The following is a 57671-nucleotide window of genomic DNA, read 5'->3' on the forward strand; positions in this document are numbered from 1 at the left end:
TCGCTGTTCCCAGAGCTGCAGAGTTTCAGCTGTGGATTTCAACCTAAAAACCTCCCATCTGATCACTTGTCTAGAGTGTATCAGATGGGAGGTTGAGCTACACGACGGTGTTTGTTCCACCGCTTACAATTTAGTCAATGTAAAGTTCATTAAACCTCATAAGAAATACATATTAAACTTAATTCAGGAGTATTTGTATAAGCGCTGTCCGCTCTCACCAATAGTGAGGGCACTTTTATGGCCTAAATTAAATAAGCCACCAGCATCGCTGATGGCTCTCAGGAAAATTAAGCTTTTTTGGTTACGTGTTTACTTGCTTGTTTACTACTAGCTTTTAGTTTAACGGTCTTATGGACGGTTTTGGCTTGTTTAGCCTTATGATGTGTACTCTTTGCTGTTTGCGAAACTTTGAGTTGATGCGCCGGGGAAACGGTTTTAGCATTTGCGATGCTGGCTGTTCCTAGTAGTAACCCGAACATTGAAATAAGTGCAATACCGATCTTGATTCGTTTCATTGAAGATCAACTCCTTAAATGTGATGTAACTATTATTAGCTGTTCACAATTTGTTATGTACAAAAGCATGAACTATGTTTAAGGAGATGGTCCAACGTCAAGAATGGAAATATTAGATTGCTTAATCTTGGAGGAATATCGTGAAACGAATAACTAGAGGAGTTGTAAAACTCCTTCTACTAGTATCGGTTACTTCGATAGTTGGTTGGTACGGACTAAAATATTATTTTAGAGATATTAATAGGATTTCTACACAAGTGCGTAATAAGGTTATCGTCCAATTACAGACCCAGCATAGTCTATTCTTATCATACGATGACATACCGACAATTTACCGAGAAGCTGTCATAGCTACAGAAGATCGTAGTTTTTCGATTAACAAAGGAATTGATTTGCGGGGAACATTACGGGCAGTTAAAGTGGATATTAGTCATGAACACCCCCTTCAGGGTGGATCGACGATTACACAACAATTGATTCATAATACCTTGTTAGCAAATACCTCTAAATCATTTCCGCAAAAGTTCCTCGAAAGTATCTATGCAATTGGACTCTATGACACGATGAGTAAGCAAGAAACATTTGCCTTCTATGCCAATGTCATTTACTTCGGTCATGGGGCTAACGGATTGTATCAAGCAGCAGAGAAATACTTTGGAAGAACTCCGTCAGAATTGAACGCAGGAGAATTAACCATGCTTGCAGGTATTCCTAATGCCCCAAGTGTTTATGATCCATATCATAACCTGATACTCGCTCGGCAACGGCAACGTATTGTCGTGCAGTGTATGGTCGATAATGGAGTCATTAACAAATCACAGGCTGAGCAGATTCTTAGTGAACCTTTAGAATTGAAGGGGTCTATTTCATCCTCTGGAAAGGCAAATCTAATTCTAGTTTAGATTTTAATGTTTCTGATTGTGAACAGAGTCCCAGGCGCGGTAATTTTTCACAAATGTATAATGGAATTTTCATATATACTTCACGTAACCTTAAATAATATGGGGTATCCTATTAAGCATAAGGGAATTCCCACCATATCAGATTGAAAGAGATGGTTTATTATGAGATTGATCATTACATTATTATCATGTGGCTTTTTGTTCACACTATTGAGAGGTTTCGCAATTTCTGAATAAAAGCTAAAGAAAGAGTGATATTATTATGGAATTGGAATAACGAATTGAAAAACTGAGATTGTAAATGATAAAAGTTGCAGCAGATAAAGACCTAAAGGATTCAAGAGTGATTAAAGTTAGTGATACGCTGGACAGATTGATTAATGAATTTTATGCTAAACGAACAGCCTAAGGGTATGGGCAGGGCTACATATCTGAACTTCAGACATGGTTTAGAAGCCGTTCTTTTCTTAAGTCGGACGATATTTATTATTTCAATACGGACCCTTGAATTTAATAATTCGGATTCATCCAAAACCTACTAAACTCGATAAGTTGCTTCCCCTCGGCTGTAAGTATTCTTCTTCTACCATGGCATTCTTTACAGACAAAGAACATGGGTTCTGTCGGCAGGTCTGACTTTACCTTTTCTAAGTGGCTAATTGATCTGCCGGGGTTCGAAACGAATCTAGTTTGGTCCAAAACTGGACCCACTGTGGATTTTCAATCCTTCCGAGTCCAGAACATCTTGGGCACGGTTTATCAAGAACCTTTAGGCCGATCATGTCCATTCTCTGTTCGTGGATAATTACAATCATATAGTATTCAGCAAATAGCATTAGGGAAATATATTTATTACTACAATTTTTATATTAGGATAGAATTACATAATAGCCAAATCTTTGGACAAGATATCCAAGAAATATATCGTCCTACCTATAACTCTCATCTATAATTGATGGGAGTTTTTTACTACTATCTTGCTCCCAGCTTTCTATTAAGTACCTTAAATATTCAATCGGCTATCACCCTGTATAGATGATAGCCGATTGAATTTAGAAATCACACCTAAAGCGATAAGAATCAAAATAGCGATGGCAATAATTCCAGCACCGATGCAGCTTCCTCCCTCACCAACTGCTCCCCCCATACCATATACACCATAGCCCATTCTGTACATCAATTTTCCTCCTTCCTAATTAAAATACTATACCCATTGCAATAAGCAGAAGAATAATTACAACCACTACACCGATTCCCGCGCCAAATCCAACACCTGTTCCACAAGCACCGCCATCGACGCCAACTCCGCCAAATGCCATTGACTTTTCTTCCTTTATTTAGAGAAAGCACATAATATGTTCAGATTGGAATATATGGAACAATATAGGTGCAGAAATGCAATACAGATTAATACCTGTATTTCTAATACTAAAAGAAACATAACTTTTGAATCAATGTTTTAATAAAACATATAATCCCACTCCGATAAGGATTAACCCTTCTAGTCTAGGAAGTAATGAATTTAGGCTGATAAATTGAGTACTCTCTACAGTTGAATCTTTAACCCTCTTATACATAAGTAATCGCTCCTTGGACTAAATAATAAGATTTTGAAGAAAATTTAATGTCAAGCAGGAGGGATAGTTCCACTCCTGCTTTCTTCCGGAATGAAACAGAATAATCGCTAGTTCATTATTTGATGGATGCCCACCAATATAAGTAGAATCGCTGAAATTGTGGTCGCTCTTTCTCCAAATTTTTCAGAAGCAAATTTAAGTCCAAACATTGCACAGAGACCAGTGCATAAGAAGGAGAACAAACCGGACACAGTTGCCATCGTCAAAATGTTAAGTTTTGTTATACCAGCGCTAAACCCGCCTGCCAAATTGTTAAGGGATAAAGCTATCCCCAGAATTATTGATTCTGTAAGACTTATCGACTTTGAATTATCCAGATCGGCTTCCTCAGGGTTACGTAACACGCGAAGCAAATGATTATCTGAAAATTGATCGATCGTTTGATCAGTTTGGTGTTGCTGACTAAATACATATACAGCTTCGGGAGCTTTCGTAAAAAACTGTTGGGCTAAAACATAAATCCCAAGACTAATAAGAACTAACATACTAATTAATTGACATGTAAACGGGGTAAGCCAGTGTGAAATCAAATGTCCAAAGAGGCCCCCTCCTAGAGCCAATACGAAGCCCATTAACGCGATAATCGTATTGGAGATCAATGGAATTCCAACTTTCCTTACACCATATGCAATACCTACTCCGGCGTTATCAATATTAGATGCGATTCCGATTGCAAAGATAAGTAACAGATTATTTAACGCCACTTAAACCACTCCTCAATTTTAATATGCTTCATCTTATTAATGTCTTTGAGGAGTTGCGCAAGTACCAGGACATTAAGGGTTCCATGGTAAATAATTCTAGTTTTGTAATCAGTAAATTTAATAGTATTTCCTAATAGGGGAGAATTTCTGAATGATTTTGTCATCAATCATATAAGTTAACCTTCATGAAGATTTCATAGATTGTTCGAGATTTACACAATAAACAGTGTTATAATGCTTACATTAAAGATAGAGTTGAAGTGAGAGTTTGAACGATAACTATTGGTTTTCAGTGGTTGAAAGGAGAAAGGAAGCAATGGGGTTGTTTAGTAAGGTAAAAGATCTATTTCAAGCAAATACAATGGATCTTATTGCAAAGGCTGAAGATCCTGAAAAAATGTTAAATCTTTATGTTGAACGTGCGACAGAGGAAGTTCACAATTTTCAAATTCAAGTTAACCGTGCTCTTGCGGATAAGATTCAACTTGAGGAGCGTATTCAAGGCTTGAATAAGGAAATTACAGTGAGGAGCGAACAAGCTGCACTTGCTGTCCAGCAGGGTAAGGATGACCTGGCGAGGACTGCTCTAACGTATAAAAACCAAGCTGAGTCCAGCAAGAGAGAGTATGAGTCTCAACTTGCCGAACAGGCAAAATCAGTTGAAGATCTTCAGGATAATCTCCATGTACTTTCGGAGAAACTGGAAAAGGCAAAGCTGGAGCGTAATAACCTAGTTATACGTCAACGGCGGGCAGAAACCATGAAAAAGGCAAATGAAGCTGTATCTGGACTTTCTTCCCACGACCCCTTGGGAGATTTTGACCGGATGAAAGATCGGGTTGAACGCATGGAGGCGGAGGCCAAAGCGACCGGTACAATGGTTCACACAAGTACAATTGAAGACCAATTTGCAGAACTAGAAGCAAGCAAAGTTAATTCTGAGATTGAGGATGAGTTAGCTCGACTTAAAGCAGGAAATAAAATCGAGTTAAATAAGAATTAGGCTTTTCTATTAAAGAAAGCCCCAATGGAAGATTACAAGTATTTTCAAAGAGACGTTTAGGATCGGTGATTGGCATGAATTCTAGGATCAAACGTATAGCGGTAATTCTAACAACTCTTATTCTCTTGGGAAGTCAAGTTTCGCTGGCCTTAGCCCGTGGCGGTGGCGGTCTGGGCGGAAGTTTGGGTGACAGTTTGGGAGGAGGATTCAGCGGTGGGTCTTTCTCTGGAGGGGGCTATTTGGGAGGTGGAGGACTCGGCGGGTTCTTTCCGATTCCTTTCTTCTTCGGTGGGTATGGAGGATCGGGAGGAATATTTTTCCTCGTTTTGCTGTATATGGCGTGGCGATTCTACTATGCAAGCCAAAATAGACGAAGATGGGGCCGTAATGATCGTTCCCCATCAATGACGAGTTCCAGATCAATGAATAATGATGGCTCTTCCAGGGAGACGGCTGTAGATTTAAATGGCCGCCCGATTTCAAATTCGGAAAATCTTCAGCGCTTTGGTAAAGCGATAAACTATACACGCGAGAATATGAACTATTTAGCAGAAACCTTCCCTCGTTGGGATCGAGATTTTCTTGTCGGAAGGGTTCGCCAGGTTTTCTTCTGGCTGCAGGATGGCTGGAGCCGACAGGATCTTTCGCTAGCAGAAGAGTATCTAATAATTACGTTGAACAATAAATACCAAGCGGATCTGCAAGCTATGAAAGCTCGCGGAGAGAGGAATATAATCAAGGAACCTATTTTGAACACCTGGGATATTGAGTTTATCCAGAGTCATTTAGATGAAGAATCACAGTATTTTATTGCCATGGTTTCTGCGAGTTTAATTGACTATACAGTAGATAACTCAGGAAAACTAATATCCGGAAACGATAATCACAGACTTTACTTTACAGAATTTTGGAAGTTTGTTTGGCAGGATGAGAAGTGGCTATTGGCAAGTATTTATCAGGAAGACACATTGGAAATAGTTAAAATTGCTCGCGGAATAGAAGATTAGAAATGTTTACAGTTTAGGCAAATCTATAATTATTTAAGAGCCTGTCTTCGTATGCTTAGGAGACAGGCTTTTTATGTTACCGATTAGATCACCCTATAACAAGTAACGATTGTGTATATTTGATGGTTCGGGTAATAACCCATTAGATAGAGGGAGAGAAATATCAAATGAATAAATAATTGTGAATTGATCAATAATATGAAAGAAACTATACTTTACAGTGAGGAATTATGACTGGGCATAAATATCGATATATTAAAATAGTTTTATCTCTATTATCCATCCTTGGAATATTTATTGGCTTAAAATATTCAACAAGTTTTGGTAATAAAGCTAAAACTGAATCAAAACAAATTAAGGTTAATATAGGAAAAACACTTACGAGTAAGGTATCTGGAATAAAAGGGCCTATCAATATTTTATTAATTGGAAACAATGCACGGGATGCAACTAACCCTTTATCTCTAGGAACTGCAGCTGGGGAAGCGGACATTTTAATTGTGGCGCATGTCGACCCGGATTCGCATAAGATCAGCTTGATTTCTGTTCCCCGCGATACGTTAGTTGCAATGCCCGAATATAAAGAGTCCATCCCTAAAATTAAATCTTCCTTCCAGTTAGGGCTACAACAGAGCCCTGAAGAAGGACCGAAACAAGCCATGAAATATGTGTCCAGGCTTACAGGTTTAAACATTGCTTATTACATCGTAACAGACTTTAAAGGCTTTGCTGATGCCATCGATGCTGTTGGTGGAATACAGGTCAATATTCCCAAACGACTTTATGATCCAGATCATAGTGGGGCAAACTTTCAACCTGGATTGCAGACTTTAAATGGTGAGCAAGCTTTAGCCTTTATTCGTATTCGTCAAAATATTGCCGGGAATAATGATCGAACCGATGATTTTCAACGTCAGGATGCAGAACTGGAGATTTTAAACTTACTTAAGACAAAACTACTAACATCCGGTACAAACTTTTCCGAAATTGAAAAACTTCAAGAAACATGGAAGAATGATGTAGCAACAAATATCCCTACACCAATGTTAATAGGCATGGGGTTGGAATCATCCGGTTCATCAGTGGAACTAATCCGTCTTGGCTCTATTAAAGACTCAATGGACATTGCGAACACACCGTTTGATGGCATAAACCAAGAGGGCTATTTATCGGGTGCTTTTTATGATGTTTTAGATCCAAAGGTAATTAGTCAAACATTACAACCATATGGAGCCATTGGGGCTTCTACAGGATTACCACCAATACCGGATCCGGAGACCATTGAGGTAAATGTTTATGGTTCCCAAACAGTCTTAAATAAGCTACAAAATGCTAAATTTGACACACGATGGATTAGCCAGGATTACGGAGGAAGTCAAGAAATGATCGTTTATCCAGAGGGAGAAATTATGGCTGCTTTTTCTGTAGCGCGATCTTTAGGAACTGGGAATGAGTTAATTTCACCATCACAAACGGCAAGTGATATAACAGTATATTCTCCATAAAAAACTACAAGAAAAGCAACCTGTTCTTGAAGTCTGCGGCTTTTTTGAGCAAGATCTATTTAGTATAGAATACCATGAAATTTTTGCCCTAAGACATCTACAAATACTTTAAAAGATTGCTAAAGCACCATACAGCAATGGGAGATTTTGCTTGTAGTTGGTATTATCATTCTTGACTTGTTTGAAAAAATGTTATGCATTTATAAAGTATAATTGGATGTGAATATCTAATGGAGGAAGACCTATGGATGCCTCAATGAGAATAATCCTACTTCGTGACGGAGATAAATGTAAATTTAACCCCGAATTAATGGATGCAAGAAATAAGTTTACAATAGGACAGTTAGAAAATGAGTATTTTCAATGGTCGTATGAATTAATATAAAAAAGTAAAGCGACCTTCAAGTGCTGAGGTCGCCTTTTTGGTTTATACTGCAAAGATTTTTCCTTAATCTCTAAGCCTCGGTCATTGATTCGTGGACAGGCCTATCCGTATAACCCAATTCAAATTAATATTGATGACAAGATATTGGAAGTCCGAGTGTTACCAGATTTGCTGACCGGTTATGAAGGAACCAAACTATAACAGATAAATCAGTAAAGAAAATCTGCAAGAATATTAGATCTTAAGCCATTCTTCGTAGTCAGTAGCTGAGAGAGTTCCAACTCTAGCCTGCGAAAGTTTTTCACGAGCTTGAGTGCACCAGGTATTAAACTCGGCCTTAGACATTCGGCCTTTTTTTACCCGAGCATAATGTGTTTTGTATGCCCTGTTATATATTTTAAGGGGATAATCTTCTTCAAGCTTTTTCTGGAAAGCGCGTTTTGAGCCAATTTCAGAGCAGGGCTTAGTTTCACCTTCAACAATCCTGTCGCAATATTCCACATTTAAGTTGGTAACAGTAAAGTATTTATGGCAATGGCGGCATTTTTTGATTAGAGTATTGTTTAAAATCATTTGATGAATTTCTAGAAATAGTAACTGGTATATGTTGCGGATTTTATATTCTTCAAAGGTCTCTTCAGTAGAGATCTGTTTGGCAACATCAATTGTTTGCTGCAAGCACCTTAATGCCTCGGGATGAACATCTTGATTGCGATGGTAATCCATTAAATCGCCGACCAAAGTAACGTGGTGATCTACGCCATTAATATATTCTAAGCGACGATAATTCGACGTGTAGCCTCGCTGATGCGGATTTCTAAAGGACATCTGTTTAGTGAGTATCATCTCGGGCTGGTCTGAAATATTATTAAAAATGTTGCCAAAAAGCCAGACACGTTGAGGAATTGTGAGAGAGTTTATCTGTGGTGCAGTAGTATCAAGTAGCCCAAAAAGCCACCGTCTAGCAGCATCCTGAACGCCCAATACACCGAAAAAGCCTTTAACTGGCAAAAGAGGTAGGGGTAAATCGCTTTCTAAATTAATGAAAGTTTCATATTGCTTAAAAAAAATTTCGGCGGGGTCTTCATCCTCTAAAAAAAGCAAATCAGAGGTTAAGGCGTTGAATCTCTCAAAGTACCAATCCTTACTGTAGATAGGGGAAAATTCGGGGTCAAAGTCGAAGCCTCTATCGTGGTAACTAGATTGAATTAATAGAGCATTAAAATAATCGCCGATGGTCTTAGTCAGAGTTTCTGTACTTTCGTACTCGAAGTAAGGGTGTGCTACAGATAACAATTCCTGAAGGCCATCTCAGATGAGTTTTTTTTGTACCATTTATCTAGCTCTTTCAATTAAGCGTAGCTACTATTGGGTAGAGGTTTTGTTTCAGAGAAGGGCGCAAATTTTTGAAAAAAATCCATCATAGGAGTAAAGATTTGATTGAAAAGCGGAAGCGACCTATCCTGAATGTGGCTAGCATTCCTGAAGAACTGAAATCACATCGACAATGGGTTTTTTGGAAATTAGAGATGCGTAAGGAAAAACCTGCTAAGATTCCATACCAGGTTAATGGCCGTCGTGCCGATAGCACAACTCCAAGGACTTGGGCTATGTATGAAGATGTTGTCCAATTCGTTTGGAATAACCCACATGTGTACAACGGTATCGGTTATGTATTTGCCAAAGACGATGGATACACTGGAGTGGATATGGACAAATGCATTGATAAAGACGGTCAAATCTCCAAAGTTGCCCAGGAAATGATTTGTATTCTCGATTCTTATACCGAAAAAAGCCAAAGTGGCGAAGGACTTCACATTATTGTTAAAGGTAAGAAGCCTTGGAAACTCAACCGCAAAGGTAAGTTTGAAATGTACGACCAAGATCGGTATTTTTGCTTTACGGGAGATCATCTCGAAGGGACTCCTACCGTGATTCGCGAAAATTAAAGCGGTTTGAATAAGGTTTATGCGAAGATCTTTCCCAATGCCAAAAGGTTAGTCAAAGTACCCGGCCCAAATACCCCTTCGGGTTCCTTATCCGATCAGGACCTTATTGCCAAAGTAAGTTCAGGTCGGAATGGCACTAAATTCAGCAACCTTTATCAGGGAGACTGGGAGAAGTATTTCCAATCTCAGAGCGAGGCAGACCAAAGTTTCTGCAACCTGCTTGCGTTTCATACCAATGACACTGAGCAGATCGATAGGATTTTCTGTGACAGTGGGCTTTATCGGGAAAAATGGGATAGGGATGATTACCGATCGATGACCTTTGATAAAGCCCTTGGATTTGACGAATCTTCCACTTCAGCAGGTAGGAAAAGTCAAGCAGATATCCTCTTAGAATTAATTGAAGCTATAGGGATTGAACTATTCCACGATTCAGCATCTGTCACCTATATACGTTTTCTTGTAAATGGTCATGTAGAAACTTGGTTAACAAAAGCTAAGGCTACAAAATTATGGCTAGCGGGACAGTTCTACGAGGCCACGAGGAAGGCAATAGGACCGGATGCTTTGAAACAGGCGCTGGGTGTTCTGGAAGCAAAGGCACGGTTTGAAGGGCCTAAAATTGAGTTATCCCTCCGGGTAGCTGAACGGGAGAACACTTTCTGGTACGACTTGGCTAATGATGACTGGCAAGCAGTCAGGATTGAACCGGGGGCATGGCATGTCGTGGGTGAGGCACCACCATTGTTTATTAGCAAGATGAATAAGGCGTTGGAGTTTTTAGGCAAGCCTTATTCGACCAAGGAAATTGATTGGGAGACCTGTATTTATTTGGATATGAAAAATGGCTATGATATTGAAGTTTCCGGTATTAATCACCCTGAAAAGGGCAGTTATTGTAATTATGTATGCGTTTGGGATGTGCGAAATGGTAAAAATCAAGGAGCTAAGTCCGTTGAATATGTACGCGACATTAAGAATCTGCTAGAGCTGAAGACGACTCTTGACAAACTCTGTGAGAATTATGGCCGCAAAGATTTGATCAAGTCTGAAGGTGTCATGTTGGTCAAGGATCAAGAATTACTTGAACCGTTTCACAATGAGTATCATCAGCTGTCTGCGGAAATGAAAGAACGTTTGGGTTGCTGGATTAATGACTATATTCAACCAGCGAATACGATGAATCATCAGCAGAGCAGTTATACCCTAAAACATCTGGCGGAGAATGGATTAGATCATTATATATCGAATGATCAATTAAAAATGGCGATGCTGTATGCCGGGTATAAACCGATTAACTCTAAAGAGCTAAATTGGCATTTTAAAATCCGTAACCTTAAAAAGCATAAGTCTCATTCATAAACCTGTTATTGGAAGTGTTATGAGTACGACTGATTGACTAAATAGTGGCTCTCGAAATAAAAACCTGAGGGCCCTTTCTATTAAGGAGGTGCCAATAAACTATGGCAAAATCTAAGTGGCCCCAGGTAAAAGAGCAGTTACAGCTTGTTGAAGGTTGGGCTAAATTGGGCTTAACCGAGGAACAGATAGCCCATAATTTGGGGATTGGCCGAAGTACTCTGGGTGAGTTTAAAAATAAATACCCGGAACATCAATCGGCGCTGAAGAAGGGACGAACGGTTGCTGTGGCTGAATTAGAGAATGCGCTTTACAAAAGAGCCCTCGGGTATGATTATGAAATCTCGCGGACGTCCCTTAGAATGATTGACGGTAAAGAAGCAAAATTCGTCCAAAAAATACGAAAGCATATGCCCGCCGATGTTGGAGCGATCATAATCCTACTGAAAAATAAAGACCGGGGCAACTGGTGTGATAACCCTGAAAAACAGGTATTGGATCGGGAAATCTTTGAATTTCGGAGGAGAATAGAACTTGCTTGGCTCTATGGCGATGAGAAGGAATAGAATTGGGGGTAGACATCTGCCCCTTTTTCCGTCTTAAAATACCTTGACTTGCAGGGACTACAGAGCGTTAATGGACACACCACCTAAAAGGCAAAAACAGGAAAGGTCGTGTTCATTGATGGATAGCGAGATTAGAACTTACAAAGTCCGACACCATGGAGGCCGGGAGCTGATTGTTCCTGCGAAAAATGGCACTGAGGCAAAACGTAAAGCCTGTCGGTTTTGGGGATATCGTCCCAACGACTGGTGGATGGGGATTACGGCCTGCTCAGCAAAACTCATCTCATCTGGAAAGGTGGGATGATAAATGACTAACGGAACGTTCATCTATTCCATGAGGGTAAGTGGTATAGAACGAAAAAAGGTCGCTAACGCTATTGCCGGGGTACTTGGTATGGAAATAGAGTATATGGGTGCACCTACGTTTTGTTACCGTGTGGGCAAATGGGTGATTGACCGGGAAGGTCTTATTATCTCGCCTGAAGTTACCTTAATGGAAAGAGATTCCTTTTGCTCCATTCTCGATACACTAAAAACTGCTGAGGCCATAGCAGAGGGTGATGCAACCGTAACTCTTTCGATGACTAGCCATAACGGCAACACTCTCCGAAATCTTGTGAATCTTCTTTGGTGCAAACAATCTCTTATCCGAAAATCCCTGGCTAGGGTGACAGACATCATTCCGGAGAGTCTAATCACCGCAATCAATTCAGTACCGATTGATACCTTGGAAGAAGTTGCGACGGTTATTAACGTCGGTATCGACAATGGTGTGATTAAAGGTGATTGCCAAATAGATTTTAATATGGCCGAGAAGACATTGAGTTCTAGCTTTTTTAACGCTAGCTTGGATATTGATGAGATATTTGCTTTTGCGTTTTTTTGCCAACAGCTAAGTAAGCAATCAATCCAGCAAAAGTTTTCTTCTATTAAAATTAGAGAAGCGGTGAACGAAAAATATGCTATGCGCTGTTTCTTGCTCAAGTTGGGATTGATAGGGGAGGCTTATAAAGTTGCTCGTAAGATTTTACTAAAGAGACTTGATGGAGACTCTAGTTATCGCACGATTGAAGCCAAACAAGCAGCAGAAGCTAAGCGTAAGAAAATTGCAAGTGAGAACTGAAATCTACAATTGGGAAGGAATCATTAGATTATTGTTTAAGTGTATCAAGGAACTTCTAGGGAGGTTCCTTTTTTGCTGGCCAGATAGGCCAAATTTTACCCCCCCACCTTGCTTTTTAAGAGGCTTGCCTGCTGCCGTGTTGCATACCTCCGTAGAACTCGCCGCCAAATTTTGAGTTAAAAAGGACCAAACTTTTATAAAAAATTTGAAAAGTGGCTAAAAGTTTAAATAAGTGCGGAAAAGTCTGCAGGAATGGTTGCCCAAAAGTATATAACCACTGGGGATGTATCCAGCATCTGGACATTCTAGAGTCCTAAAAAAAGAGAATTAAAGAAAATGAATCACTAAAATTTAACCTGCAAGGATTGATGTAGTAACGAACCCCGGTATTTATCGCGATACTATGGACCATTTTTATAAAGTCTCAGTATGTTTATGCTCCCCAAGTGCCAGAGTTTTCAGGAGTATTAGAGGCTCCGGGAGTATTAGAGGCTCCGGGAGTATTAGAGGCTCCGGGAGTATTAGAGGCTCCGGGAGTATTAGAGGCTCCGGTAGTATTAGAGACTCCGGGAGTATTAGAGGCTCCGGGAGTATTAGAGGCTCCGGGAGTATTAGAGGCTCCGGGAGTGTTAGAGGCTCCGGGAGTATTAGAGGCTCCGGGAGTATTAGAGGCTCCGGAAGTGTTAGAGGTTCTAGGAGTGCTAGAAGTTCTAGGAGTTTTAGGATTTCCGGAAGTAATAGTACTGGTTTCGGTAGACGTTGTTGGTGTGGGATTGGGGACGGGAATTGGTGTTTTTATCCAACTAATTGTTAAAGGATCTCCAGTTAATGCCTGGGTTAAATCAGCTATACCTAAATTCTGTTTCTGAATGATGTTCAATAGCTTTATAAGTTCCTGATCCAGTCCAGGAACCCAATGTAAAAGTATAATATCTCCTGCCTTAAGACCCAGTCCACTTCTAGTAGTAAATCTGGAGTTTTCCATTTCTGCATCCCACATTACGATATATTTAATTCCGGAATCATGGGCTGCTTGTCCGACTTCAGAATTGAAATCCCCGTAAGGTGGCCGTAACTCATTGGGTGGTGAACCGAACTGGCTTAAATAATCTATAGGTTGAGAGATCTGATTTTTTTGATCTGTAGGTGACAAATGCGTTAAATAAGGGTGGCTAAAAGTATGGTCTTCAATATGCCCACCTGACTTTACGAATTCATGCCAAAAGTCGGGATGTTTCTGAGTAGCCTGTTCTATAAGAAAAGTAGTAATGGGTAGATGGTATTGTTGCATTAACTTTATAACTTCTTCGTTTGGATACCAACCGTCATCAATAGTGATATAGACTACGGGCTGTTTCTCCGGAAGTTCATACACCACTTTGATTGGGCCAGCCGAGGTTCTCGTGGGATTTAGTTGATCCAATGATTCGGAACGATTGTTATTTAAAGTTGCATTGGCAGATGACGGGGGCTTATTAGGTTTTTTAAGTGAATTAGAACCATTAAAAAAATAATTTTTCACGAAAACTGTAGTGGAAATAACGAGCACCAAAATAAAAAAACCTAAGATTTTACCATAATCTGATCTTCGAGGACTAGCTTTGCCATACATCATTAAGGCTGTTGCTCCTTCCATAAAATTCCATAATCAGTAATTCGATAAATAAGATAAATCTCCTCTAGAATTATCCAATAATTAATTAATCAGCTTTAGCCAATCGTTTCGAATGTGCAGGTGTGAAGCTAAGTGAATTATGTAGTTTGAAGGATGTAAGAGTATTTTAAACCACATATGTTTAAGTAGAGAATTAAATAAATAGAGGTACGTATTACTAAGAAAAAAGTTACCTTCCAAAAGATTTAGAGCCAATTGGAGGATAACTTTTTAATTAACTATTATTTAAGCTTTTGATTCTTTCGCAAGGGTGGTACCATTTGATCCTTCGATAATGACTTCACCAGAAAATTTAGGCCATCCTAGAACAGCATTGGCTATAGCAGTTGCAACTTTCTTGTCAGTGTGAAGACTAGTATTAATTGTGACACTCTTACCATTGACCGCTATTCGAGAGATGTATTTATACCAAGATTTTTCATGAGAGCCTGGTCCATAATTTGTTTTCAAATATGCCTTTATTTCATTAGTAAGTTCTGTGCTTGTTTCGGATTTATTAGTTGTGGATTTAGAACTAGTTTTTGCTAATTTAGATCCCTTGGAAGTTGGAATAGATGATTGCTCGGTTGTCGGTGTCATCGTAGAAAGAGTTGCTTGGGCATTGCCTGGGGCTTGTTTTTGAGTCGATGAAAGCATTTTACTATTACATCCTGTAGTCGCTAAGGTAATAATCGTGATTCCGGCTGCTATAGATATAATCGTTTTTAAACCCTTTCGTTTATTCATTTTCATTGTGGCTCCTTCCATTATTTGTACAAGTAATAAATTATATGAGAGCTTGTAAGATTAATGACCAATTTTCATACGATTAAAGTGATTAGTTAATCGCAAATAATGATTTGGCCTAAATTAACGGTTGACTCTTTAACCTCAAACGAAAACTAACATCCCTCAACGATTTGTCGATGAGGGATGTTAGAGGGAATCCCATTGTATGGAACCTCGCGAAGAATGGTTAATTGCCCATAATCAATGCCCAGTGTGCCGGAACAAACTGCTACATATCGGAGGATGCACCGAATGTATTACGAGTGATTGGGCGAAGTGTGGCTGAGTTGAAAGTCGTTATGGCTCCAATCGAAATGATTACATGGTTTGATATCCCCGGCACACCGCGTCCCATCCGCTTTAGGTATGACGGAAACATAGTTAAAGTTGAGATGATTAAACGAATATCTGAATGAGTGCCAAAGTGAGATTCATGGGCAAATGAGAACTTTTGAACTCAAATATGAGCTGAAGTATGTAAATGGTTTTTTGTGGAAGATATAGCTGAAGAAAAGGAAAAGCCCAGCCTAGAATTCTTTAAAAACAGGACTTAAGTCCTGCTTTATTCTCAGGGAACTCTCAGTTTTGATTGTTAGACTATGTTTGAAGCGATAATCAGAAAGGAAGATGTTTAATGCGTAATTTAAAAGTTTTACTGACCTCAGGATTGGTGATAGGTTCTTGTCTATTTTCTGCCTTGCCAGCTATGGCTGATACAGCGGCACCAGTCGCGCCTACTGTTAATCCCAACACCACATATTGGACACAGATCAAGGCACTACGCCAAACGGACAAAGGATTAGGTGATACATTACAAGGGTTAAGACAAAATATTCAAGCCCAACGTAAGACGGATTGGACTCAAAAGAATTATACCGTTCTATTAAATGCAAAAAATGACCAGATTTCAATGGTGAATGATTACACCACAGCACTTACTGACAGGTTAACCCTAAGAAAAGATGAGCTCCAGTTGGATATTGATCGCCAAGGCAAAAATGAAACGAATATAACCACAGACTTACAAAACATCATCACCGATTTAAATAATCAAATCAGCGCCAGAAAGCAGCTAATAACGGATGCTCAAAAGATCCTAGTGGATTTGGGCGGAAGTACTGCCAGTACCTCAACAACCACAGTCCAATAGAGAAAAAATTTTAGTTGATGGCGTCCATTACTGGCACTCAGTTAGGAAGAACAATTGACTTGCAATCTAGCCAATACAGAGCTAACATCACTACACCCGGACAATCTGGCGGGTGTAGTGATGTTTTTTTTGAAAGGAATATGTTCCCACAAGCCTCGCTAAATTACTGTGTTGAGGAAGGAGATGAGCCACATGAAAAAAATACGCACCATTGAGAAAGCACCAGTCTTCCATGAGCAACTTAAAAAACATAGAGTTTGCGCCTACGTCAGGGTTTCCACTAACCAATCCGAGCAGCAGGAAAGCTTTTCAGCCCAAGTCCAGCATTACACTTTCTATATAAATAACAATCCAGAATGGACCTTTGCAGGCATTTATAGTGACCAAGTTCGCCCAGATAGGGTTTTGTTTAGAGTAGCATAACGGAGCTACCACCCACGATAACGGGTGTGCCAACCTGCTTTACCGTTGGGGGAAACCTGATACGGGAAAATAGCACGGCAGGAAAGCAACAAGTTAAGCGAGGACAACGCTTACGACTCAGTTGCGATGGTAAGTGGATATGAGGAATAGCCTACGTTTGGCGAATGTGAGGTCTGAGTTTCCATTGTGTAGGGATTGGGGAAAATGTCCTGGCACCCCAAGTGTGATTAGCTATATGTACCTTGGTCGCATATAGAGTTATCGATAAAATCACACAACAGGCACGAGAACGTGTACTAAAGGACCGAAAGCAGCTCCGACAATCCACAATCCGATAAACAAAATCAACTGAGGATTACCTAAACAGGACTCACATCCTGCATGGTAACGGAGTTCCCATAGTAGTCCGAGGCAGGGAAAGCCTGCTACATGGCGAAGGGGAACAGTTAGTAAATTCCAAAATATGAAAGGTGAAAGGGAGGAGAAACCTCAATGAAACCAACATCTGATATTTTGGAGCGTATTTTCCAAAACTCAAATGACCACAAAGACGGCGCTCAAACCCGCCTTTATCGCTACCTTCTAAGGGAAGACATCTATTACAGTGCATACCAAAAGCTATATTCCAATAAAGGCGCAGCCACTAAAGGTATTGATAATGATACTGCGGATGGTTTCGGCAAGAAATACGTTGACTGTCTAATCTCAGACTTGAAAAACCACACCTACACGCCAAAACCGGTACGCCGAGAATATATCAAGAAAAAGAACGGTAAGCTGCGGCCATTAGGAATACCCTCGTTCAGAGACAAACTGTTACAAGAGGTTATTCGCAGGTTTCTGGAAGCAATTTACGAGCCGATGTTCAGTGAGTTTTCACATGGCTTCAGACCGCAAAGGAGTTGCCATACAGCCCTAAAGCAGACACGTTGCTATTTTAAAGGTGCGAGATGGTTCATTGAAGGGGATATTCGGGGCTGTTTTGATAATATCGACCATGACAAGTTAATCGAGATATTGCAAAGAAGAATTAAAGACAGTAAATTCCTAAATATTATCCGTCAATTCCTGAAGGCGGGATACTGTGAGGACTGGCGATACAATCACACGGCACATCTATAGCGCTAAGAGCAACGACAGCATAAAAGCAAGACTAAACGCTGGAATATGTGAGCTTTGCGGGAAAAGAGGCCAAACAGGTTATGAGGTTCACCATGTGTCAAGCCTAAAAGGATTAAGCGGAAACACACATTGGGAACAAGTCATACAATTAAAGCGCAGAAAGACGCTAGTTGTATGCGATGATTGCCATATGGCAATTCATGTTGAGTAAAAGAAAATATGTTAATTACTAATGGAGAGCCGTGTGCGTCGAGAGGCAAGCACGGTTCGGCGGCGAGGGAACATAACCCTTAGCCTACGGTATATCCGGCAAGAACGCGGCAAAACGACCTGAGTTTAAGAGGATGGTCGAGGATGCTGAGAATAAAAAGTTTGACATGATTATAACGAAGTCAATCAGTCGCTTCGCTAGGAATGTTCAAGATTGTTTGGAAACTGTACGAAAACTTAAACTTCTTGGGATTGCTGTCCAGTTTGAAAAGGAACAAATCAATACTTTAACAACCGAAAGCGAACTAATGCTTAGCATTCTGAGCTCAGTAGCCGAAGAAGAACTTGACTCCATTTCCCAAAACATGCATTGGAGTAATCAACGCCGGTTTAAGAAAGGTAAGTTCTCAGTTAACACAAAACGCTTCCTTGGCTATGATAAAGACCGAGAGGGAGATCTAATAATAAACGAGGATCAAGCCGCCATTGTCAGGAGAATCTTTAAAAATTATCTTTCCGGCCTGGGTGCTTCCCGAATAGCTAAAGGACTTGAAGCTGATGAAATTAATAATATCTCCGGGAGGGTTAAATGGGCCGAATCAAGCATCCGCGATATTTTGAAAAATGAGAAGTATGCCGGAGACGCACGACTTCAAAAGACCATTACAACGGCCCTATATAATAGGAAGAAAAATTCTGGCGAAGCCCCAATGTACTATGTGAAGGATAGCCACCCAGCCATTATTAGCCGAGAGGATTTTGAGAAAGTCCAAGATATAATGGCAGATAGAGCCAAGTCAAGAGGAAACGTTGAGGGTAATCGAGAGAAATACACAAATCGATATGTCATAACTGGAACCATTGTTTGCGGCCACTGTGGAAACACATTTAAAAGGCATATAGACAATTGCGGAACAGTTGCGGAGTCAGTTTGCTGGATTTGCAACACTTATGGTAAAAATTCTTGTGGGGTTGGGAGGGTTAAAGAAGAGACGATTAAAGGTTTGTTTGTCAGGGTGTTTAACCGGATTTATGATGACCGGGCCAGGTTACTGGCAGATTATGGGACAAAGCTGGAGCGAGAAAAGTTAACAGAGTTAGATAATGAGCGTATCGCGAAGTTGGATGAGGAAATTGAGAAACTCATCAAACAAGAACGGGCGCTCTTTTTAATAGAAGAAAAGGGCTATGTAGACCATAATATTGTGAAAGTTGAACACGAAGAACTGGTTAAAACCTTAACCCAACTTCAAACAGAACGATCCGATTGGATGACTGAAATTAATAAGCGAGATAATCGATTGGCGAGAACCCTGGAACTCGAAGCCGTACTTGAGGCACAGAATGGCAATCTCACAGAATTTTACGATGATTTGTATCGGAAGATAGTCGAAAAAATAGTGGTTAAGGAACGAACCAAATTGATATTTCAATTAAATAACGGCCTTGCTTTTGAGGAAAGTTACACCTTGAAGCGAGGCCACGATATTTTCTAAGGGAGGTTTTTATAATGGCAACAGTAACAGTATACCTAAATAATTGAAGCTGAATAGATTTGATCATCAAATCAATCAGTTGTTTTCCCGGAATACTCAGAGCCACAATATTTTTGAAGGGCTTTACTAAAGAGACAAATATGAACCTTTTCGTCCAATATGATTCGCTGAAGTATTGCTTGTACATGAAAATCCTCAATGTAGCGAATGTGTTTTTGGTATTCTTCTATTGCTTTATATTCAGCATCAATGTCTGCTTTCAATTGCTCACATAGATTTGTTCCATAATAAATGAATTTTCCAGACCAAAAATTCCCTTGAAGTGAACTTTTGGAACCCCTTATACCTGGATTTCCCCCAAGTTTAATTATTGTATCCGCCAGTATTTCCATGTGAAGCATTTCGGCAATTGAAACATTTTTTAGTAAATCTCCAAGCTCCTTATCAATTTGGTCAAATAAAAAATGATGATAAAGATATTGACTAATGGCAGAAAACTCACTAACTATACCCGCATAGTCATCCATTAATATTTCAGCATATCTGAGATTAGGCCTAAGAACTTTCACTTCAGGGTAGGGAGATGGGTCAGAGTATTCCCCTCTTTTATGTCTTTCATAATTAGTTTCGCTCATCACATTGCCCTCCAAGAAAAAAACTATTATATCTATATGTTATGAAAATATTGGTAGGAGGTACATGTTTCTTGGTAAACTACTTCAAAGTTAATTTATAAATTGCCTTACAATGCCACGATATTTTCTAAGGGAGGTTTTTATTAATGGCAACAGTAACAGTTATTCCAGCAAAACCGATGCAAGAGTTAAAAGGTCTAGAGGCTACGGCAAAACTCAGAGTTTGCGCTTATGCAAGGGTTTCAACGGATAATGAGGAGCAAATTTCCAGTTATCAGGCGCAGGTCGAACATTACACTTTTTACATCAAGAACAATTCAGCTTGGGAATTTATCTCGGTATATTCGGATGAAGGAATCAATGGAACCAACACCAAGAAACGTGAGGGTTTCAACCGAATGATTGAGGATTGCATGGCGGGTAAGATAGATATGGTTATTACCAAATCAATTTGCCGGTTTGCTCGAAACACTCTCGATACTTTGAAATATGTACGGCTACTCAAGGAGAAGGGGGTGGCTATATTTTTTGAAAAGGAAAATGTGAATATCCTCGATAGTAAAGGGGAATTTTTAATAACCTTGCTTGGAAGCTTAGCGCAAGAAGAGAGTTCCAATTTTTCTCAGATCACCAAGATGGGGATCAGTTACAGGTTTCAAGAGGGCAAGGTTTTAGTTAACCATAACAAATTCCTCGGGTACACCAAAGACGATCAGGGGCAGTTAGTTATAGTCCCAGAGGAAGCCGAGGTAGTGCGGCGGATTTATCGGGAGTTTCTTGATGGCAAAAGCCCCTATAAAATAGCCAGTAATCTGCAAAAGGATGGAGTTATTACTGGGGCTGGTGGTTCGAAGTGGTATGACAGTACGGTCATTGGAATACTCAAAAATGTGAAGTATATGGGCGATGCGCTGTTGCAGAAAACCTACACGACAGATTTTTTGACCAAAAAAAGAGTTAAAAATACTGGACATGCAGCTCAGTATTATGTCGAGGATAGTCATGAAGCTATTGTTTCTAAAGAAGAGTTTGCAGCAGTGCAGGCGGAATTCGAAAGACGGTCAAACTTGCGAGGTTATTCTAAGACAGGGAAGAGTAAGTTCACCAGTGACTATGCTTTTTCTGGGAAATTGTTCTGCGGGAATTGCGGGAGTAAATTCAGACGCAGCAAATGGGGAAGTGGTAAGAATCTGCAGATTGTATGGATATGTATTAACCATCAAACTGGCGATGGTTGTGATATGAAGAGTGTCAAGGAGAAGGCTTTGGAGCAGGCATTTGTAAGGGTTATGAACAGAATCATTGCCAATAAAGAGGCCTATATAATAGAAGAAACTAGTGGGCCGAAGTTTGACTTTGAGGCTATTGATGCCAAGATAGCGGAGTTACAGCATGAGTTGATGGATGCGATGCGGAATAATCAGGAGTATTCAACTGCTGAGATTGAAAAGTTGCAAGGGCTTAAGCAGAGAGTGAAGGGTGATGAAGCCGAGAGAGTATGGAAGGGTAGGATGGCAGAGGAATTCAAGGCCTATCTGGATGCTAGGGGGAGTGAGCAGGTTGATAAGTTTGATGAAGATATATTTAGGAAGTTGGTTGAGAAGGTCAAGGTGCAGTCGATGGTTGAGGTGGAGTTTGTGTTTAAGGTGGGGGTTGAGGTAAAAGAAATACTAAAATAGATGTATCCCAGTCTCACAGAAACCATAATTACGAGTTTCTTAAGTATTAAAATTTATATAATTTCTTAAGGGGTTTTAAGGAAGTTTAAATGTTATTATAATATGATGATACAGGTAGATTTAAGATCTTAAGGGAGCATGCTGACCATGATTAATAATTGGGCCTAATGTGTCACCTCCCAATTCTAAGACACTAGGGATTAATATTTATTTATATACCTGAGGAGAGTAAGAAGGTTTATATGAGTTTGCAACGATTAGTCGTAGATTTTATGTTTTTTGTAATAGTGACCTATATAATTATTCCAAATTTAGTTTTGCGTTTTATAGGTATCGGTACTTTTAAAAGGCAAAAATCGGAAGGAGTTGCACTAACATTTGATGATGGGCCTGACCCGGATTATACACCTAGAATTTTAGATGTACTTGAGCGATACAATGTACCTGCAACATTTTTTGTTGTGGGAGAGAACGCCGCCTCCTATCCTGATTTGATTAAAGAAATTCAAGGACATGGGCATCAACTCGGTATCCACTGTCAACAACATCTCTGTCCATGGTTCCTCAATCCATGGGCTACATGGCGAAAGTGGGATGAAGGTGTCGCTACGCTGGAACGATTAACCGGGCAAAATGTAGAATGGATACGTCCTCCCTGGGGACTCTTTAACCTCGCGCTTTGGTTATGGCTGAAATGGCGCAAAAAGAAAGTGGTTCTTTGGAATGTTGAGGGCCTTGACTGGTTCACTCAAAGACGTCCAGAACAAATTACTGATCGTGTTCTAAAAAAGATGTCTGTCGGATCAATTGTATTGTTACATGATTCAGGAGGTCAGCCAAGGGCTCCGGAGAATACGGTTTGTGCTTTGGAAAGTATCTGCCGAAAGCTTACTGTTGAAAGAAGGTTGCCCGTTGTTAGTTTGGATTTATCTAAATAATTTTATATTGGATTGTGAAAAAGTTTATTTGTCTTTTGGCTATAATTCCGTTTACTAAAAGGAAATCGAAAATTAATGTAGAATATTATTTGTTGTATGGTCTGGGTTCTTAGGGTCTCTCATAAATATAATCATGATAATGAAACCTCCTATTCGTAGAAAAATACTACGCTGGGAATGGGATTCGTTATGTTTGGGATTCTACGGGGGAAAATCAGTTTAGCTGGGATGACCCTTTGTTTCCAATTCATTTACGTGATGGTCAAAAGGTCTGGGGTTTCCATCGTTATACGAATGAACGGAATAAAGGTAAGATTAATTGGACTTGGGAAACTCAATTTATATCAAAGCAAATTACAAAAACGAGGCTAGATCAACTTGCTCACGACGGAAAGTATTCAATTGTTACACAACATCTAGGCAAAGGAAGTGCGGGATTTCCTTTTACCCAAGAAGGTATTCAATCGCTTGAGTTATTAAAGAGTTATAACGATGAAGGAAAAATTCTGGTTGCTCGCACTTCGCGATTGTTGGATTACGCCAGAAGCCATAAATATGTTCATTACTCGGTTGCACAGTTAAGCGGTAAGACCTACATTAATATAAATTCTATTGATGATTCGGTTTTAGGTTCAAGTGTTCCGTCAATGGACGAAATCCGCGGACTCACCTTTTATGTAGATGATCCATCGAATACTTTTTTATTACTAAATCTGAGTCCAATCAAATTTTTGCGTTTACTATAAAGTTGTGAGATGATTAAAGAGTAAAGGCAGGGGTTGTGTGATGGGCAAACATTGATTCTATATATATTCACAGGTCTGTCCCATTTACTCCATTTCTTTGGCCTCTGCCTTTGCTGGCGGGGGTCTTTTTAGTGTATGAGGGGAAACTGTCATGTACGGTGTGGGGCAGGGGAGAAGGTGGAGATAACATCAAAACCTTACCTATTGCTACTCGATAATTCGAGCACTTATGACATATTTTACTTGAATAATGTGTAATAATGAAAATGAATATAAGTAACTGATAAGTGGAGGCGTATTGTGAGTCTTATAATAAGAGGAGGTTCATATATGGAACTTTTAGCACCAGGATTTTGGGTAGCAATGCTATGGATAGCGTTTATTATGTGGATAATCAAAATGGTTTGGAAAATTAAAAAATGCTCAGTCAATTGAACAAAAATTGGATAGTATCTTGGCTGACAAGAATCAATAATAGGCTAATTATTATGCAAGAAACGATTGATAACATCTTAAAATCCAGACCAGAGCCACATTCTGGGGAAGAATTAGTACAATTTTTAAAGCAAGTTTTTGATGCCACTGAAATTCCTGAACGTTTTGAGGATTTATCATTAAAAGATGCCGCTCTGAAGATTCTTGATCCAGGTTTTTCTCAATCTCTTCCACTGGATTTTGGCCAGAGGTTAAAAATAGTTCGAGATATCCCTTCTGAAAAATACGACTTGCAATTTGTTGCATTACATATAGCTCAATTTAATATGAATATTCGTATTGAAGTAAAATCCGCCATATTTGTCGCTTCATTCGTTTGTGATGATGAAACAGGTGAAGTGAATCGTCGGTTTTTAAATAAATTGCGTGTTTGGTTGGGTATCTCGCAAGAAGATATTGATAATCATTCTGATCGCTTTATGAGTTACGTATATGCTTATAAAGAATTAAGCAAACAAAAATTATGAACAAGATAACATATTGGAGATTGGAGGTAATCGTATGAATTTAGGGCGTTTTCCGCAACGTCGTTATATGGAAGGGCAAACTCCTATAGAGAAGTTATCCCGTTTTTCTCAAGCTATTGGCGGTCCCAATATATATATTAAACGGGATGATTTGCTGGGGTTGACCGAGGGAGGGAATAAGACACGAAAACTAGAATTTCTTGTTGCCGAACATTGGCGAAAGTACCTATAGTGGTTTGTTACTTGGCTTACATGGTAACAATTATCAAATACCTGTAACAGGGATAAGTGTTCTCAATCCAAAAGATGTGTTGAAAAACATGATATCCGAGCTGACAGAGCAAACAGCGGACTATAAGGGAATTGATATACAGGTGTCGCGAGAAGACATTGTTTGCTTTGATGAGTATATAATAGGTCCCGGTTATACGCGGCCTACCGCCGAAATGATCGAGGCAGTCAAATTACTGGCCAAAACAGAAGGTGTTTTGCTAGATCCCACTTATACGGGGAAGGCTATGGCTGGTCTCATTGACCTGGCAAAGCAAGGTTATTTTAGAAAAAGGCCCTCACCGAACCGGAAAGTCGGGGATGCGTCACATAAGTGTTGGGTGGATAATTAACCTTCATCTATGATTTAGAACGGGAGGAACCTACATGAGAGTAAAGCTTCTAATAGCGGCTTTTCTTGTAATGATGATAATTTTAGATGGATGTGCGAATGTACAAAGTGCAAGCACCAATACTAATACGCCGAACACATTAACAGCCAATGTAAACAGAGATGGGCAGTCGAAAAATGTAACCCTTCCACAGGGGTCGGCAGGAAATACTGATAATGAACTTTTTAGAGAGATGTTAATTACGGCTGTTGATCCATATATTCAACAGTCTGTCACGAAATATTACAAAAAAGATGTATTAGCTCCGCCCTATATGGTGAGGGTCTTAGAGGCAAGAAAACCTAGTTCTGATCAGGTTTATGAGGTCAGTTTTGAAGTAAAACCTTATATCGGAGCTCATATTGAAGTAGGCATTGATCATGTCACATTGCGAGTAAGTCCTACTAAAATTGAGGTTGTCAACTTTGAGCATATCAAAAGTTTTCCATTGCCAAGCAACTTGTAGTCACATTGATGAACATAGCGGGTTGGAAATTACTATCCCTATCATTTTATTAAACATCCCAGACACTTCATCTATGCCTAATCACTCACGTCACCCCCAGCTAACCTAAAGAAGAAAAGCCATCATGAAAAAAGATTACAGGTGTATAGTGCTGATTGGTGCGATAAGGTATTGAATAGCCGGAGGAAAAGAAAATCCCAACACCTAATGCTGCAGGATGTCCTTACCTATCCAAAGTCGCTCACCGACCGGAAAGCTGGAGGGATTGTGCTAAGAACGTGTTCGAAGAACGCGATGCTGTATCCGTGATGAAGGTAGATCCTTCGAAACCGGTTTATAGGAATTGGTTTCAAACAGCCGTAAGCAGCTTCAGACCGAAAGGCTGCGGTGGTGAACGTTACGGTTAAAAGCCGAGAATGATCTCGGCATGTATGGATTAGAGAGACGAACGAAAGTGAACCTCTGATGAAGCATCGAAAGCTTTCTAGGACGACATCAAAACCGAAGACTTCCCTCTTCTTCGGGATGAGCATGGAAGCAACCTATGTACTGGCCATGTGGTGTCCGGTGTAAAAGGGGCGTGAATCTAATCTAGGCGCGGATATGGACTTGGGAACTCTTCATGTGATGTTAAGGGAAAACTCTATAAGTGTAGACCACGAAGGGGGAAAGTACCGATGCATATGAGAAGGGGGCGGAACATCCCGTAACCCCAGCTGCCAGTCAACCTTCCGAACTCCTTCAATCCCGCAGGATGGGAGAGTTTATATATTTCACAACATAATGATTTAAAATTATTTAAAAGTGAGGGATAAGAATGGATAAGATAATTAAAAGGTTAATTTACTTAATTGAAGTACTCCCGAGTAGGATAAATCAATTTTCTGAAGAGGAAATTACTATAAAGCCCAACGGCAAATGGTCAAAGAAAGAAATTCTTGGACATTTGTGTGATTCCGCCACGAATAATCACCATAGGTTTATCAGGATTCAGTTTGAAGATCAGCCGTTTGTTGTTGTGCCATATAAACAAAATGATTGGGTATCAATTCAGGATTATCAAAATATACCGTTTGATGAGGTTATTGGACTTTGGACAGCTATAAATAAGCAAATTGTTAGAGTTATTTCTAATATTCCGGAAGAAAAATTATTATACATATGTGATATCGGGAATAATAAATGCTTTACTTTTTTAGAGCTTATTCAAGATTATTTGAGGCATTTGGACCATCATCTTATCCAAATCTTTGGAACATCTGAAATATAGATAGCCACATTAGCCGCCCACCCCCTACCCCAAAACTAGTCATTGGAAAACATGGGATGACAGGATTTGATCAAATAGCTATGTTATGATTACGTCAAAATTTGTTTTAATAGTTTGGATTGGAGATCTATGATATGCCAAAAGTAAGAGCGTCTGAAATTACTGCGTATTTTAAATCAGATGTTAAGACAGTGTGGAATGTTGTAACTAATAATGTGGATTATAAATGGCGATCAGATATTAAGAAAATAGAAGTTTCTTCCGACGGGAACCATTGGCTGGAGTATTATAATGAAAAAGCTTATACGAAATTTGCTCTTGTTGAAAAGGTCGAAAATAACAGATACGTTTTTGATATGGAAAACAAAATGTTTACTGGTCACTGGACAGGATGTTTCTCTCCTACCGAAATGGGAGGTGCGAAAGTGATTTTTACTGAAAAAATTCTGATTAAGAATCCGTTAATAAGAATAATTTCCAATTTATTTTGGGACCTAGAAAAGATTCAAAGGACTTATATTGCTGATTTGAAGATCAAACTACAAGAAGATTCAAACTCATAAAGATGCTAACTTATACAAGCTACTCACCAACATCACCGCTATACCTTAATACCCTCAACCCCGAATCCCTATAAACCCCAGCCCCCAGTCAACCACCGGACTTCTTCAATCCCGCAGGATGGGATGGGCTTAGGTAGTGGATAGGGGAAGGTGGAGGTGAATGGTTGCTTGTCTTGGAAGGTGTTAGATAATGGGTAACGGGGTTTGTTAATTGCAGGAAGGAGTTCTATTGATGCCAGATGAATTGATTGCTTATTGTGGCCTTTATTGCGGTGCATGCAGCTTTAAAGTAGGCTTTGAAGAAAGCAACAAGGAACATATTATGCGTATGCCCTCAATTTATGATGATTTTAAGAGCCGACCACCTGAATTTTGCCCTGGTTGTCGATTGGAAAATCTATGTGGAGACTGTGGCATAAGAGAATGTGCACAAGGTAAGAAAATAGAATATTGCGGCTTATGCAACGAATTTCCATGTGAAAAATTATTAGAATTTAGCAATGATGGAAAACCACATCATGCAGAATCAATAGATAACCTGATTTTGATTAAAGACATGGGTAAAGAAAAATGGCTAAAAATACAAAAGCAGCAATGGTCTTGTGAAAAATGTAATTCCAAATTTTCTTGGTATATGAAAGAGTGTGAAGGATGTAATGGATAATTGCTATGCTTCTATAATTATTGAAGGAGAAACTAATGATTAAATCAAAAAGTAAAGTTGTATCAATTGCGATAATGGTCATAGCAACGGCATTTATGATTTTTTCTATTTGGACAGAAAACATGAGCAGATCTACACGACCTTTTATTGTTTTGAGTTATTTGATCCTAATGACGGTTGCAATACTTCTTTCTAGAAAGAACCTTAACTTCAAGAAGAGATAACGGTCTCCCTATAAAACCCACCCCCCAGCTCGCCAGCAGTCAACCTACCGGACTCCTTCAATCCTGCAGGATGGGAAAGTTACACCACACCGAAGCGTTTTGGGCGATATTTGTATTTTTAGGTCGCCAAGAAGGGAGGAGGCAATGATGAATAGAGATACTATTTTGTCTACTGTTACAACTGTAGTTTTAATATTTTCGAGCCTATTGAAGCCGATTATTTCAGTTATTCTAGGTTTAGTTTTGTTATCTTTTGGATTGTATTTTGCTTTTACTAAGAAAAAGGAGCATTAATTTACACATAAGGCTAAGACGCTCCTGTTTTCTTGCCGCCAAGCCGTGATCAACATGGAATGTCAAGAGAAAATTGATGCCTCCAATTACATATTTACCACGTTCATTACGTCGCCCTGCTAACCTCAAGAAGAAATAGTCGCCGTAATAAAGCCTAGCAGGTAGTCGAGATGGGGCGAGTGTTGCGGGGCGGAGATCTTGAACGGCAGGATTAGAAATAAACTGGTAAAAGTAAGGAAATGAAAAATATGTTGTAGTTATAGTACTACAGATTTTTCTTATGCTGTGCTTTAAGATGGAACTCTGAATTTTTGCATCCAGCATTATAAACCTGGGCCTATTCCTGATACAGCAAATCCTTCATTAGGACGGTAATAGCACCGATGGAATTAGATCAGTGTTTTTTAAGCACCCCCATCAATATCATAAGATTCTCGGGAATAGGAGCATGGAATTGCAATAGTGACGCACATTTAAAATGTTGACACTAGAAAATGAAACACGACAAAATTGCCCCAGCGATTATAATCCATAAAGTATCAATTTTCGTAAACCGCTGTACACCAAAGGCTGCTAGAGCAAGCCCGATCGTTGGTAAATCAACTATGGAACTGCCGGTCAATTTAATGATGACAGCCCAAAGCGTTCCGATAAATGCAGCGACAATTCCGCCAATCGCCATTTTGAAGAGTTCTATCTTACCTGCGCGATTATAAAGATCAGAAATAATATTAACAACGGCAAACGATGGTAAATACATATTCGCCATAGCTAAGGCAGCTCCGAAGATGCCAGCCACTTTATAGCCAATAAAGGCGGAAATCACAGTAACTGGTCCCGGCGTAAGTAAGCTCAAAGCTAAAGCTACCCCAAATTCCTTGTCTGTAACAAAGTGAAATTGATTAACCATAGTATTCTGAATGAACGGCAGCATAGCATAGCCACTTCCAAAGGTTAGGCCACCGATCCCAAATAACGTATTGCCGAGACTTCGAAAGGTCGGGCTACTAAAGTTAATCAAAAAGTTAAGGATTAGTAAAACACCAATCATGATTAGCATACTCACATACTTTTTTCGACTAAACTCAAATTTTAGGGCGGAAGTTTCGTTTTGAGGGGACCTTTTAGGAACCCAGAACTTCTTATCCATTACTAATTTCCAACCTGAAACCTTGTACGACAAGAAAGTAAAAGCCAGGCTGACGATCCCAGCAACCAAAAGGAGAACCATAATATTGACCTTCAAAAAATACACCATGCCAAATCCAGCAGCAGCCAGAATGGTTAACTGAAGAGTGTTGACTCCTTTTTTCCATAAATCAATGATGGTGTTAAAGACAAGCCCAACCACGAGTGCGCCGACACCTTTAAATAAGGCGGCTACGACAGGTAAATTATTATAATAAAGGTAGAGGTGGGTAAGAGCGACCATTGCCAAAAAACATGGGATGACGAAAAAGATGCTAGCCACTAATGCACCCGGAAAACCCCTTACAAAGTACCCAATGTAGGTATTGAGGTTTACCGTTGGTGCACCTGGCAAAAGCTGAGAAAGGGCTAGACCGTTTAAATATTCCTCATCGGTCAACCAGTGTTTTTTATCGACCAAGGCTTTTTTGGCCTCGCCAAGAGCAGCTAAGCTATAAGATACAAACCCTATGTGAAGAAAAGTTCTTGCAATCTCAAAGAAGCTCACTAATCTCGGTTTTTCAAGTGTCTGGTTATGATCGCTGTTCGTCTCAACTTGCATTTTACTCAGCCTCCTAATCGCCATATATGCTTAACAGGGGATCAGGCCACATTCTTCTATTATTGAAGAACCTTCCATTCCAGTAAGGAGATCAACAAAGGATTGTGCCAGTTCAGGAATTTGGCAGTTCTTAGATAAACCCACTGCAAACTCAATGGGTTTACCGTGAATAATAATGTCTTTGCCAGGAATTTTGCTCTCAACGGATACGGAAGCTTGATCATAGAAATTAGCATGGGCCGGATTAGAAAGGTTTATTCTGGACGGCAATGTAATATATTGAAGTTCTAATTGCTGGGCTGCAGAGGAGTATAGAAAAGCATAATCAATCTTCCCCTTAAATAAGGCCTTCGATAAAGCTATGGATTTAGGGTAAGTATCGTAAGGGATACATTTAGCCTCTAGAGTTGTGTAAAGACCGGGCCTTTCATAGAATTTTTCAGCCAATTGCCAAGCCATGAGTGTTCGATAACCACAGGGATCAAGATGATGGTTGGAATGGGCAAAACTAATGTCCGGCATCAGTAAGGTATCGATCCAATTGGACTGAGTAATTTCGGAGCTTTTCCTTGAAGCACGAGTGTAGCTAATGACAATTTGGTCTGCAGCAAAGACAAAGTACTTTTCCACCAAATCTGGTACTAAGAGTTCAGAAAATAAGGCTTGGTCAGCTAGAGCAATGATGTCGTAATGTTCTCCGGACAATAATCGTTTCGCACCCTCCCTTGAACCAACCCCTTCCAGCTCACATTTTAGACCGGGATTTTGTTTTAAGAATTGTTCCAGACATTTTTCCATAACTCTTTGTAAGGCACCGGCATGGATTATTTTCAAGGTTTTTTGCTTGGTTATCATGTTAAGCTCACTCCATCTTCCTTTTTGATCATAGAACTTTCAAATTGTAGGTAGGCTTTAAGAAAGTTCTCCAATTTGATTTTTTGCTGAGCCATGTACTTTGCCCATGTTTTCAGGGCATCTTCTCCTTGAGGTGTCAATTTATAAAGACGCCTGCCCGGGCCGGACTCTCCAACCTCCCAATGGGAAGTTATTAACCCATCCTTATCCATACGTCTTAGATTACGATAGACGGTTGCTGTGTCCGCTTCACCGATCTGAAAATCAGATTCATGCAGACGTTGAATTAATTCATATCCATGCGATGGTTTTTGTCCCAGTAGAAGCAGTAACTCAGCTTGAATAGAACGTTCAAAGGGAATTGTTAATTCAAATTTACCTAATAACTCATCGTTCATATGTGTACACCTCAACTATTATCACTGTGCATATAGTTACTATAGTCTATTCTACAACGTTTAGTAATTTCCTTTAAACAGAAAAATTGGTTAAAAATTTAGTTTTGAAAACGTAAGGACAATTCTTAGACCAGTTTCCCAGAAGATCAATGTTGAAGATTGTTTTGGATAATTTATAGATCTTAAGACTTATATCATCACTGGATCTACATCGGGCTTAGCGAGTTCACTAACTGTGACTCGATCTAGTAAGGCATGGAATGGGAGGGAATTAAAATGGCACGAGTTTTAGCTATTGGCGGCTGGACATGAGACGCGAGCCACAGTTCGTGATCTTGCGCGTGAAAATGATGTGCGTGCCATGTTGCGCCAAGGGGGAGCATATGAGGTAGGTGGGCGTCTTACCGTGTTTCGTGCTGATTTGAATGCTGATTCAGGTTGGGCAGAAGCGATGGTCGGTTGCGACTACGTGCTCCATGTCGCGTCACCTTATCCGAGCACTATGCCAAAAAATGAGAATGAACTAATCGCACCGACCCGAGATGGCGCCCTGCGTGTGTTGCGGGCCGCACGCGACACTGGTGTCAAGCGCGTAGTACGAAGATGCAGTTACGATGTTTCATAAAGCATGGTACGAAGCAACAGACGACTATGAAAGATTTATTGCAGCGTATCATTTAGCTCGTCAACAAAAAAGTATTACTGATAAATTGAAATGGATGGAAACATCATTACAGTGTGCATTAAAAATAAATGATGATAATGTTAAGAGTGCATACTCAACGTTATATTTAAACATTGCCAAATGTTATGAGGAGTTGGCGCAGGGTTGGCAGCAGCATTAGCTAATGGAGATGGAAGAGAACACGTTCCTATCGCTCAGAAGAACCTTTAAGAATTATTGGTGAAGAAACAGAGTGGGCGAAACTGACAACTACGCAGCGACGTGAATGGCGCGAAAAATTAGCTAAAAACAAGGGTGAAATTATTAACTAAAATTATTAACTGAACATATTTCATGGGCAAAATAGTTACTATTTCAAGTTTGTCGATGGGTTTACACATAAAATAAAGCAAGTCACCCTGTAAAAAGATAGTCCAATGAGTGTGGTTGACTTATTAATACAAAAATATAAGATTAGATGCTCGATATCTCGGGATATATGAGTTGCCCAATAGTATAAACTAAGACGTATTGGTAAGATACTACGATCTTAAGGAGGTATTTTATGCCAGATATTATAATCAATCTACTTGAGGAGTCAGATGCACAGGAACTTTTTACATTTGAAATTAAAAATAGGCCTTTTTTTGAGAGAGTAGGTTTTCCAAGAGGAGATAACTATTATGAATTAAATCATTTCAATACAATAATAAAGGAGTCAGTTGAGGAACAAGAAAAAGGATTAGTATATATGTATTTAATAAAGAATCATACCGGAATGATTATTGGTAGAATAAATTTATTATCAATAGTAAGAGGAAGTTTTAATAAGGCTGGATTAGGCTATAGAATAGGCGAGGAACATCAGGGAAAGGGATATGCCACACGCGCTGTAAAACTTGTTTTAGATGAAGCAGTCAATAAACATAAGCTTCATAGGCTAGAGGCCGGGACAGCACCCAATAATATAGGATCGCAAATAGTATTAATAAAGAATGATTTCCAGTTTGTTGGGCGTTTTAATAAATATATCTTTAAGAATGGACAATGGTGTGACAGCATATATTTTGAAAGAATACTTGATTGAATATATGCTGTCAAATATGATAATTTATGTTATGTTTTAATACTAGTCTTGAAAGGACCAGTGAATATAAAAAATCCACAGCCAGATCATTTTTGAAGATCTGGCTGTGGATTTTCTAAACGTCATGGGATGAAAATGCTAGAGAGGGCTAATATTATACAGTTAGGCATTAAGTCGTTTGTAAAGATAGTTTTGGATATTTATCAAATTTCTGGGGATAATAAATTGATTTCGGATGTTTAGTGGAATGCTTCCTGATAAGCTAATTAGCGAAATGTAATCTTACTAATCCCATTCCATTACATGGATAACCTTTTTGTGAATTTTTAATGGTTATGCTGGAGTGAAATATAAGATATGAGTATTAATCATTTATGGATTATTGTCAGTGCATGTTTTGTTTTCTTTATGCAAGCGGGGTTTGTCTGTTATGAAGTTGGCTTCATTCAATCAAAAAATGTAATTAGTGTAGCCATTGAAAATATCATTACATTTGTCATTACAACTTTAGTTTATTGTTTTATAGGATTTGCACTTATGTTTGGAAACAGTCATTGGGGGCTTTTTGGCGGCGATTTCTGGTTTCTCGATAACATATCTCATGCGCATAATTCTCTAGGCTTCGTTTTTGTATTTTTTGAATTAATGTTTGCTGGAACAGCGGTAACTATTGTATCTGGGAGTATGACGGAGAGAACTAGACTTTTACCTCTATTAATTGCCGACGTTTTTCTGGCAGGATTTATTTATCCTTTATATGGGCATTGGGTGTGGGCAGATATGTTTACCAATCAGTCAGCTTGGCTAAAGCAGTTGGGATTTATGGATTTTGCAGGAGCCACAGTCGTACATTGCACAGCAGGTTGGGTCTCTTTAGCAGGAATCATCATTGTGGGGCCACGTAAGGACAAATGGGATGCTAATGGTAAGATTAAGAAATTAGGGAGATCGAATATACCTTTTGCTGTGCTCGGAACATTTATTTTATGGTTTAGTTGGTTCGGGTTTAATGGGGGAAGCCTTTTGGAATTTAATGATAGAGTTGGACTAATCCTCTTAAATACTAATTTTTCGGCAGCAGCAGGTGTTGCCGGCGCTATACTGACAACCAGTATCTTCATTAAAGATCATAGCTATATGGAAGCTGTTTTTTCGGGTGCCTTGGGTGGATTAGTGGCGATAACGGCTGGGTCTAATTATCTTTATCCATCTCATGCGGTTATGGTAGGTTTTATCTCAGGGTCGGCCGTTATATTAGCTAGCTTATTGCTTGAAAAACTGGGACTAGATGATGCTGTGGGTGCAGTACCTATACACGGTTTTGGAGGTGCTGCAGGAACCATATTATTAGCTTTATTCACTCCAGCAGAATTTCTTGGAGGCCAAACACGTATAGTTAAGATTCTAATTCAATTAGCAGGGGTAATACTTAATTTTGTTTGGGCTTTTGGTTTAGGACTATTATTATTTTATACAATCAAAAAAACAATTGGCTTACGGGTAACTGAAGAAGAAGAGGACAAAGGGTTAAACATTGTTGAATTTGCTGATATTTATTCATGGCAAGACTATTTGAAGATGACACATTATGAAAATTTAACACAAGATCTCAACCTTAAAATTCATGCTCAAAATCAATTATTACAGAAACAGGCTAAACTTTTGGTGGAAACGCAAGAGCATGAACGGCTTAAGTTGGCTAGAGATCTTCATGATGGGGTTGGTCAATCCTTGGCAGCTTTAAAATTGCAATTGGGTATGATCGCCAATAAGGTTAAAACAGAGTACAAAGATAATAGATTAAGTAATCAGGTTGAAGGAACTGTTAACCTTGCAACTCAGACTATTGAGGATATTAGGGCTGTGCTCTTTAATTTGAAACCAGCTTTTTTAAGTGATAAGGGTCTTAGTGCTGCAATTGAAGTTTTAATAAAGAACTTTGAAAAGACTACAGGGATCAAATCAGAATTTAATTTATTAACGGAAATTCCGGCTTGGGAGGATGCTGCGGTCTTGAATATATATCGAGTAATCCAGGAATGTTTAACAAATATCTTAAAACATGCTCAGGCAACAATGGTAAACGTTAATTTTGTAAGGCTTAAAAGCGATTTGTATTTGTTTCAGGTCAGCGATAATGGAGTAGGTTTTGAGTCTGAAGGAGTGCATACGGGATTGGGATTGAATTCGATTCAAGAAAGATTACAAATGCTGGGCGGGAGTCTTCGAATTATAACGGCAGAAGGCCAAGGAACTTCATTGATGATGGAGGTGCCTTTTGAAGATTAAAGTATTTTTAGCAGATGATCATAAAATACTCCGAGAATCATTACTTATTTTACTCCAACAAGAAAATGATATAGAAATAATCGGTGAGGCCCCTGATGGGCAGGAGGCACTGCATGGAATTCTGCGCTTAAAACCGGATATCGCCATACTTGATATTTCCCTACCTCGGCTTAATGGTTTGGAAGTGGCTGAAAGAATTAAACGAGATTGCCCAGAAATAAAAGTAATAATCTTAACAATGCATAAGAATGAAGAATTTGTAGCTCGAGCCTATCAGTCTCAGGTTAGTGGCTATGTTTTAAAGGATAATGCCCTCGAAGAATTATTGAAGGCTATTAGAATAGTACAATCAGGTGGAATATATCTTTCAACAGATATCACTTCCACGGTCGTTGCTGGCTTTGTGAAGAATTTTAATCTTAAGAAAGGAGAGCCAGATGAACTCGTTTCATCAAGAGAAAGAGAAATAATCCAACTTCTTGCTGAAGGAAACAGTAACAAAGAAATAGCTACCATGTTAAATTTGAGTTTAAAAACCGTGGAAACTCATAGGTCTAATATAATGCATAAACTGGAATTTAAAAGCCTAGCGGATTTAGTTTTATATGCAGTTCGAAATCATATCATTGAAGTATAATTTAATAGTGCGAAAATTGAATACAGTAAAAATTGCCGTACAATACAGTAAATCCTGTATTAATTAATCCCTCATTTTAGTTTAAGATTTATTTGACATTAAAAATTAATAAATGGGAGGATTATGATGATTAATACAGGGGATACGGCGTTTGTTTTAATAAGTGCCGCTTTGGTATGTCTTATGACCCCGGGTTTAGCATTTTTTTACGGTGGCCTGGTACGAAAGAAGAATGTATTGACAATCATGATTCAGAACTTTGTTTCTATGGGAATCGTGACAGCAATTTGGGTCCTGGGAGGTTTTAGTCTGGCCTTTGGTAAAGATTTTCATGGCATTATCGGTAATTTACAATATTTTGGTTTAAGTGGAGTGGGCATGACCCCAAATCCAGCTTATGGGCCAACCATACCATTCCTAGTATTTTTCTTTTATCAAGAGATGTTTGCTGTAATAACGCCTGCTTTGATTACGGGTGCTTTTGCCGATAGGATAAGTTTTAAAAGTTATCTTAAGTTTTTAGTATTATGGAGTATTTTTGTCTATATACCTGTGGCCCATTGGGTCTGGGGAGGCGGTTTCCTAGCCCAAATGGGGCTTGTCGATTTTGCAGGCGGTATTGTTGTTCATGTTACTGCCGGAATTGCCGCTTTGGCCTCAGTGTTTTTTGTCGGGAAACGAGTTTTGCAACCAGGAGAGAGTACTGCGCCGCATAACATTGCCTTTGTTGCTTTGGGGACAGGACTTTTATGGTTCGGTTGGTTTGGGTTTAATGGCGGCAGTGCGTTAGCTGCTAATGGTATTGCAGCAACAGCTTGCGTCAATACTGATATTGCAGGTTCCCTAGCAATGATCGCATGGCTTGTCATATCTTGGATTCACGAGAAAAAACCGACCATGCTAGGTGTTCTAACGGGAGCGGTGGCTGGTTTAGCGACTATTACACCTGCTGCAGGCTATGTCCGGCCTTGGGGTGCTGCCATCATCGGATTACTAGCTGCTGGCGTTTGTTATGCAGCTGTTCAATTACGCATAAAACTTGATTGGGATGATGCTCTAGACGTATGGGGAGTGCATGGAGTCGGCGGTATTCTTGGATCTATTTTGGTGGGTGTATTTGCCATATCAAGCGTAAATCATACGAGCGGTCTTCTTCAAGGAAATCTGCACCAATTTTTAATTCAAGTACTAGGGGTTGCCTTCACGGCCCTTTATGCTTTTGGTGTAACGTATCTTATCTTAAAGATCATAAATGTTTTTGAATCTGTGCGTGTGCCTAAGGAAGTGGAAATAAAGGGACTGGATGTCACTCTGCACGGCGAAACAGCTTATTTGTAATGCTATGACTTCAATAAAATCAGCCAGAGCTTAATGCTCTTGGCTGATTTTTTTACTATTAGTGACAACTAGAAATATTAATACGACAAAAAGCGGAGGTGCATCGTTAATCTGTATCAATCATTGAGTTATTAGACAGTCGAGACGAGGGAACTAGTACCTCTGATGAATTAACAATGAAGAAACACCAACCCACGTTGAGACCGTGGTAAGTTTGAAACACTAACATTTTGAAAGCCGCCTGTGGCAAGGGTTGACTTTTCTAAATCTCGATTGGCTCAACAAGTCAGCTACTATACTCATTTGCACAAATTGTGGACTGATTCAGTGGTTTATGGAGTCTCCGGAGAAGATTTAATGATCGTCATCTCATTGGAGGTTATTTTTGATGGAATCAGCAAAATCTATTCGTAAGTGGAAAAAAAGCGTCTGAAAGGGCCAATAAAGCATGTATTTCTGCATTGCGTTGCAATTCCGGTTGGAGGGCTATTTGGTGTTGCATTTCTTTTTATAGGGGGATTAGGATTAGGTATGTTTGATTGGAAGAGGAATGAAAGGAAGTACAAAATCTTAATTGAGAGAGATAAATAGGAACTTACAGTAGAGTCGATTTTCCAACTTCCCAAAAAAATAGGGTAAACCTCCCACCTGCGAGAGCGGGGTCAAAAGCCAAATAATTTAAACGGCTTTGCGGGGAATGTAGTCCAGGACGTGTTGCTCTGGATTTTTAAATGGAGAACAACAATTTGTCGGGTACAGTGGTATAATTGACACAAAACTCAAGGAATTTCAGATAACCTCATTTTTTGCGGAGGGAACCTAATGCGATTGCAACGTAAAATCAGCATCTATATTCTCGTCATCTTATCCGTATCAATTGGAAGTATCATGATTTTATCAGTCTATCAAATGAGAAGTCTAGTAAAAAATCAGGTTAGCAGAAATCTCTTAAATATTTCTAATTCTGTTGCCAATTTTTCTGAAGTTCAGGACTTTCTACAAGGGAAGAGCACCTTAACGGAAAATGCTTTTAATGAGCAGATAGAAACGATCCGAGCGAAAACCGGTGTCGCCTTCATTGTCGTTATGAATATGAAAGGAATCCGCTATTCCCATCCAGTTGAAACAAGAATTGGAGAAAAATTTCAGGGCGGAGATGAAAAAAGAGTCCTGACATCAGGGCAGGAATATGTTTCTGAGGCTCATGGAACGCTGGGAACATCGTTGCGTGCGTTTGCCCCAATTTATAAAAACGGCCATCAAATCGGAGCCGTATCTGTGGGTATACTATTGACGGAACTCGATACTGACGTGTACAAAGCGCTGCTGCGTTTTTTGCCGTTCATCGTATTTGGCCTTTTTCTCGGAGGGATTGGCGCTACTGTCCTGTCGTTCAGTATTAAGAATACAATTTTTGGGATGGAACCGGAAGAGATTGCTTTAGCCCTCAAGGAGAGGGAGGTTGTTTTGGGAAATGTCAAAGAGGGAATTGTCGCCGTCGATGACAAGGGAAAAATCACTTTGTATAACAAACAAGCTGCTATCATCTTGGATCTAAATGAAAGTGACAAAGGAAAGAACGTCTTTGAATTCATCTTCAGGGACGTACAGCAGGGTCCTCTATCCCTTGGGCAGTTGCTGGAGGATGTGGAAATCAGAATCAAACCAGGACTTACGATCGTATGCAAATATAGTCCCCTCATCGATGAAAAAAACCGAGTCATGGGTGCTGTGATCAATTTTCGTGATCTGACCACAGTTAAAAAGATGGCTGAAGAGCTTACAGGCATTAAGAAAATGGCTTGGTCACTGAGGGCACAAAATCATGAGTTTATGAACAAACTGCACACGATCTCTGCCTTGATCCAGATGGAAGAATACGATGAAGCCGTTGACTATATTTCCAGCACGGCCAAGGCGAGAAACAATGTTAGCGGTATTCTGACAAGAAAGATCAAAAATGTTTCCGTCTCAGCGCTGCTCTTCGCCAAATACAATAAGGCGGAAGAGTCTAGGATAAAGCTGAAGATTGACCCCAATTGCAGCCTATCCGAACTTCCTCAAGCGCTAACTGCCGATGATTTGTGTTCTGTACTTGGAAATCTGATTGAGAATGCTTTCGATGCTGTTGAGAGTGACGGTAGCGGAGAAGTCTATGTAAAGCTTGATGAGGAAGATGATATTCTCAATATTACGGTTGCGGACAACGGCTCTGGCATCCCCGAATCCGTTCAGCCATACATATACAACTTGGGTATGTCCAGCAAATCTGGGCAGCGTGGTTACGGTATGTATATCGTGAAAAAAATTATTGATGATGCGAGGGGCACTATTCGCTTTAAGGTTGACCGTGGGACATCATGGCACATCTCAGTGCCCCTCAAGGGGAGGGACATAAATGTTTGATGTTTTGATCGTAGAAGATGATCCTATGGTAAGCCATGTGAACACAAAATTTCTCAAGAAAGTTTCCGGCTTTAACTTGGTGGGTGCGGCAGCAAATTTGGCGGAAGCCCGTGAGTATGTTCAAAAGGAAAAGATCAACTTGATCCTGCTCGATTTATTCCTCCCGAAAGAAAACGGTATTGACTTTCTGAAGTGGCTGCGCAGCCAAGAAATCCACATCGATGTCATTCTGATCACAGCCGACAAACGCAGCGAGAGTGTGCAGGAAGCCTTTCGTTATGGGGCTGTCGATTATCTGATCAAGCCTTTCACCTTTGAACGTTTCAAAGATGCAATGCAGCAATACAAAGAGTGGGCCGAAAGCTTGCAAAACAGTATTTTTATAGAACAGGAAGCCTTGGACCGTTATGTTCTAACCGGGAGAGCGGAAGTTGAAACGGACAAGCCCTTGGAAAAGGGTTTGAGCAAATATACTTACCAGCGAATTTGGGACCATATTGCCCACAACGGCGAAGAGTATTTCACTGCAGATGAGTTAGCGGAATATTTAGGAATGGCGCGGGCCTCTGTCCGCAAATATCTTGACGTCATGGAACGCGAAGAAAAATTAGAGCTTTTGATCGAGTATGGAAAAGTCGGCCGTCCTCAGCATAAATTCAAACTCAAGGAGTTCTGAGATAATGTCCTTTATGGAGATAAAGTTTGTAAGAGCAAAAAGAACTTAAAATTCTTAATCTGCAAAAATAAGTCTTAATTTGCAGAATATTGTCAATGGTCCCCATTTTCGGCTAATATGAAGTTGCGTTTATTATCTAAAAAGGAGGTTAACTTTAGTTTACGCAACTCAGGTTTGCCGTTGGTTCAATTCTAACATGAGAATGAATTGGGAGGGGATCTATAATGAAACCGACAAAAGTGCGTTGGGAAGTCATAACCCTGTTATTCTTCGCGACGACGATTAATTATCTCGACCGAACCAACTTATCAGTTGCACTTCCGGTCATTGCCAAACAGTTATCCTGGACACCTGCGGCCATGGGCGCCATTTCATCAGCTTTTCTCATAACTTATGCGCTCCTGCAAATGCCGATCGGTGTTTTCATTGACAAAATTGGAACCAGGATGACATATATCTGGTCTGTCATCATTTGGTCTCTCGCCTCCATGGCGACCGCTTTGGGTACTTCCTTCGGATCGATCTACATCTTCCGCTTAATCTTGGGTGTCGGCGAAGCCCCTGCTTTTCCGGCAGCGACAAAGACGGCTGCAGACTGGATACCTCGGCGGCAGAGAGGGATCGCCACCGGATTTTTTACAGCCGGAGTTAACATGGGCTCCGCTATAGCACTCCCTCTTGTTGCATGGATTGTGAGCTCTTTTGGCTGGCAAATGTCCTTCATCATCACCGGTGCACTTGGTTTTATCTGGCTCTTTTTCTGGCTTGTTCTCTACCGTGACCGAAAAGACAACAAGCGAGTCAATGAGGCTGAAAATGCTTTAATTGACGCCGACATCACAACGGTGCAGGAACAGCCCCGCGTACCCTGGATACAATTGTTTAAGAAAGTGTCGACCTGGGGTCTGATGCTCGGCTATGCTTGTCAGCTCTATATCATGTTTGTTTTTGTCACTTGGCTTCCGACCTACCTCGTGCAGGCCCGCCATATGACCCTTCTGCATTCCGGTATTTACGGGATGATACCGTTCATTGCCGGTACGATCAGCGCCTTCCTTGGCGGAAGAACCTCAGACGTCTGGGTGCGCAAGACACCGAACGGCCGAAAGATCGCCATGAGCCTGGGTCTCATTCTTGCCATGGCCATTATCCCAGCGGTATTCGCAGGTTCTGCCTCGATGGCTCTAACTCTTTTGACAATTTCTGAATTTGGAGTCATGTTCTCAAACGGAGCCGCATGGGCCGCTGCTTCGGAAATTGCTCCCGCAGGTCAGGCCGCTTCCGTTGCTTCAATCCAAAACTTTGGCGGAAATGTTGGCGGTTTCCTAGCCCCAACAGTTACCGGTATACTCGTTCAGGCTACCCACTCCTTCAACAGCGCTTTGATCCTGGCAGGCATCCTGGCTTTTGTCGGTGCGATTATCTACTACACCATGCTTCCGGGGTCAAAAGTACAAGAGGAGAGCCAAGCTTCTGCGGCTTGATTCAGCACTCCTTTCTGTAGGTTGAAATTAAAATCATAATCTAAGAGAAGAAGCCTTAAAGCTTCACAGCGACAACCGGGGGAAAATAGCGATACAAGGCAAAATAACCGTTAAGGATGCCCGTGATTTGAGTCTTGCCTATTCTCCCGGAGTTGCCGAACCTTGTAAAGAAATTGCCCAAGAACGGTCTTTGGTTAATGTATATACAAATAGGGGAAATACAGTAGCCATCGTGTTGACAAAGTGGTCGAAACCGTAAAGCTTTTGGAACCTACCTTTGGCGGAATTAATCTTGAGGATATTGCAGGACCTGCTTGTTTCGAAATTGAGGACAGTGGAGTTGCGGTGCATGTTTCCAATCTATTAGAAATCATAAACTTTTCTTAGCATCCAACTCAGAAAAATTGCAGTTAAATAAAATTAGGTTTAAGTGGTTGTGTTTGCAGGCCTCCATTGCTTGGGGAAGACTTAAAATCCCTACCTGCGAGAGCGGGGTTAAAAACCAAATAATCTAAATGGCTTTGTGGGAATGTAATCCAGGGCGTGTTGCTCTGGATTTTTACAATTTGTCGAGGTACAGTGGTATAATTAGGAATAAGTTGGAGGGATGCGTAGGATGGGTTTCATGGGAGTGTATTATTGGAGGGGCAATTGTATTAAAATGAAAACTTTTTAAAGATTATTTTAGAGGCATGTAATTTTAGTTGTATTATATTAACAATAACTATCAGGGGGCAGGCATGTCTTGGCTACTTTTGACGATTTTATGAAATTAGATATTAGAGTTGGAGAAATTATTAAGGCGGAAGTCTTTGAAAAGGCAAAAAAAACTGCTTACAAATTATTTATAGACTTCGGTGAAGAAATCGGCACAAAAAAATCAAGCGCTCAAATCACCGAATGCTATAGGATAGATGAACTTATTGGGAAACAAGTTTTAGGAGTGGTTAACTTCCCTCCAAGACAAATTGCAGATTTTATGTCAGAAGTCTTAGTTTTAGGAGTTTATGCGAACCAAGGAGTTGTACTCATTCAGCCGGAAAAAGTAGTTCGTAAAGGTGATAAATTAGGATAATGAACAATGTTAAAAAAATGCACCTCAGAATTGCGAATACAAATAAACTCAAGTTACTTTATCATCTTGTTTTTTGCCACATCCTCGCCCGACACCAAATCCTCCCCCACGCACACTTCTACCGCGCTACCCTCACCCCAAATCCCCATAAACACCAACCACCCGTCAACCAACCTAGCGACCTCCTTCAATCCTGCAGGATGTCCTTACCTAGCGGATAACCGAACCGGGAAGGTGGAGTCTGGGGGATGCGCTAATTGCAGATTAAAACAGTCTCCCAACTGTTTAAACTTATTTTTTATATGCTTCTGCGAAAACTTTTGCAAAATCTTTGAGTTTGACTTTACCAAGATGGTAATCCGTGGCGCGGAGGTTAGCATAGAATTCGTCGATGTTTTCTTGGGCACGATTCATTTGGGCGAAACGGTTGGCAGTGTCCTCGTGGATACCAATTTTTTTCATGTTCGCAGTGAGAGCTTCGACAGGAATTTGTTGGTATTTGGCTTCGATATCATTTTCAGCAAGAGCCTTGAGCCAATCGTTTCCTGTGCCCCAGTCGCTCACGACGAATTTCGCGCTTTTGCCCGCTGGGGTGTGGGAAATCAGGGCGAAAGCGACGTTCGCGATATCAACGGGGCTGGCCCAACCGCGCGTGATGTCAGCTGAAGCTGAGCTGAAGATAGCTTGTTGGGTTTTGAGGTTTTGCATATTGGCAAAAAGGTTATTGTAAAAACCAACAGGGCGGATGTGAGCAATGTTAACGCCTTCAAGCGAGTTGAGTACGTCTTCCATAAAATGATACATGTAAAGGATACCGGCTTTTGGGTTGTCAGCGCCGATCGAGCTGAGATTGACGACGTTTCTCACGTTTGAGTTTTGCACAGCGGCCTTGTAATTTTCAGAGAGCTCGATGGCGGCCTGCCACATATCAGTTCCTGACATCGGGTTGATGCCTGTAATCATGAGATAAACGACGTCGCTGCCTTTGAATGTTTCGGTGAGGAAGTTGACGTTGCGGTTTGAACCGACAGCGGCTTTGGCTCCGAGGGCATGGATAGCGTCGACTCGGTCTTGCGAGCTTGTGATGACAGTGACGTCGTGGCCGTCAGCGATGAGGCGTGGAAGGTAGTTACGATTGATATTCCCGAGAGAGTCGAGAACTGTGATTTTCATTGTGTTTCCACCTTCATTTTGATAAAATAATGTCACAAACTGACATCGAGATTAGTGTAAACTTGCCGAATTTTGTTGTCAAGAAAAAATGTAAGAAATTGACAAAGAGGTTCTGCAAAATTTTCAAAAATAGGAATGAGAAAAAATGAAAAGTAAAGAGAAATTGCAGGTGGCGGCCGCGAAATTATTTATGGAAAAAGGCTATGAAAACACGACGGTGCAGGAGATTGCGAGTCTTGCGGGTGTGACGGAGCGAACCTTTTTTCGGCAGTTCAAGGATAAGTCGGACGTACTTTTTGATACGAGTAATACGATGGGGCAGCGGGTCGCGGCTTTTATCACTGACAATTTTGACGTCGAGCAAAAGCCGCTGAAGCTTGCGGTTGACGGCTTTGCGTCGATTTCTGATTATTTTGATGGCTCGCGGGAGCGGGTGTTGGCTCGGAATCAAATTATTCAAAGCAACCCTGATTTACAGGAACGAGAGTTGTTAAAAAGGCAGGTGCTAATTGAGTCTGTCACAAACGCTTTGTCTGTCAAATTTGATAGCGAGCTGTCAGAGCTTGCCGCGCGATTTGCGGTTGAAATTTTTCACATGGCTTTCAGAAAATGGATTGAAAGTACAGAGAAAGGCTTTGAAGAGCAGGTGCTCGTGGTCTATCAACTGTATGAAAAACTCACTTTATTGATTTTTGAGTATCCCTCCTTGCGAGAGCGGTGTTAAAAACTAAATAATCGAAACGGCTTTGTGGGGAATGTAATCCAGGGCGTATTGCTCTGGATTTTTAAATGGAACCACAATTTGTCGAGGTTCAGTGGTATAATTAGGAATAAGTTGGAGGAGAGCGGTTGGCGAAGCCAAGAACCGTCACGGACGCTAATTTCGTCAATTGGTGGACAACTCTGCATTGCAGTAAAGAGTCCTAACCCCCAATGCTGAGGGATGTCCTCACCTATCCAAAGGTTCTCACCGAATTGGGAAGGTGGGGGATGCTTGATAAAGGTTACAAAAGAAGGACAGTTTCAAAGGTTGGTTGGATTGGCATGATCAAACAGGAGACAAGAGGTAAACTATGAAAAACATTGAAATAGATAGTACAATTTATAAGACGAAACCGAACAAAGCAAATCGATCAAAAGAAGAAATGGATGTTTACGATTTATTGGAAAGACTTGATATTCCATATTTCAGGCTCGACCATGATGAGACTCCATCCATTGAGATGTGTGATCAGGTTGAAAAACTATTGGAAATTGAAATATGTAAAAATTTGTTCCTTAGCAACTCACAAAGAACAAGCTTTTATCTGCTAATGATGCCAGGTCGAAAGAAGTTTAGGACAAAAGATTTATCAAGACAGATTGAGTCATCTAGATTATCTTTTGCCGAGGCTGAAGATATGGAAAAGCATTTGAATATTAAACCGGGATCAGTTAGTGTTATAGGCCTTGTGAATGACATAAGCCAATCTGTACAACTACTAATTGATAAGGATGTTCTTCAGAGTGAATATGTAGGATGTCATCCTTGCGTTAATACTTCCAGTTTAAAGATCAAGACATCAGACCTTCTTACAAAGTTTTTGCCCTATACTGGACATCAACCTATAGTGGTGGAATTGTAAGTTAGGTTATCTGAAGGGTCTATTTATGACAACTGATCCTGATGTGCTGAACATCTCATTAATGTTAAGTCCCCAGCAAGGTCTCTCTAACCTCAATCCCAAACAGCCAATGCTGCTGGATGTCCTTTACCGACCGGATAACTGAACCGGATAGTTGTGGATGCGGAGTCTGATTTGTATGCTTGGGAACATGCCTTTTCTGATGAGGAAGTAGTACAGTGGATTGACGAAACATCACGGCATTATCCATGATGTTAACCCAGTGTTTGATAGAAAACGGCTGTTATATATATTCCCAAATGGTTTACAGGAGGGATTGGTTTTAAACCAGCATCTTGGTTATAGGTAAACAATAATCATGATGCGGCGAAAGATTTAGATCGTGATAGAAAATATGATCTCCAGATCATTCTAAGATGGGTAATGCTGTAACACTTTCCAAAAGGAATTAAAGAAGCTTAGAGATGTGTTGGATGAAATGAATCTGTAAGAGATAGGAGAACATAAATGATCCATGAGATACATATTAAAACAAAGAAACACGACGAAATGATCGATATAACGGCTCAAGTACAAAACTTTGTGGCTACCCAAAATATCCAGGATGGTCTTGCTGTAGTTTATTGTCCGCATACAACTGCTGGAATAACGATTAACGAAAATGCTGATCCGGATGTACAAAAGGATTTTCTCCGGAGACTTGATGAGATTTACCCTTGGGATTCCCCGAAAGATTGTCACATTGAAGGTAACTCCGCTGCTCACTTGAAAGCCAGCACAGTTGGACCATCCCAAACTGTGCTTATTAATAACGGAAAATTGCTCCTGGGTCGGTGGCAGGGGATTTACTTTTGTGAATTTGATGGTCCGAGGGAGCGAAGTTGTTATGTTAAGTTTCTACACCAAGACTAATTCTGGAGGAATATCATGGCAGTTAGCGGAATGGGCTATGAAATCTCTAATGATGTCTTCTTGGTATCAACTCGTCGATTGAAGCAGCTCGTGCTGGAGAACATGGTAGAGGGTTTGCAGTGGTTGCAAATGAGATAAGGAAGTTATCTGAAACTACGAAAATTTCAACTCTCGAAATTGAATCAGATCTTACTAGAGTTCGGGTATCGGTTAATAATTTGATAGAATCAGTTAAGCAACTCAGTGAAGTTACAGAATCTCAGGCCAGCGCGGCAACAGAACTATCAAATGCTTTATCGCAAATTACGCAAATGGCTGAGAAGTTAGTCATGATGGGTAATGTCTAGCATAATTTTGTTAATCAGTTTATGATCGACAGAGAGATTTTTCAAAATGGTAGGACAGTTATATACTTCTCACAGAAAACCACCTTAAACGTCCCTAGATATTTCCCAAAACGCCAAAGAGGGCGATGTATTAAAACAGGTCAACGGTAAATATGAGGTGGATATTTTAGAGACTCAGCGACTTAGAGCAGAAGTCGAACAAGTGATGAAGGATATATGGAAATAGGGGCAGCTTAGGCTGTCCTTTTTGATGGTAATTTTGTTTTGAACAACAACAGAAGAATCCATGCGGAAGGCTTTAGACAAAATTAAGATCTTATTCATCAGAACAAGAGTCAAAAACTAATGCAGTATCGTTATTTCAACAACATCTTTGTAAGAGCACACTTTTTTGCACGTAGGGAATACAATTCTCAGAAACCTTAGGTTTGCTTCCGTAATTAAAAGATACGGTGATTCTTGTTATTCTACGAGAATATGCATAGACAATTATAAATTTAAGTATGATACAAATTATTTTTAATTAATAAATATATTATTTAATCTCATAACATCGACGAAATATGACAAAATTTACGGCGATAACATGTTAGGATGAAGGCAAACCGATAATAATACATTCGTTTCAATCAAAGAAAGAAGGAATACATGTGCGTCATCTGAATGACTTATCATGGAAAATTAAGCTTCTCGGTGGATTTTTAGTTCTAACACTTTTAGTCGGATTTGCGGGATTTATTGGAATGAAGGACATCAAAACGATAAACACAAATGGGAATTCAATTTACACTGATAATCTTTTATCGATTAAAGACCTTAATGATATTCGTGCTACGTTTCTTCAAAATCGTTCAACCATGATTCTTTTATATTATAATCAAGATAAATCTAAGCAAGAGACCTACATACAACAAATTAATAATCAAAAAGCTCAAAATAATGTATACGAGCAAAATTACGAAAAGACGTATTTGAATAACTTATCCTCTGAAGAAAAAAAGGGTTATAACGATTTTAGAACAAATCAAGATAATTATCGAAATCAGAGAGACAACATGATTAAATCATTAAACGAAGGGAGTTATGATCAGGCGGGGAAAAGTCTGAAACAGGCACTTGCTGCAAATGACAATGCCATATCGGCCTTAAATAAATTAGTGAGTTTAAATGAACGTAAAGCACATGATAAGGAAGCTATTAATCAAAATGTCTATATACATTCTTATACTATGCTTTCAATTGTAATAGGGGTAAGCATAATTATAGCCGTGATAATTGGTCTATTTTTATCATTAAATTTGTCAAAACGGCTTTCAAATATTGTGAGTTTTGCCGAAGCTTTGGGTAATGAGGATTTAACACAACAATTAGTTATCTACGGAAATGATGAAATTGGACAACTTGGCGTTTCAATTAACAAAGCAACTTTGAGTATGAAAAAACTGGTTGAGGCTATCGGTGATAGCTGCCAAACAATGAATGCACATTCTGAGGAATTGTCTGCGAACATGGAGGAAATTACCGCCACAATTGAGACAGTTCAACATTCTACCGAGCAAATCGCTCAAGGTGCTGAGGAACTTGGTGCCAACACGGAGGAAGTAAGTGCTTCTACTTCTGAAGTTTTAAAATTCACCAATCAGGTGAAGGCAAAAGCTGAAGAAGGTCAAAAAAATGCTATGGCGATTAAAGAACGAGCCAGCGTGGTAAAGAATCGAGGTTCCTTGGCAATTAATGAATCATCAAGAATCTATAGCGAAAAGGAATCTAAAATTAAGCAAGCTCTGGAAGATGCTAAGGTTGTTTCGGAAATAAAATTGATGGCGGAAACCATTGGAGGAATATCGGAACAAACTAATTTACTCTCGTTAAACGCAAGTATTGAAGCTGCACGTGCAGGAGATGCGGGAAGGGGCTTTGCGGTTGTTGCTGATGAAGTGCGAAAATTAGCAGAACAGTCGAAGCAGGCTGTCGATAATATTAATCATGTAATTAATAAGGTGCAAAATGCATTTAATAATCTTCTGGATAATACCCAAGAATTATTGGGTTTTCTTGAGACTACGGTTCAACCAGATTACGAAGCATATGCACAAACCGGCATACAGTATGAGAAAGATTCGGAATATGTCGATGGGATGTCGCGTGAATTGACTTTGGCTACCGAATCTATGAGCCAACTTGTTTACCAAATAAGCCAGGCAATTCAAAATGTGACAGCAACGGCCCAAGAATCAGCTTCCAGCTCAGAAGAGATTTCTGCTGGTATAGTGCAAACAACTACTTCCATGGAGCAAGTGAATTTAGCTGCTCAGTCTCAGGCACAATTGGCAGAGAAGTTAAGTGAATTGGTTGGGAAATTTAAAGTATAACTATGGAAATAGAAATTTGAGAAGAGATAACTAAAGTATTTGATCTGTATTTTAATGTCATTTGGTTGATAGGAGATCGAAATTCTATAATATTCACTGAGAATGTTTGAGAAACTTTGTCAAAATAAATGCCGCCCTTGCTGGGCGGCATAATAGTTATACATGGAAAAAAGGTTCCGATTAAAACTAAGTAATCTCTCCCGAAGCTCGATGTCGCTAATACCAGGCATTTTGATGTCCGATATTATTAGATCTGGTAACTGTTTTTTTGCCAATTCTAAGGCTTCAAGTCCCGAAGCAGCTGTGCCTACTTTGTAACCTTAGAGGAAAAGAGGTCTTCTAAAAGTATTCGAATTCCCGGATTGTCATCAACCACTAGTAAAGAACTCTGTTTCAAAAGGCATCCAACTCTCTTTCGTGTTTATCATATTAATGACAAAAGATTTCTTAGATACTCCTTATTGGGTGAGCTATTTCTTTTCTAATCGGTACTATGATTTAGGGAATAAGCGGCATATTTTACATAATAAGAATATTCTTCATAAGGTACTGAAATCCTTTCTCTTGAGAGAGGAAAAGATTCTGTTTTGGGCTTAACAGGGATCTTTCGCATCAAAGGATTCAGGGGATGAAATTCAGTACAAAAAACAATAAAATTTTAATATCGTTTCATGATTTTTCTTAAATATGATAAGATGAAAGATATTGTCGGATTCATTGATTCTAATCAACCCCCGGAATATAATAGCAATTGTGTTAAGATAATGCCTAAATCTACCATTTGGAGTGAGACGATGAATGAGTGCTGTAGAAATACTGAAGTCTATTGAGATTTTACGAGGAAAATTAAATACTTTGGGGTCAAATAAACCACTCGTCGACCCTGAAGTTATTCAACTTAGCCAGAGACTCGATTTATTTTTAAATGCATATTACAGCATGAGAAATGTTGCTTAAGTTGAGAATAGTTTTATAAAAGCATGCCCTCACTTTCGGTGGGGGCATAGTCCATTTCTGAAACAAAGTAAGAAGCAGCTTCATAAGGGCAGATATGCGCTTTTAACTTTTTGAACGAGTTTTAATGTATATTCACGTAACAGCTATATGCCAAAAAAGATAAATAATTGAGGGGACAATAATAGTTCCCCAGTTCCACTTAAAGATTCCAAGGTTCTGTAGGATGTTTGAAAAGAGGACACAATTCCATAGCGTATTAGATAACGTATTTCCTGTCTGGGCACAATTGCGTATGTAAGTAGAAAAATAACAATTGTGTATATTGGATATACAAAATATGTAGGCATATGTTGTTTCCTTTCAGTACTACAGTATATGCATCTTTTTATCGATAAGCCTTAGAGTCAAAGCAACCATCAACCCGTATATTAGGGCTGTAGATAGGGTTGCATATGCGGCGTTCAAAGGCATTTTTCGGAATAGAGGAAGATTAAGTAATGTTCCGAATGTATTAAGTAATAACCAGATTACTAAACTATAACCTAATCCCTTGATATATAAATAATTACTGGATGTAAACTTTATCAGGTAAGCAAAAATGACACCAAGGATTATACATACTGCTACATGGCTAATTATTGAAAGGATTAGACCAAAGACTCCTTCATTGGAATAAACTTGATACGTAAGTATAATTGTCGCGTAATCGTTAAAAGTTCTATCGGTCCATCCTAATGATTTATAGATAATCCCCACAATGTCACAGGTAACGCTTGCCACAAGTCCTGCGATACCTCCTGCAATAAATCTGTCTTTTGGCATTAAGTATAATCACCTCCTTTTAGCACGTTTGGTTAATTTAATGTGTAACAATCTGTATTTTTATATGCAAGATCTCAGCTAGGTCAACCGTGTGTAGGTACGTGAGAACATAAAAGCCGCTAATTGAGCGGCTTTTTAATATATTCCGATGTCAAGCTGTGACAAAATTCTTCATGAATTAACTTATTGAAGGAACGCATGGTTCAAAATGAACGTTACCAGTAAGCGTAATGGTTGTATCCAGAAGCGTATTGCCACTTGCAACACTAGTTGCAGTGATGTGGACGGTATTATTTGTTGAATCAAAAACAAATGTGAAATTTGCAAGTTCAGAGTTACCTGCTCCATTATTAAAAATTGCTTGTGCAGTAACTGTGATCAAGCCAGAACTAGGAGTATCACACTGCATGCTTATCATTTCTTCAAGGTTAATTTCAAAATTTGGACCACTAGCTGGAAACTCGATATTGATGTGATTACCTTGTGGTGAACATTGACCTGCAGGCCCACAGAGTTGAATTGATAAACTTTTTAGTTTGGTACCACTATCTGTCGTTCCCTGAGTTGCCATGATAAATTCACAACATGTGAAACTCGGAGGGACACATTGCCCTATTTGTGCCTTGCCGCATACAATACCACTTGGTACTGCAGTAGCCCCTGCAGAGAATGTCAGTGGAATTTCAACACAAATGTTCTGGCTTACGGTGAAGGTGCACGTTCCTGTAGGGGAGGGAGTTCCCGGACATGCTCCAATAATTGGGTCGCCTACGCAAAACGATTCTACATCGCCTACTACTACGCTGGGCGTAATGGTTACATCAGCTTGAACACATACTGTCTCATGAACTGTTGCGGGGCATTGAGCAATTTGGCCTACTCGGGCAAGGCTTCTTCCAAATGAAAATGCAAGTTTAGTCATTGAATCTTTACAACCACAAGGTGCCATCTAAATTATCCTTTCTTTGATTGATTTTGAAGGCTATTTTTATCAAAGAATTTTTTCAAGCTTCGATTTAAAATAACGATTACCTGATTTAAAATGAAGTTACTTTTTACCTGAGTGTCTAATATAGGATTATTATCAATGCATGGGGGCTTGGGGTGACATTTCCCCTTTTCTGGTGAGCCGCAAACTATTCCCAAAGGATCAACTTTTGCGTTAGCGGAAAATGTTAGAGGAATTTCAACACAAATCTTCTGTCCTACCTCAAAAGTACACGAGTCAGTGCCTTCTTTCATTTCTTCACAATCCCATATAATTGGGTCATTGCTGCAGAAATATTTTATATCATGGACTTTTATATCTGGAGTAATTGTAACCTTTGCTTTAACACAAACTGTTTCATGAACGGTTGTCGGACAATGATCGTGTTTATGGCATTCATCTACTATTGAAGGCTGCTGTATTACTTCATTATCCAAATCATCATCCATTAAAACACCTCCACTTCGTCTTCTTAGTTTATTTTATGCAATGGCTTGTCAATTGGGACAATACCAAAATAGTAATTTAAATGGGTATAAAAAATGAAAGATGTATGTGATGAGCGTATCAAAGGTGATTTGCTAAGTGCGAGTAAGATAGACGAATCAAAACCCTCGGCGGCTATGATCGTCGGGGGTTCGTTAACGTCTGATATTAAATTAACCTAGGAATTCAAACTGCTTTATGTAAATTACTCAACTTTCGCAGCTCCAATTAGTTAGATAAACCCTGATATAGGCGGGCAGGGCCATAATCCATTGTTGGAGTTGACGATTAATCAATTTGGATAACTTCTTTCCAGCTTTTTGAGAAACATCATTAAGAATCTCCAATAGTTGTTGTAATGCAATTGCCCAATCCAATTCGCTGACCTCATCGCACAATAATGAGAAAAGTCCGCCTAACGTACGTTCATCGGTATTTTGTCGATGTTGCCAAGCAAGAAGAATATATCGTGCATAAACGATGGTTGTATGGCTAATCAGCATGTCATAGGATCGACCTTGAAACTCTTTTTGTAACTTAAGCAACGATTTTGTGCATTTAAAAAAGGTTTCAATATCCCATCTCATACTGTAAATCCGAATAATTTCTTCTTCCGCCAAGGTAAGATCGGTAGAAAGGATTGCTAACCATTCATTTTTATTGGTTCGATGACGAACAAACACGATAATCATAGGTATCCCTGGCACCATCTGCGTGCGGATGGTACGGAGAATTCCTCTGTTTTTCCCTTGTACCGGTGTTGCAACGCAATAAAGCTCTTTAAGAGATAACTTCCTACCGTTCACTAAATAGCGTTGATTTGTATTTTTAACCATGCCTATAACATCTAAGCCACGCCGAGTTATCTCTCCAATGAGAGGAGCGAAAGTGAACCAACTGTCCATTAAAACATAGGAAACTGTCATGCCGGTTGCTAAGGCACGATCAATCATCAGAGGAATTAACTCTGGAGCGCGTTTTAACGCTTCTGTACGTCGCTTATAGCCGGATGTCCGTTTATCAATCTTCTTAGAAATCTCGTTAATTTGGGATTTGGTTGAACTTAGCAAGGAAAAATCGATGGGAAGGAACGTGTGTCCATCGGACCATCCTAATGTAACCATACGAAATCCTAGGTAGTGGCAACCTTTGGCATGATCCCAAAACTTAGCAAGAAGTTCAACAGTCTTACTTCGATTTCGCTCATACATTGAATCATCCACAATAAAAGCTTTAATGCGGTTAGTTGACGTCAAAGAAGAGACTTTCTTAACCGTTTCTGCACTTAATAGGGTAAGAAATCGACGCCAAGCATATCCGGAATGGTTAAGAAATCGATAAACAGCATCCTTTCCTGAGAAAAGCTCCCCACGCTCACTTTCAAGGAGACGGAACCAATTTTTGTGATAGAAAATCAAAACGAAGATGAGTTTAAATAGGTAAGAACAACTAAAGCCAAATCGCTTTTTAAAACCGGCGTTTCTCAAATGTTGTAAAACATTTAGTTCTTTAAATGCAGGCTGAATTTCTTTAGGTAGTTGATTTCTTTGTTCCTTTTGAGCTATCATTGTCATGAAGAAGGCACCTCTTTTTCTGCGTGATAGTGGTTCTAGTCAAACTCACTATACCAAATAAAAGAGGTGTTTTCTATTTTCAATGATAATGCTGAATAGGGCCTTGTCCCTTCAGCACCAAGGTTTTAAACAAACTTTCGCTCTGCGAAAGTTGAGTAAATTAATAATAGAAACAAACTTATCGTAGGAATGAACGGTAGTAATTAGTTTTAGAGTATCGCCAGCAATACGCTTTGCCTGCATATTGGCAATAAGAGTTTTCGATGCGATATTGAATCGGCCTTTGAAAGGTGTTTTAACTAAAAGTTCGATACCCTTTTTTTCTTCATCGAGCATATCTTGTGGCGAAGCTTGTAATTCTTGAGTATCAAGAACAAGATAGAACTCCGATGTGTTGAATGTTTTCAATTTCTTTAATAACTCTTCCATATAGTTATGACTCTCTTGCTGTTTGATTAATCCACCCACAGTAATAAGAAATACTTTTTCGTTCGGTTTGAGTTGAAGATTATACATTAGAAACGCTCCTTTATGTTTGATTTATTGTATTAATCATAAAGGATTAAGCTGAAATGTCTCTTAAGGTTGACTGAAAGATTGCTGAAGTATACCTGAAAGTTAGTTTGAAAAACAAACGAAACATTTCACTTTTTTGCGTACATTACTAAGACAAAAGCAACGACCAGGCACATATATCTGCACCTGGTCAAAATCGTTAATCCTGCGCGTTGCCATTTTTAATTGCTGGTTTGGTTACTGCTGTTATTCATTGGCCCACCAGCAGGACCACCATGCATATGTCCACCGTCAGGAGCGCCGCTTGGAGCAGCACTTTGGAGAGCAGTTTCAATAGCCGTTTCTTGGTCGGCGGTAATCGTTCCAGCAGTAACTAAGCTGTCGAGAGGATTCTTTCTATCCTTTGGACTTTGTTTCCCTTGGTCATGTAATATGAAAATAGTCATGAGCCCGATTGAAATGATCGCATGGTTTGATATACCTGGAACACCACGCCCCATTTGCTTCCGTCATAATGGAAATGTGGTTAAGGTTGAGATGATTAAACGAATATCCGAGGAGAAGACCGCCGGAAATCGTATGAAAGTTTTTCAGTGCCAAAGTGAGATCCATGGACAGATGAGATGTTTTGAACTTAAGTACGAATTAAATACGTAAGTGGTTCTTGTGGAAGATCTAAATTAATGGTTAATGAAACTTATAGATTGGAAGATTCTTAAATTTTACCTAAACTAACGAGCTTTTCAGCCATGCGTGATATTTGATTCAAAGCTTGCGTAAGTTCAGTTACTCCTTGTGCCTGGGATTCACTTACAACAGCAAGTTGACTGACAGAATCGACTAAGCGATTGACAGAGGATTGGACTTCAAAAACATCCAGTTCAATGGTCCTAACCGAGTCATTTGTTGTCACGGCTAGTTTTCTAATTTCTTCAGCCACAACACCAAAACCTCGACCACTTTCTCCAGCACGAGCTGATTCGATCGATGCGTTAATTCCCAAGATGTTGCTTTGCTGTGATATTTTTTTAATGGCCGCTGTTATATCAGAAACATGAGTTATATCATTTTTAACGTGTAAAGTTTCATCATCCATTGCTTTAGTGGTTGCGGAAAGCTCTTCACTTTGTGCCGAAAGATTTTCAGCAGATGCATAAATTTCTTCGACCGATGCTAAGATCTCTTCTCCAAGTTCTAAGAGAGTATTGTATTTTTCGGTAGATACAACGATTGAAATGACCCCAACCAATTGATCGTTATCTCGAATAGGACTGCTGATTGCAATATAGGGAATGGAGAACATTGATTTATCTTTGGAAACCGCGGCAACCGTTCTTTCACCGGATTGTAACACTTTATTTGTAATAGTATTATCATTTTTATCAATGAGATCTCCTGTTTTGACTCCTAAATTAAGTCTTGGATTATTGTAACAAGCTAATACCGAATTCTGATCGACGACAAAGACCGAAATATCTTGGTCGTACCATTCATGTAAGTGCGGAGCAATAGATACGACATGCTCAATTTTCATGACAATCCTCCAATTATTCAAGATATCTTATTGTAATAAAATTACTTAAAAACGACATTAAATTAAAGATTTCGACATTATACTGAATATACCTTCAAAAACTCTGGGGAATAATAAATAATTCGATTATAAGGAATCTTATGGAATGAACTAAAGTATAAGACAATTACCTTGCTATTCACTCCATACAGAGCTATCATGTCCTACACCGGATAACAATCGGGCGTAGGATATTTTTTTACTACTAATATGTTCCCACAAGCCTTGCTAGTAAAGGAGTTGAGTAGCATGAAAAAAATACGCACCATTGAGAAAGCACCAGTCCTCAATGAAGAAGAGAGTTCCAAGTTGTCTCAGATCACGAAAATGGGTATAAGTTACAGATTTCAAGAGGGTAAGGTTTTAGTTAACCATAACAAATTTCTCGGCTATACCAAAGATGACCAGGGCCAGTTGGTTATTGTACTAGAAGAAGCTGAGGTAGTTCGCCGGATTTATCGGGAGTTTTTGGATGGTAAAAGCCCATATAAAATAGCTAGTAACCTGCAAAATGATGGGGTAATCACTGGGTCAGAGGGTTCTAAGTGGTATGACAGCACGGTCACAGATGAACGGCAATCTTGGATGTGATCAAAAGGCGGTTAGGGAGAAAAATTGAGAAAGCATTTGTAAGAGCTATGAACGGGATTATTGATAGGAAGGAATACTTTTTAGAGAAACTTTCGCAGGATATGTGCAGGGGACTTGAATCAATAAAAGAAGAATGTTTGATGGAAGAGCTTTATACCCATCTGGAAGAATTGCAAGAGAATATGAAAGGCATGGTAAAGCAGAGCATAAAGGCTGGAAATGTTGATGAGAATAGACATTCGGTTCTTGGCGCAGAAATAGAAAAAGTGCAAAACAGGATGAACAAATACTCATTAATCAAGTTAAATATTGAATAGTCCTTTTCTAATAGGAGTACGGTTAAATTTAATTGTATTCCTATAAAAAAATGCTTGACCTGGTGTTAACTTCAGGTGATATGGTTGTAAAAACGAGGAGGTAGTCTCATATGACAATTACAGAAGTTAGTGAAAAATTCGATCTTACGCAGGATAC

At 39.6% G+C, this 57671-nt stretch carries 64 protein-coding genes and 3 pseudogenes (1 of these 67 running past the window's edge); 47 read left to right on the top strand and 20 right to left on the bottom strand.

Features of this window, described 5'->3' with window-relative positions; translation table 11 throughout:
• Window positions 1–287 precede the first annotated feature (287 nt).
• Window positions 288–515 (bottom strand): hypothetical protein, encoded by a 228-nt coding sequence (locus tag B5771_RS02175; protein ID WP_088186047.1) that lies wholly within the window; start codon window positions 513–515, stop codon window positions 288–290.
• 140 nt (window positions 516–655) lie between these two features.
• Between B5771_RS02175 and B5771_RS02180 the strand changes: the two genes are divergently transcribed.
• Window positions 656–1417 carry a biosynthetic peptidoglycan transglycosylase gene (locus B5771_RS02180; RefSeq protein ID WP_088186048.1) on the top strand — a complete coding sequence of 254 codons (762 nt, stop codon included), beginning with the start codon at window positions 656–658 and terminating at the stop codon, window positions 1415–1417.
• A gap of 301 nt (window positions 1418–1718) precedes the next feature.
• On the top strand, window positions 1719–1826 hold the full coding sequence (locus B5771_RS02185; RefSeq protein ID WP_140417673.1) for an aspartyl-phosphate phosphatase Spo0E family protein: 108 nt from the start codon (window positions 1719–1721) through the stop codon (window positions 1824–1826).
• Between the two features lie 594 nt (window positions 1827–2420).
• On the opposite strand, the gene B5771_RS24065 is transcribed toward B5771_RS02185, so the two are convergent.
• The 3 genes from B5771_RS24065 to B5771_RS02195 all read right to left on the bottom strand — a co-directional run bounded on the left by B5771_RS24065 (window position 2421) and on the right by B5771_RS02195 (window position 3758).
• Window positions 2421–2594 (bottom strand): hypothetical protein, encoded by a 174-nt coding sequence (locus tag B5771_RS24065; protein ID WP_172408125.1) that lies wholly within the window; start codon window positions 2592–2594, stop codon window positions 2421–2423.
• A 19-nt stretch (window positions 2595–2613) separates the two neighbouring features.
• A complete protein-coding gene (locus tag B5771_RS24985; protein WP_282433307.1) occupies window positions 2614–2736 on the bottom strand; it encodes a hypothetical protein in 123 nt (40 codons plus the stop codon).
• Between the two features lie 365 nt (window positions 2737–3101).
• Complete coding sequence (locus B5771_RS02195) at window positions 3102–3758, bottom strand: manganese efflux pump (RefSeq protein WP_088186049.1); 657 nt, start codon at window positions 3756–3758, stop codon at window positions 3102–3104.
• A 316-nt stretch (window positions 3759–4074) separates the two neighbouring features.
• Here B5771_RS02195 and B5771_RS02200 point away from each other — a divergent pair, with 316 nt between their 5' ends.
• The 4 genes from B5771_RS02200 (at window position 4075) to B5771_RS24070 (ending at window position 7658) form a co-directional block, all read left to right on the top strand.
• Window positions 4075–4761 (top strand): PspA/IM30 family protein, encoded by a 687-nt coding sequence (locus tag B5771_RS02200; protein ID WP_088186050.1) that lies wholly within the window; start codon window positions 4075–4077, stop codon window positions 4759–4761.
• Between the two features lie 74 nt (window positions 4762–4835).
• Window positions 4836–5768: a TIM44-like domain-containing protein gene (locus tag B5771_RS02205; protein WP_088186125.1), complete on the top strand. Its 933-nt coding sequence runs from the start codon at window positions 4836–4838 to the stop codon at window positions 5766–5768.
• A 230-nt stretch (window positions 5769–5998) separates the two neighbouring features.
• On the top strand, window positions 5999–7273 hold the full coding sequence (locus tag B5771_RS02210) for an LCP family protein (RefSeq protein ID WP_088186051.1): 1275 nt from the start codon (window positions 5999–6001) through the stop codon (window positions 7271–7273).
• Window positions 7274–7517: 244 nt separating this feature from the next.
• Window positions 7518–7658 carry a hypothetical protein gene (locus B5771_RS24070; protein ID WP_172408126.1) on the top strand — a complete coding sequence of 47 codons (141 nt, stop codon included), beginning with the start codon at window positions 7518–7520 and terminating at the stop codon, window positions 7656–7658.
• Between the two features lie 234 nt (window positions 7659–7892).
• Here the strand turns inward: B5771_RS24070 and B5771_RS02215 are convergent, their stop codons facing one another.
• On the bottom strand, window positions 7893–8954 hold the full coding sequence (locus B5771_RS02215) for a DUF6076 domain-containing protein (RefSeq protein ID WP_088186052.1): 1062 nt from the start codon (window positions 8952–8954) through the stop codon (window positions 7893–7895).
• 140 nt (window positions 8955–9094) lie between these two features.
• On the opposite strand from B5771_RS02215, the gene B5771_RS02220 reads away from it, so the two are divergent.
• From B5771_RS02220 to B5771_RS02235, 5 genes are all read left to right on the top strand, one after another.
• Window positions 9095–9607 carry a hypothetical protein gene (locus tag B5771_RS02220; protein WP_140417674.1) on the top strand — a complete coding sequence of 171 codons (513 nt, stop codon included), beginning with the start codon at window positions 9095–9097 and terminating at the stop codon, window positions 9605–9607.
• A 6-nt stretch (window positions 9608–9613) separates the two neighbouring features.
• Window positions 9614–10969, top strand: a complete 1356-nt coding sequence (locus B5771_RS02225) for a hypothetical protein (RefSeq protein ID WP_088186054.1) — start codon at window positions 9614–9616, stop codon at window positions 10967–10969.
• Between the two features lie 101 nt (window positions 10970–11070).
• A complete protein-coding gene (locus B5771_RS02230) occupies window positions 11071–11532 on the top strand; it encodes a transposase (RefSeq protein WP_088186055.1) in 462 nt (153 codons plus the stop codon).
• 118 nt (window positions 11533–11650) lie between these two features.
• Window positions 11651–11836, top strand: a complete 186-nt coding sequence (locus B5771_RS23725; protein WP_140417675.1) for a hypothetical protein — start codon at window positions 11651–11653, stop codon at window positions 11834–11836.
• A 3-nt stretch (window positions 11837–11839) separates the two neighbouring features.
• Window positions 11840–12655 carry a hypothetical protein gene (locus B5771_RS02235; RefSeq protein WP_088186056.1) on the top strand — a complete coding sequence of 272 codons (816 nt, stop codon included), beginning with the start codon at window positions 11840–11842 and terminating at the stop codon, window positions 12653–12655.
• A 433-nt stretch (window positions 12656–13088) separates the two neighbouring features.
• On the opposite strand, the gene B5771_RS02240 is transcribed toward B5771_RS02235, so the two are convergent.
• Together B5771_RS02240 and B5771_RS02245 are read right to left on the bottom strand one after the other, a co-directional pair.
• Window positions 13089–14270, bottom strand: coding sequence for a polysaccharide deacetylase family protein (locus B5771_RS02240; protein WP_242966702.1), 1182 nt, complete (start codon window positions 14268–14270; stop codon window positions 13089–13091).
• A 285-nt stretch (window positions 14271–14555) separates the two neighbouring features.
• The gene (locus B5771_RS02245; protein WP_088186057.1) at window positions 14556–15062 is read right to left on the bottom strand and encodes a hypothetical protein; all 507 of its coding nucleotides are present in this window, start codon (window positions 15060–15062) and stop codon (window positions 14556–14558) included.
• A 227-nt stretch (window positions 15063–15289) separates the two neighbouring features.
• Between B5771_RS02245 and B5771_RS25165 the strand changes: the two genes are divergently transcribed.
• The 5 genes and pseudogenes from B5771_RS25165 (at window position 15290) to B5771_RS02270 (ending at window position 19499) form a co-directional block, all read left to right on the top strand.
• Window positions 15290–15514 carry a hypothetical protein gene (locus tag B5771_RS25165; protein ID WP_348982926.1) on the top strand — a complete coding sequence of 75 codons (225 nt, stop codon included), beginning with the start codon at window positions 15290–15292 and terminating at the stop codon, window positions 15512–15514.
• A 218-nt stretch (window positions 15515–15732) separates the two neighbouring features.
• The gene (locus tag B5771_RS02255; RefSeq protein ID WP_088186058.1) at window positions 15733–16248 is read left to right on the top strand and encodes a hypothetical protein; all 516 of its coding nucleotides are present in this window, start codon (window positions 15733–15735) and stop codon (window positions 16246–16248) included.
• 192 nt (window positions 16249–16440) lie between these two features.
• Entirely contained in the window at window positions 16441–16671 is a 231-nt protein-coding gene (locus tag B5771_RS02260; protein ID WP_088186059.1) for a hypothetical protein, read from the top strand.
• Between the two features lie 492 nt (window positions 16672–17163).
• A pseudogene (locus B5771_RS02265) lies at window positions 17164–17775 on the top strand (reverse transcriptase domain-containing protein); the annotation flags it as partial.
• A gap of 320 nt (window positions 17776–18095) precedes the next feature.
• A complete protein-coding gene (locus tag B5771_RS02270; protein ID WP_282433311.1) occupies window positions 18096–19499 on the top strand; it encodes a recombinase family protein in 1404 nt (467 codons plus the stop codon).
• Between the two features lie 71 nt (window positions 19500–19570).
• On the opposite strand, the gene B5771_RS02275 is transcribed toward B5771_RS02270, so the two are convergent.
• A complete protein-coding gene (locus tag B5771_RS02275) occupies window positions 19571–20134 on the bottom strand; it encodes a manganese catalase family protein (RefSeq protein ID WP_088186062.1) in 564 nt (187 codons plus the stop codon).
• A 146-nt stretch (window positions 20135–20280) separates the two neighbouring features.
• On the opposite strand from B5771_RS02275, the gene B5771_RS02280 reads away from it, so the two are divergent.
• The 11 genes from B5771_RS02280 to B5771_RS02320 all read left to right on the top strand — a co-directional run bounded on the left by B5771_RS02280 (window position 20281) and on the right by B5771_RS02320 (window position 28084).
• Complete coding sequence (locus B5771_RS02280) at window positions 20281–21813, top strand: recombinase family protein (RefSeq protein WP_088186063.1); 1533 nt, start codon at window positions 20281–20283, stop codon at window positions 21811–21813.
• A gap of 242 nt (window positions 21814–22055) precedes the next feature.
• Window positions 22056–22751, top strand: coding sequence for a polysaccharide deacetylase family protein (locus tag B5771_RS02285; RefSeq protein WP_088186064.1), 696 nt, complete (start codon window positions 22056–22058; stop codon window positions 22749–22751).
• Between the two features lie 236 nt (window positions 22752–22987).
• Window positions 22988–23497 carry a hypothetical protein gene (locus B5771_RS02290; RefSeq protein ID WP_088186065.1) on the top strand — a complete coding sequence of 170 codons (510 nt, stop codon included), beginning with the start codon at window positions 22988–22990 and terminating at the stop codon, window positions 23495–23497.
• Window positions 23498–23985: 488 nt separating this feature from the next.
• Window positions 23986–24459 carry a hypothetical protein gene (locus B5771_RS02295; RefSeq protein ID WP_140417677.1) on the top strand — a complete coding sequence of 158 codons (474 nt, stop codon included), beginning with the start codon at window positions 23986–23988 and terminating at the stop codon, window positions 24457–24459.
• A 34-nt stretch (window positions 24460–24493) separates the two neighbouring features.
• The gene (locus B5771_RS24640; RefSeq protein WP_242966703.1) at window positions 24494–24691 is read left to right on the top strand and encodes a hypothetical protein; all 198 of its coding nucleotides are present in this window, start codon (window positions 24494–24496) and stop codon (window positions 24689–24691) included.
• Entirely contained in the window at window positions 24663–25082 is a 420-nt protein-coding gene (locus B5771_RS02300) for a pyridoxal-phosphate dependent enzyme (protein WP_242966704.1), read from the top strand. The genes B5771_RS24640 and B5771_RS02300 overlap by 29 nt, the downstream gene beginning before the upstream one ends.
• Window positions 25083–25116: 34 nt before the next feature.
• Window positions 25117–25587 carry a DUF3888 domain-containing protein gene (locus tag B5771_RS02305; protein ID WP_088186067.1) on the top strand — a complete coding sequence of 157 codons (471 nt, stop codon included), beginning with the start codon at window positions 25117–25119 and terminating at the stop codon, window positions 25585–25587.
• 278 nt (window positions 25588–25865) lie between these two features.
• Window positions 25866–25994 carry a hypothetical protein gene (locus B5771_RS24990; protein WP_282433308.1) on the top strand — a complete coding sequence of 43 codons (129 nt, stop codon included), beginning with the start codon at window positions 25866–25868 and terminating at the stop codon, window positions 25992–25994.
• Window positions 25995–26404: 410 nt separating this feature from the next.
• Window positions 26405–26857, top strand: a complete 453-nt coding sequence (locus B5771_RS02310; RefSeq protein WP_088186068.1) for a DinB family protein — start codon at window positions 26405–26407, stop codon at window positions 26855–26857.
• Between the two features lie 134 nt (window positions 26858–26991).
• A complete protein-coding gene (locus B5771_RS02315; protein WP_088186069.1) occupies window positions 26992–27420 on the top strand; it encodes a hypothetical protein in 429 nt (142 codons plus the stop codon).
• A gap of 232 nt (window positions 27421–27652) precedes the next feature.
• Window positions 27653–28084: a DUF3795 domain-containing protein gene (locus B5771_RS02320; protein WP_088186070.1), complete on the top strand. Its 432-nt coding sequence runs from the start codon at window positions 27653–27655 to the stop codon at window positions 28082–28084.
• Between the two features lie 1005 nt (window positions 28085–29089).
• Here B5771_RS02320 and chrA read toward each other — a convergent pair.
• The 3 genes from chrA to B5771_RS02340 are packed head-to-tail and all read right to left on the bottom strand — an operon-like array spanning window position 29090 to window position 31605.
• Window positions 29090–30352 (bottom strand): chromate efflux transporter, encoded by a 1263-nt coding sequence (gene chrA, locus B5771_RS02330; protein ID WP_088186072.1) that lies wholly within the window; start codon window positions 30350–30352, stop codon window positions 29090–29092.
• A 30-nt stretch (window positions 30353–30382) separates the two neighbouring features.
• On the bottom strand, window positions 30383–31207 hold the full coding sequence (locus B5771_RS02335) for an extracellular solute-binding protein (protein WP_088186073.1): 825 nt from the start codon (window positions 31205–31207) through the stop codon (window positions 30383–30385).
• Window positions 31204–31605, bottom strand: coding sequence for a PadR family transcriptional regulator (locus B5771_RS02340; RefSeq protein ID WP_088186074.1), 402 nt, complete (start codon window positions 31603–31605; stop codon window positions 31204–31206). Before B5771_RS02340 ends, B5771_RS02335 begins: the two co-directional genes overlap by 4 nt.
• 614 nt (window positions 31606–32219) lie before the next feature.
• Between B5771_RS02340 and B5771_RS24645 the strand changes: the two genes are divergently transcribed.
• The 10 genes and pseudogenes from B5771_RS24645 (at window position 32220) to B5771_RS02395 (ending at window position 43261) form a co-directional block, all read left to right on the top strand.
• Window positions 32220–32450, top strand: a complete 231-nt coding sequence (locus B5771_RS24645) for a hypothetical protein (RefSeq protein ID WP_242966705.1) — start codon at window positions 32220–32222, stop codon at window positions 32448–32450.
• 384 nt (window positions 32451–32834) lie between these two features.
• On the top strand, window positions 32835–33356 hold the full coding sequence (locus tag B5771_RS02355) for a GNAT family protein (RefSeq protein ID WP_088186076.1): 522 nt from the start codon (window positions 32835–32837) through the stop codon (window positions 33354–33356).
• A 357-nt stretch (window positions 33357–33713) separates the two neighbouring features.
• Window positions 33714–35645 (top strand): ammonium transporter, encoded by a 1932-nt coding sequence (gene amt, locus B5771_RS02360; RefSeq protein WP_088186077.1) that lies wholly within the window; start codon window positions 33714–33716, stop codon window positions 35643–35645.
• A complete protein-coding gene (locus B5771_RS02365; RefSeq protein WP_047811442.1) occupies window positions 35635–36282 on the top strand; it encodes a response regulator transcription factor in 648 nt (215 codons plus the stop codon). The genes amt and B5771_RS02365 overlap by 11 nt, the downstream gene beginning before the upstream one ends.
• A gap of 126 nt (window positions 36283–36408) precedes the next feature.
• Entirely contained in the window at window positions 36409–37620 is a 1212-nt protein-coding gene (locus B5771_RS02370; protein WP_088186078.1) for an ammonium transporter, read from the top strand.
• Window positions 37621–38442: 822 nt separating this feature from the next.
• Entirely contained in the window at window positions 38443–40026 is a 1584-nt protein-coding gene (locus B5771_RS02375) for a sensor histidine kinase (RefSeq protein ID WP_088186079.1), read from the top strand.
• Window positions 40019–40702, top strand: a complete 684-nt coding sequence (locus B5771_RS02380; protein ID WP_088186080.1) for a response regulator — start codon at window positions 40019–40021, stop codon at window positions 40700–40702. The genes B5771_RS02375 and B5771_RS02380 overlap by 8 nt, the downstream gene beginning before the upstream one ends.
• Window positions 40703–40926: 224 nt before the next feature.
• A complete protein-coding gene (locus B5771_RS02385; protein WP_047810636.1) occupies window positions 40927–42186 on the top strand; it encodes an MFS transporter in 1260 nt (419 codons plus the stop codon).
• Window positions 42187–42271: 85 nt separating this feature from the next.
• Window positions 42272–42519: pseudogene (locus B5771_RS02390) on the top strand (NAD-dependent malic enzyme); the annotation flags it as partial.
• A 412-nt stretch (window positions 42520–42931) separates the two neighbouring features.
• Window positions 42932–43261 (top strand): tRNA-binding protein, encoded by a 330-nt coding sequence (locus B5771_RS02395; RefSeq protein ID WP_088186081.1) that lies wholly within the window; start codon window positions 42932–42934, stop codon window positions 43259–43261.
• A 291-nt stretch (window positions 43262–43552) separates the two neighbouring features.
• On the opposite strand, the gene B5771_RS02400 is transcribed toward B5771_RS02395, so the two are convergent.
• Window positions 43553–44434 (bottom strand): NAD(P)H-binding protein, encoded by an 882-nt coding sequence (locus B5771_RS02400; protein ID WP_088186082.1) that lies wholly within the window; start codon window positions 44432–44434, stop codon window positions 43553–43555.
• A gap of 145 nt (window positions 44435–44579) precedes the next feature.
• Between B5771_RS02400 and B5771_RS02405 the strand changes: the two genes are divergently transcribed.
• The 5 genes from B5771_RS02405 to B5771_RS02430 all read left to right on the top strand — a co-directional run bounded on the left by B5771_RS02405 (window position 44580) and on the right by B5771_RS02430 (window position 49690).
• Window positions 44580–45158 (top strand): TetR/AcrR family transcriptional regulator, encoded by a 579-nt coding sequence (locus tag B5771_RS02405; protein ID WP_088186083.1) that lies wholly within the window; start codon window positions 44580–44582, stop codon window positions 45156–45158.
• Window positions 45159–45507: 349 nt separating this feature from the next.
• Window positions 45508–46059: a prolyl-tRNA synthetase associated domain-containing protein gene (locus B5771_RS02410; protein WP_088186084.1), complete on the top strand. Its 552-nt coding sequence runs from the start codon at window positions 45508–45510 to the stop codon at window positions 46057–46059.
• A 507-nt stretch (window positions 46060–46566) separates the two neighbouring features.
• Entirely contained in the window at window positions 46567–46971 is a 405-nt protein-coding gene (locus B5771_RS02415; protein ID WP_088186085.1) for a secondary thiamine-phosphate synthase enzyme YjbQ, read from the top strand.
• 65 nt (window positions 46972–47036) lie between these two features.
• Window positions 47037–47318 carry a methyl-accepting chemotaxis protein gene (locus tag B5771_RS24510; protein WP_088186086.1) on the top strand — a complete coding sequence of 94 codons (282 nt, stop codon included), beginning with the start codon at window positions 47037–47039 and terminating at the stop codon, window positions 47316–47318.
• A 650-nt stretch (window positions 47319–47968) separates the two neighbouring features.
• Entirely contained in the window at window positions 47969–49690 is a 1722-nt protein-coding gene (locus B5771_RS02430; protein WP_088186087.1) for a methyl-accepting chemotaxis protein, read from the top strand.
• A 119-nt stretch (window positions 49691–49809) separates the two neighbouring features.
• Here the strand turns inward: B5771_RS02430 and B5771_RS24650 are convergent, their stop codons facing one another.
• Window positions 49810–49965 (bottom strand): hypothetical protein, encoded by a 156-nt coding sequence (locus B5771_RS24650; protein WP_242966706.1) that lies wholly within the window; start codon window positions 49963–49965, stop codon window positions 49810–49812.
• A 523-nt stretch (window positions 49966–50488) separates the two neighbouring features.
• Here B5771_RS24650 and B5771_RS02440 point away from each other — a divergent pair.
• Window positions 50489–50647 carry an aspartyl-phosphate phosphatase Spo0E family protein gene (locus tag B5771_RS02440; protein WP_088186088.1) on the top strand — a complete coding sequence of 53 codons (159 nt, stop codon included), beginning with the start codon at window positions 50489–50491 and terminating at the stop codon, window positions 50645–50647.
• Between the two features lie 366 nt (window positions 50648–51013).
• Here the strand turns inward: B5771_RS02440 and B5771_RS02445 are convergent, their stop codons facing one another.
• From B5771_RS02445 to B5771_RS02455, 3 genes are all read right to left on the bottom strand, one after another.
• Window positions 51014–51469: a hypothetical protein gene (locus B5771_RS02445; RefSeq protein WP_088186089.1), complete on the bottom strand. Its 456-nt coding sequence runs from the start codon at window positions 51467–51469 to the stop codon at window positions 51014–51016.
• A 178-nt stretch (window positions 51470–51647) separates the two neighbouring features.
• Window positions 51648–52391, bottom strand: a complete 744-nt coding sequence (locus B5771_RS02450) for a hypothetical protein (RefSeq protein ID WP_242966707.1) — start codon at window positions 52389–52391, stop codon at window positions 51648–51650.
• 32 nt (window positions 52392–52423) lie between these two features.
• Window positions 52424–52906, bottom strand: coding sequence for a hypothetical protein (locus B5771_RS02455; RefSeq protein ID WP_207652671.1), 483 nt, complete (start codon window positions 52904–52906; stop codon window positions 52424–52426).
• Window positions 52907–52999: 93 nt separating this feature from the next.
• Here B5771_RS02455 and B5771_RS24995 point away from each other — a divergent pair, with 93 nt between their 5' ends.
• On the top strand, window positions 53000–53125 hold the full coding sequence (locus B5771_RS24995; RefSeq protein WP_282433309.1) for a hypothetical protein: 126 nt from the start codon (window positions 53000–53002) through the stop codon (window positions 53123–53125).
• Window positions 53126–53152: 27 nt separating this feature from the next.
• Here B5771_RS24995 and B5771_RS02460 read toward each other — a convergent pair whose 3' ends face one another.
• The 4 genes from B5771_RS02460 to B5771_RS02480 form a co-directional block, all read right to left on the bottom strand.
• A complete protein-coding gene (locus B5771_RS02460; RefSeq protein WP_242966708.1) occupies window positions 53153–54517 on the bottom strand; it encodes a transposase in 1365 nt (454 codons plus the stop codon).
• Between the two features lie 111 nt (window positions 54518–54628).
• Window positions 54629–55033: a hypothetical protein gene (locus tag B5771_RS02465; protein ID WP_088186090.1), complete on the bottom strand. Its 405-nt coding sequence runs from the start codon at window positions 55031–55033 to the stop codon at window positions 54629–54631.
• Window positions 55034–55254: 221 nt separating this feature from the next.
• Window positions 55255–55533: a hypothetical protein gene (locus B5771_RS02470; RefSeq protein WP_172408127.1), complete on the bottom strand. Its 279-nt coding sequence runs from the start codon at window positions 55531–55533 to the stop codon at window positions 55255–55257.
• A gap of 215 nt (window positions 55534–55748) precedes the next feature.
• Window positions 55749–56567: a methyl-accepting chemotaxis protein gene (locus B5771_RS02480; protein WP_088186093.1), complete on the bottom strand. Its 819-nt coding sequence runs from the start codon at window positions 56565–56567 to the stop codon at window positions 55749–55751.
• Between the two features lie 288 nt (window positions 56568–56855).
• Here B5771_RS02480 and B5771_RS02485 point away from each other — a divergent pair, with 288 nt between their 5' ends.
• The 3 genes and pseudogenes from B5771_RS02485 to B5771_RS02495 form a co-directional block, all read left to right on the top strand.
• Window positions 56856–57197 carry a recombinase family protein gene (locus B5771_RS02485; RefSeq protein ID WP_242966709.1) on the top strand — a complete coding sequence of 114 codons (342 nt, stop codon included), beginning with the start codon at window positions 56856–56858 and terminating at the stop codon, window positions 57195–57197.
• Window positions 57188–57514, top strand: coding sequence for a hypothetical protein (locus tag B5771_RS02490; protein ID WP_088186095.1), 327 nt, complete (start codon window positions 57188–57190; stop codon window positions 57512–57514). The genes B5771_RS02485 and B5771_RS02490 overlap by 10 nt, the downstream gene beginning before the upstream one ends.
• A gap of 110 nt (window positions 57515–57624) precedes the next feature.
• A pseudogene (locus B5771_RS02495) lies at window positions 57625–57671 on the top strand (MerR family transcriptional regulator); it runs 340 nt beyond the window's last position.

This window comes from Desulfosporosinus sp. FKA, from assembly GCF_002196785.1.
GTDB classification, from domain to species: domain Bacteria; phylum Bacillota; class Desulfitobacteriia; order Desulfitobacteriales; family Desulfitobacteriaceae; genus Desulfosporosinus; species Desulfosporosinus acididurans.

Bases quoted from the DNA above. Each gene is read 5' to 3' on its own strand.
- B5771_RS02235 (WP_088186056.1), top strand. From the start codon at position 11,840: ATGACTAACGGAACGTTCATCTATTCCATGAGGGTAAGTGGTATAGAA.
- B5771_RS02285 (WP_088186064.1), top strand. From the start codon at position 22,056: ATGAGTTTGCAACGATTAGTCGTAGATTTTATGTTTTTTGTAATAGTG.
- B5771_RS02200 (WP_088186050.1), top strand. From the start codon at position 4,075: ATGGGGTTGTTTAGTAAGGTAAAAGATCTATTTCAAGCAAATACAATG.
- B5771_RS02470 (WP_172408127.1), bottom strand. From the start codon at position 55,533: ATGGGGCGTGGTGTTCCAGGTATATCAAACCATGCGATCATTTCAATC.
- B5771_RS02445 (WP_088186089.1), bottom strand. From the start codon at position 51,469: ATGCCAAAAGACAGATTTATTGCAGGAGGTATCGCAGGACTTGTGGCA.
- B5771_RS02340 (WP_088186074.1), bottom strand. From the start codon at position 31,605: ATGAACGATGAGTTATTAGGTAAATTTGAATTAACAATTCCCTTTGAA.
- B5771_RS02175 (WP_088186047.1), bottom strand. From the start codon at position 515: ATGAAACGAATCAAGATCGGTATTGCACTTATTTCAATGTTCGGGTTA.
- B5771_RS02230 (WP_088186055.1), top strand. From the start codon at position 11,071: ATGGCAAAATCTAAGTGGCCCCAGGTAAAAGAGCAGTTACAGCTTGTT.
- B5771_RS02275 (WP_088186062.1), bottom strand. From the start codon at position 20,134: ATGAGCGAAACTAATTATGAAAGACATAAAAGAGGGGAATACTCTGAC.
- amt (WP_088186077.1), top strand. From the start codon at position 33,714: ATGAGTATTAATCATTTATGGATTATTGTCAGTGCATGTTTTGTTTTC.
- B5771_RS02305 (WP_088186067.1), top strand. From the start codon at position 25,117: ATGAGAGTAAAGCTTCTAATAGCGGCTTTTCTTGTAATGATGATAATT.
- B5771_RS02335 (WP_088186073.1), bottom strand. From the start codon at position 31,207: ATGATAACCAAGCAAAAAACCTTGAAAATAATCCATGCCGGTGCCTTA.
- B5771_RS02185 (WP_140417673.1), top strand. From the start codon at position 1,719: ATGATAAAAGTTGCAGCAGATAAAGACCTAAAGGATTCAAGAGTGATT.
- B5771_RS02380 (WP_088186080.1), top strand. From the start codon at position 40,019: ATGTTTGATGTTTTGATCGTAGAAGATGATCCTATGGTAAGCCATGTG.
- B5771_RS02410 (WP_088186084.1), top strand. From the start codon at position 45,508: ATGAAAAACATTGAAATAGATAGTACAATTTATAAGACGAAACCGAAC.
- B5771_RS02260 (WP_088186059.1), top strand. From the start codon at position 16,441: ATGAAAAAAATACGCACCATTGAGAAAGCACCAGTCTTCCATGAGCAA.
- B5771_RS02455 (WP_207652671.1), bottom strand. From the start codon at position 52,906: ATGGATGATGATTTGGATAATGAAGTAATACAGCAGCCTTCAATAGTA.
- chrA (WP_088186072.1), bottom strand. From the start codon at position 30,352: ATGCAAGTTGAGACGAACAGCGATCATAACCAGACACTTGAAAAACCG.
- B5771_RS02205 (WP_088186125.1), top strand. From the start codon at position 4,836: ATGAATTCTAGGATCAAACGTATAGCGGTAATTCTAACAACTCTTATT.
- B5771_RS24065 (WP_172408125.1), bottom strand. From the start codon at position 2,594: ATGTACAGAATGGGCTATGGTGTATATGGTATGGGGGGAGCAGTTGGT.
- B5771_RS02240 (WP_242966702.1), bottom strand. From the start codon at position 14,270: ATGATGTATGGCAAAGCTAGTCCTCGAAGATCAGATTATGGTAAAATC.
- B5771_RS02320 (WP_088186070.1), top strand. From the start codon at position 27,653: ATGCCAGATGAATTGATTGCTTATTGTGGCCTTTATTGCGGTGCATGC.
- B5771_RS24640 (WP_242966703.1), top strand. From the start codon at position 24,494: ATGAATTTAGGGCGTTTTCCGCAACGTCGTTATATGGAAGGGCAAACT.
- B5771_RS02485 (WP_242966709.1), top strand. From the start codon at position 56,856: ATGAAAAAAATACGCACCATTGAGAAAGCACCAGTCCTCAATGAAGAA.
- B5771_RS02415 (WP_088186085.1), top strand. From the start codon at position 46,567: ATGATCCATGAGATACATATTAAAACAAAGAAACACGACGAAATGATC.
- B5771_RS24995 (WP_282433309.1), top strand. From the start codon at position 53,000: ATGAAAGATGTATGTGATGAGCGTATCAAAGGTGATTTGCTAAGTGCG.
- B5771_RS02310 (WP_088186068.1), top strand. From the start codon at position 26,405: ATGGATAAGATAATTAAAAGGTTAATTTACTTAATTGAAGTACTCCCG.
- B5771_RS02465 (WP_088186090.1), bottom strand. From the start codon at position 55,033: ATGTATAATCTTCAACTCAAACCGAACGAAAAAGTATTTCTTATTACT.
- B5771_RS02375 (WP_088186079.1), top strand. From the start codon at position 38,443: ATGCGATTGCAACGTAAAATCAGCATCTATATTCTCGTCATCTTATCC.
- B5771_RS24645 (WP_242966705.1), top strand. From the start codon at position 32,220: ATGTTTCATAAAGCATGGTACGAAGCAACAGACGACTATGAAAGATTT.
- B5771_RS23725 (WP_140417675.1), top strand. From the start codon at position 11,651: ATGGATAGCGAGATTAGAACTTACAAAGTCCGACACCATGGAGGCCGG.
- B5771_RS02355 (WP_088186076.1), top strand. From the start codon at position 32,835: ATGCCAGATATTATAATCAATCTACTTGAGGAGTCAGATGCACAGGAA.
- B5771_RS02210 (WP_088186051.1), top strand. From the start codon at position 5,999: ATGACTGGGCATAAATATCGATATATTAAAATAGTTTTATCTCTATTA.
- B5771_RS02385 (WP_047810636.1), top strand. From the start codon at position 40,927: ATGAAACCGACAAAAGTGCGTTGGGAAGTCATAACCCTGTTATTCTTC.
- B5771_RS02370 (WP_088186078.1), top strand. From the start codon at position 36,409: ATGATTAATACAGGGGATACGGCGTTTGTTTTAATAAGTGCCGCTTTG.
- B5771_RS02405 (WP_088186083.1), top strand. From the start codon at position 44,580: ATGAAAAGTAAAGAGAAATTGCAGGTGGCGGCCGCGAAATTATTTATG.
- B5771_RS02450 (WP_242966707.1), bottom strand. From the start codon at position 52,391: ATGACTAAACTTGCATTTTCATTTGGAAGAAGCCTTGCCCGAGTAGGC.
- B5771_RS02295 (WP_140417677.1), top strand. From the start codon at position 23,986: ATGCAAGAAACGATTGATAACATCTTAAAATCCAGACCAGAGCCACAT.
- B5771_RS24985 (WP_282433307.1), bottom strand. From the start codon at position 2,736: ATGGCATTTGGCGGAGTTGGCGTCGATGGCGGTGCTTGTGGAACAGGT.
- B5771_RS02460 (WP_242966708.1), bottom strand. From the start codon at position 54,517: ATGACAATGATAGCTCAAAAGGAACAAAGAAATCAACTACCTAAAGAA.
- B5771_RS02400 (WP_088186082.1), bottom strand. From the start codon at position 44,434: ATGAAAATCACAGTTCTCGACTCTCTCGGGAATATCAATCGTAACTAC.
- B5771_RS02315 (WP_088186069.1), top strand. From the start codon at position 26,992: ATGCCAAAAGTAAGAGCGTCTGAAATTACTGCGTATTTTAAATCAGAT.
- B5771_RS02440 (WP_088186088.1), top strand. From the start codon at position 50,489: ATGAGTGCTGTAGAAATACTGAAGTCTATTGAGATTTTACGAGGAAAA.
- B5771_RS24070 (WP_172408126.1), top strand. From the start codon at position 7,518: ATGGATGCCTCAATGAGAATAATCCTACTTCGTGACGGAGATAAATGT.
- B5771_RS02245 (WP_088186057.1), bottom strand. From the start codon at position 15,062: ATGAAAATGAATAAACGAAAGGGTTTAAAAACGATTATATCTATAGCA.
- B5771_RS02280 (WP_088186063.1), top strand. From the start codon at position 20,281: ATGGCAACAGTAACAGTTATTCCAGCAAAACCGATGCAAGAGTTAAAA.
- B5771_RS02480 (WP_088186093.1), bottom strand. From the start codon at position 56,567: ATGAAAATTGAGCATGTCGTATCTATTGCTCCGCACTTACATGAATGG.
- B5771_RS02255 (WP_088186058.1), top strand. From the start codon at position 15,733: ATGCGTAATTTAAAAGTTTTACTGACCTCAGGATTGGTGATAGGTTCT.